This window comes from Bacillus sp. V3-13, assembly GCF_002860165.1.
Classification (GTDB): domain Bacteria; phylum Bacillota; class Bacilli; order Bacillales; family Cytobacillaceae; genus Bacillus_BJ.
Map to the genome: position 1 here is coordinate 1 of NZ_PGUZ01000011.1, position 44,413 is coordinate 44,413.

Genomic DNA, 44,413 nt, shown 5'->3' on the forward strand with positions numbered 1-44,413 from the left:
GTGCATTATGAAAGTGTTCATGGATATGAGCACAAACTACCGGATTTCCTCTAAACAAAAAAGTACCGGGCATGGTTTTCGCCCGGTTTTTCTTATTAATTGTCAGTTAATAATAACTTGGGGACATCCCCAAAGTTACCGTGAATAAGGTCAAACTAAAAAAGAAGGAAGGTTTGAACATGGATTCAATGGTCTTAATGGTTCAAGAATGGGTCAACGACACATATGGAGGGCGAAGCGGTTATCAGCCAGCTCCGGAAAACGGAAAAACAGGATGGTCAACCGTATATGCTCTAACCCGTGCTCTACAAATTGAATTGGGAATTGGAACACCAGCCGACAATTTTGGACCTGGCACAAGTGCTGCATATAAGAGTTGGGGCGAAATGGAATTAGGTTCAGTTCCGGAAGATGAGCAAGGGAAAAATATTGTTCAAATTTTACAAGGTGCTTGTTACTGTAAAGGGTATGATCCAGGCGGCTTTACTGGTTTATTTGATGAAGACTTGAAAAATGCTGTCATTCGACTGCAAACCCATGCAGGATTGCCCGTTCGCGACGGAAAAGTATATGATTACGTATTTAAAGCGTTTTTGACCATGGATGCTTATGTCCTAACGATAGGCGGCGATCCTAGAATTCGAGAAATGCAGCAGGATTTGAATAACAAATATTATACAACTTCCGGTGTGCAGCCATGCGACGGCCATTATCAAAGAGGTACAAATAAAGCGTTAATCTATGGAATTCAAACAGAGGAAGGGATTGCACCGCACCTTCAAACAGGCAGCGTTGGACCGACGACCAGGGATAGGTTGCCGACATTAAGTTCAGGCAGTAGCGGTAACTTTGTTAAGTTATTCCAATATGCTCTGTATGTTAATGGCTTTGATCCTGGAGCATTCGACGGGTATTACGGCAGTACAGTGAAACAAGCTGTACTGAGTTTTCAAAGTTTTTGCATGTTGCCTGCTGATGGTGTTGCTGGAAAGCAAACATGGCTTTCAGCGTTAGTGAGTACAGGAGATTCAACAAGAAAAGGGACGGCTTGTGATTGTGTAACAATGATTACCCCTGCGCGGGCAGAAGCATTAAAAGCGGAAGGGTATCAAACAGTGGGACGGTACTTAACCAATGTTCCTAATTCCTCGTTAAATAAAAAAATTCAACCGGGTGAGCTGCAGAACATTTTTAATGCTGGATTGACAGTTTTCCCAATTTATCAAACAATAGGGAGCTATTTAGAGTATTTCTCTATAGAACAAGGTCGTATTGACGCTGAAGCCGCCTTGACTGCTGCTAGGGAGTATGGCTTTTTAAAGGGTGCGACGATTTATTTTGCTGTAGATTTTGACGTTCTTGGTCATGAAATAACCCAGAATATTATTCCTTACTTTATTGGGGTAAACGAGAGAATGAGTAATTTAGGGAGCATTTATAAAATTGGGGTTTATGGTCCAAGAGCTGTTTGTATCCGAGTCTCTGAAGAGGGGTTGGCTACAACAAGTTTTGTGAGCGGTATGTCTACTGGATATAGTGGTAACCTTGGTTATCCCCTTCCTGAGAATTGGGCTTTTGATCAAATTTCCACTATCACTATTGGTTCAGGAGATGGACACATCGAAATTGACAATAATATCAAGTCCGGTAGATATAATGGGGAAAGCACAGTAGACCCTCTTGTCGAATACCCTTCCGTACCAGACATGGCGAATCATGTATTTTTTGATCTAGTTGATGAAATATATGATATTGCGTTTACTCATTCAGGTGGAGATATTCCACAAGCAAATAAGCTTGTATGTCAATATCTAAGAGCAAAGAGTTATTATGGAAGCCTATGGAATATGACAGCGGGTTCTTTGGATACAGAATTTATCAATAAGGTTGATAGTCAGTTAAATAATCCAACCATTAATGAAATTTACGATCCAAAATATACGGTAGAGATGGATATTCCACATTTAGCAGCCACCCTGAATAGCATTTTACATCACGGGACGATCAATCAGGCACTTGTGGATTTTGCCGGTTGGGCCGGAGATTTAATTGACGCTGCTGGGGGATCTGCGACGGCAGAAGGTTTTGATTCAGCGTATGGCGCAGCATTATTTCTAATCGGACATCTTGATGACCGTGTCACCAGGTTTTCAATGGCGGATTTTATAGCGGATGTTGATGCGGTGAACCTCGGAAATATGCTTATCAATATCCCACAGCCAATAAATGATCTATTGCGATATTACTATGAAGATAGATATGCAGTAAGGTTTAGTCTGTTCTTCGAAAGTCGATTTTCGGGTGATCCTAATCTAGTGCAATCTCAAAGCACGTACTTACTAACATCTGATGAGGCGGGTATACTGGAGATGCGAGGGCTTTTCATGGCTCGCTTCGATACCCCTGGTTATTCGATTGAGCAAGGAGAAGAAGTCGCCAGGGCCTTCAAGGATATTCTTGTTCAGCTAGTAAACGAAGAATAGGACGTTCAGTTCAATATAAAGGCAAGTGCCCAGAAAGGTTAACCGTCACGTGAGGTTAACCTTTCTGCTTTGACTTTAGTGTTGAGTCTAATCGCGATGGTATTGCACTTCGATCGTTTTAAAATCAGTCTCAAGCCTATAATCAAAAGCATAATGTATGATTAATGTATGGGGTGACACCCATTCTAATTCATAGGCTCCTTCTGAAAAGGGTTTATATCCCCGATCGGTATCAAAGCTCGTTAAAGCTGTCATAAACAAACCAGAATTTGATAGTTGGTAAAGTTTCACATACCCTTTTTCAATAACCACAAATTTTTCGTTGCGATCGGGTGAAAAGAAAGTGGTGTATTCTGTTTCTGTTAATAGTTCTGGTACGCTAGTCAGTGATATAAAAAATAATCCAATCCCTATAGCAATCCATTTCATCCCTCTATCTTTTAACAAATACACAGCTGAAATAACGGCTGCAATAATTAGCAAGATGCTTATTATATGATGACTAACCCCACTAGATGGTGGCCCAAGTTGAACGTAAATACCCTTTGCATCCAAAACCAATAATATCAGCAGAAGTATCATGCTGCTGCCAAGACTGATGGTGGCAATCTTATTATTTTTGCTCATTTCATCTAAGTCCGCCCTTTCATCTGAAAACGTATACGCCCAAAGTATACCATAGTTAAATTTAAAACATGGTGAGAACTCTTGTAGAGGTTTTGAAAGAGAAATATAATGGACATGTAAAACACTAAAAGAAAGCCATCATTCATTTTTAGAAAAATATGGGTCATGGTTTCAGTTAAAGGGAGGACTGTTTTTTGAAAGTCATCAAAATCGGATTGGTCGGTATTTTGGCGGCCGGATTGTTGACGGCATGTAAAGCAAATGACGTGGAACCTGTTGTGGAAACGGATAAAAAGCCAGCTGCGGTTGAAAATGAAACTGTCGAATTTTCCCCAGAAGCAAAAGAATGGATTGCCGAAATGTCAGCGGAGTTTAATCGAGCGCCGGAGGAAAGTTTTGATGAGCTAGAACAAGAAGATATTGGGTTTGTTTATTATACAAAGGCCAATTCTCTCTACAAAAATATGCAACATTATATTCATGACAAAAATGAAAGTTATGATGAAGATTTTGCCAACTTGCGAATACTTGCTGCTGAAATAAGGCATATTCAATTTGAACGAACCGCCCATATCGATGATACGGGAAAAGAAATGGCCAATCTTGAATATGCGGAGGACTGGAAGCCGATGCCTGCAGGTATGGAAACGGCATTTCAATATATGAACCAACTACTCAACGATTTGGACGTTGCTGTTAATAAGGACGGTAAAGAGGCGACTTTTGGGGTGTCGCATATAATGGATGGCAACAAGGTTGATGAATTAGAATCGTTTATAAGACATGACAGCTGATACGGTATAAAAGCGCCTTTCTTTGGATAGGTGCTTTCTTTTCGTCTGATGACGTTTAATAAATCTGAAAGATAGAATTAGAAACGGTTTGGTTTTATATATTCCATAATACGATTACATAATACGTAATTATAAGTCTGACCACAGGTTTAGATAGACATACGCCTGATATTCACTCTCGGAGATGTAACACCGGAGGGGTTCTCTGATGAACGCCCCGGTATCTTTTTTTTCATTTAAACACATAAAGACGCTCCCGTCTTTTTATGAATCGCAATCGTCTGCATGATGTCGCCGTCTTCGCTGACTTTCAAGGCGTTCAACTGACGACCGAATACGCAGCCGCCGTCGATGCCGATTTTATCTCCATGGTCACTCATCCAAATCGAGCAGTCGCTTTTGTCATCCCGGATGAGCCCCGTTGGGGTGTGGCCGAAAAAGACGCGTTTCGGGGCCTGCTTCTTCGAATAAATAAACGGATTGCGGATCTCGTTCATGCATCGCTCATCGTCCCGCCAGTCCTGGATATTTAAGTTGATTCCGGCATGGACGAAGATGCAGTTCTCGGTTTCATGCACCATCGGCAGCCTAGCCAAGAAGTGGAGCTCCTTAATGAATAAATGCCGGATGTGCTGGCCGCGCTGTTTGCGGCTGTCCCGTTTGCACTTCTGGACGTTCTCGGGATCATAGCCATAGAACGACCGGACCGTTTCTTCGTGGCTTGGCATGTAGTAAAATCCAAGTTCTTCTTCCGGAGTATCCAAAAGCCACGCCGTAAACGACTCGTCGTGATTGCCTTTTAGGACAACGACGCGGTCAGGGGCGACCTCTTTCAATTCGCGCAGCGTCTGGACGACATTGAGAGAGTCGGGGCCACGGTCGATCAAATCACCTAAGACGATCAGTGTTTCGTTTTCTTTATCCCAGTGAGAAAGGGCGTCCATCATTTCAGCATGGCAGCCGTGAATATCACTTATCACATAATACATAGGTATCACTCCTTTTTTATTTTGTTTTACATAAACCTGCTTAGATTAAGTAATAGTATCCCATCTTCCGCATGTCAATAAATGACGAAATTTGAATTGAATTGTCTCTTAAAAGGAATCCCATATCAGTCTGGCGAATCCTTCAGAATAACCTTCTGAATGGAGTGGTCTTTGTGTCCCATCTCATCGAAAATGTCCAGGTAATCAATGCCCGTGCGTCTTCTGTCATTGCCCATTTTTGTGATTCCTTAAAGGTGGTCGAACATATAAATGACCGGGTTTCATTGGATTCGCAGCGGGCTGAAATGTCCCCGGGGGAAGCGATCAAAGCACTTGTCATCAACTTGCTGGTAAAAAGAGAACCCCTGTATCGTGTCCGTGAATTTTACGAAACGATGGATATTCAAAATTTATTCGGTAAAGCATGGAAGGCCGATGATTTCAACGATGATCGGCTGGGAAGGGCTCTGGAAAAGCTGGCCAAAAGTGACCTTCCCGGTATCTATTATGCCATTGCCCGGGAAGCCCTGGAGAAAGAAGGAATCCTTCTTGATCAGGCCCATTTTGATACGACCAGCCTTCCCGTCCAGGGAATCTATGAAACGGCCGGTTCTGAAGAATCCCCACTAAAGATCGAATTCGGACATAGTAAGGACCGGCGCCCGGATTTGAAACAGCTGATGTTCGGGCTCGGCAGCGTGGAAGGTATCCCGTTATTTGCCGACGTCATGAACGGGAACACCTCCGATAAAACCTGGAATGGGACCATGGCGCTCCGCATCAAAGACCTGCTTCCGAAAGAGGCCTTGCACTCGATGGTGACCATTGCCGATTCGGCGATGGTCACGGAAGAAAACCTGAAAATCTTCGGCGACCGCCCGTTTATCAGCCGTTTCCCCGAGAATTTCAAGCTATGCAAAATCCTCAAAAAGCAAGCCTTTGAGAATGAAGCAGACTGGGTACAGGTTGGCAAATTGGCAGACAAAAAGAATGCTGCCTCCTACCGGATTCAGGGCATAAGTACGGAGTTGTACGGCCGGAACTATCGATTTGCCGTCGTCCATTCATCCGCTTTGGATCAGCGCAAACAAAAAAAGATTGACCGGCAGGTCGAGAGCGAACAAGCCAAAGCAGAGAAGTCCATCAAAGACTGGAGCAGCGTGGAGTACCATTGCCAGGAGGACGCTGCCGCCTATTTGGATGAATGCCTAAACACGCCGCTCAAGTATCATCAGATAACCGGTCAAGTCATACGAAGAGAACGAATAAAAAGGCGGCCAGGGCGGCCATCCAAAACCGAAACGGCACCTGTTCAAACCTTTTATATCTGTGAGTTCAGCCTCATCAAGGACGATGCCCGGATCCAAAACGAACGGGAAAGGGAAAGCACGTTTGTCCTCATAAGCAACCTGAGCCGGGATAAAGAACCTGGAAGCCTCGGCCTTCTTCGCAGGTACAAGGCTCAGATCGATGTCGAGAACCTCTTTCGCGCCTTGAAGCATCCATACTTTGTCCATGGCGTCTTCCTGAAAAATGAGGCCAGGGTACTCGGTTTATGTTACGTACTTGTGATCGGGCTACTCCTTTACGCCCTGTTACAGCGCAGGATCCGGGTGAAGATTGCCGAAGAGAAAACACCGTTGCGCCTTTATGGAAAAGATTTTTATAGCCCGACGGGTAAAACTATCCTGGAACAGTTTGACTATGTCAACGTGATCGAATACAGGGATCCGGTCACCGGCGAAAAGAAAACCGTGGCGAATATTCCCGAAACAACCCGATTGATACTGATATGGCTGGGACTCGACGAGACCATCTACCTGGATAGAAGGAATACGGGATAATCAGTTTATGTCGAGAAGGGTTGTCGAAGGAAATCGAGGGGAAGCCCGCAAAGGATTCCCTTATTAAGGCATGTTTCATTCGCTGTTCAGGCTCCATAACAAGTAAAAACTTGTCATTTTTCTATCTCATTTTACGATCAAATAGTGATTAGCGGAAGATGGGATAGAACTAAGAAATACAAATTCATTATCGATGTTTATTAAGCAAAGCTATGATAAAAACAAAAAAATATTTATTGTTAATGGTAGAGAAGATTTTATCGTTAACTATTCTCTTATAATGATGTCTGAAACTCTCAAAATTAAAGAGCCTTTTATCAATATGTCGGAAACCTTAAATAGGTTCAAGAACAATGAAGGGGGTTTTAACACTACTGTAAACGATAAATCATCATCTTCATTAGCAATAACATTATATGGGTTATTGCTGTCTGCCAAATTGATAATGGAGGAAAAGGTTAAGGAAAATTAGTAAATGAGAGAGGTGCTGAAATCATGGGTATTAAAAATCCCTCGGAAAAATGGAAAGAAATCCGTTCAAAGGGTTTTAAAAAGTATTTTTGGACTAGGTTTCCTTTTTTATTTTTCCCTTTAGTCATTTATTATATAATTACTGAAGAAATTCCTTCAACATATACTTATAGTCAAATTGAAGACATTGGAAGGATTTTATATTTTGCTCTACTTCAAGCAGGTATTAGCGCTTTTTTGATTTCTCTGAACTGGAAAATTAGGGAGCGTATGTTTTTATCTTCTAAAACTAAATAACACCCACATTCGGCAGGTGCCCATCTATTTTTTAAAAAAGATTTTTCCTCTTCCCCTCGAAGTCTTTCTTATCCAAATGAAAAGCGAGGAAAAATCAGATGGCATAAACTGATCAGATTTTGACCCTTTGGCTGGGCCGTCCCAGTTGATTTCAGCGATTTGTGATGAAACAGGGTTTGAAAAAGTCCTTAATGAACAATTAGACTGGGACAAAGATCGCTACCACTTGTCGCCAAGGACCCGTTTAAGTGTATATGGCCATCACAAAGTGCCATGTCTGCCATATTTCAGAGCCACTTCGGACAGATTTAAGAGCCACCTCTGCCATAGCGAGAGCCACCACAGAATTGTTTAACGGACTAGACGTGCACTTTACGTGGAGAGGCGGGCATGATAGCATTGTTAGCTTAGCCAGCCCCATAAACGCTGGCTTTTTGGCTGGGAATCCATGCCCGTAGAGGCTCCATGTAAAGTGACTCTGGCACTACTGACTATTTGCAGAACCCGCTTTTATTGATGGCTCTTACGTTGGCACTAATGGTTCTCAACTTTGGCATTAATGGCTCTGAGTCATGGCAATATACAATCACAATGCATCAACCGGTTTTACAGACGGTGAGCAATTCGGATACGGAGCGGAAATTGGCATTAGTACACAAAAGCTGCATGTGCGTGGACCAATGGGCCTCCGGGCAATCCCTACGTCAAAATCGATTGTACGTGGAACAGGACAAGTAATCACCAATTTTTCGGGTAGGACCCAGCAGTGATGCGTGGAGCAAACGATAAGACTATAGAATAAATGAAATATTAGGTCATAATATAGTCATAATATAATAGAAATTAACGTCTGCATTGATCCAGAAAGGATTGATGCTTTTTTTGCTTGAAAATTTTTACAAAATACCAAACTAAGCACGGAATGATTTTTTAAGTGCCCTGGCTTTTGATAGAATCTCATTTTATTCTGCTATATTTTGGATTAAGGTATTTGTAAGTTCCTTAACGGTTAGGTTAGTTCAAAGAGATTGCGTTTTACTTAATTATATCGTAATATGAGATATATTCTTAACATACGATATATGGAGGGGGATTATGTTAAAAGAAATCAACGAATTAAATCAACTTTGGACAGATATTTACTATCACTTACGTTTTAATCACCAAGAAAAAATAACTCATCAAAGTATAAGGATTCTGCAAGTTATCCAAAAAGAGAATGAAGTAGGGATAAAAGAAGTTGCTAAAGCTATTCAAGTCTCTCAAAACACTGCTTCAGAACATATTAAACGCTTGATAGAAAAAAAATACTTAGTTAAAACCCGTAGCATCAAAGATGAGCGAAAGATAAATCTAAGCCTTACTGACTTGGGAGGCGAGGTATTACATCGCCATTCCAGTCTCGATGAAGAAAAACTTAAAAAACTTCTATTTGAGATGATGAGTAATGACGAAAGACGAAAAATTTTAGAGGCATTTGCATTAATGAAGGAGAGAGCAACTAATGTTTCCAATCATTAAAATTATTGTTTCAGCTATTATTATTGGGCTTATCACACAAATTTCACAAAGGTATCCTACTCAGGGAGGGATCATTGCGGCTTTACCCATTGTTAGCGTTTTAAGCATTATATGGCTATATGTACAGGGTGAACATATGGAGAAAATAAGTGAGTTTGCTTTAGGTGTAGTTTGGGGCATTCCCTCGACTGTCATTATGTTACTAATAATAGGAATTACACTAAAGAATTCTATTCATTTATTTCTTCAATAGGTCTGGGAATATTAGGATGGTTTTTATTTTTATTTATGCAAGATTTAATAATAAAACATTTAGTTAACTATATAGATTGAACTTAAGTTTTTCTTCATAATTTGGAAGGGTTTTTTTACATCAGACGTCGAATAAAGAATTATCATGAATGGGCGGTGATGTGTAATGAAATCTACTATTGACGAATTGCAGGATGTTGAAAATAGGATTAAATCTGAAAAAAGTCATCGCATGTATGAACGCTGCCAGGCGATTCGCCTGCATCTGATGGGGAATACTCCCCACCAAATCGCTACCATTCTCAAGCGCACACATAAAACAATCTCCACGTATATCCGTCCTATCAAGAAAACAGTGACAGGTCCGAAACGCATTGTCCAGGCGGAGGAAATAATGAGCGGCGAGGACTTCTCCGTTTAGCCAAAAACAGGTACTTGGATGTTACTAGCCAGGGGGGAGAGCCCAAACCTAAAAAATGATGAGTCTTATATTTTCACAGCTTCACGTCTGGCATTCCAATTTTTTCTCCAGGCTATGCTGGCAAACAACAGTACACCGAAGGCAATGAGAGCGAATGCCGCAAAGGTAATAAAACCGGCAGCGTAAGTTCCCGTCGCTCCTTTTACCAGCCCTAATAGAGTTGGAAGAAAGAAACCGCCGATCCCCCCTGCAGCCCCAATAATGCCCGTTAGCATCCCCATTTCCTTTTGAAACCGTTGCGGTACTAATTGAAATACAGCGCCATTTCCCATACCAAGACACATCATACCGATGAAAAGCAGGATTGTAACAAGCGTAAATGGAGGGAACTGGCTCACTCCCAGCATTGTGAGAGAAACTCCAATAAATAAATAGGAAAGAATCCTTACTCCGCCGATTCGATCCGCAATTAATCCGCCAACGGGACGAAAGAAGCTGCCTGCAGCCACGCATAAAGTAACGAAATCACCGGCTTCCACTTTTGACAGGCCATATTCATCGACAAAGAAAATGCTCAGAAAGCTCGATAACCCGACGAATCCCCCAAATGTTACTCCGTAGAGAAGGCAGAACAACCAGGTATCTTTATGGCTGAACGCTTTTAAATAGTTGACCAAGGGCTGTGGTTTCGGCTGCGTTGGCGCATCTTTAGCCATAAAGATAAAGACAATCAAAACGATTGTTAACGGGACAAGTGCCAAACCCATGACTGCGTGCCAGCCAAAGTTTTCAGCCAAACGGGGTCCGAATAAGGTGGCAAAAAGGGTTCCGCTGTTGCCTGCTCCGGCTATTCCATTTGCAACACCCTGCAAGTGCGGAGGATACCAGCGGCTGGCCATCGGCAGTGCAACGGCAAAACTTGCACCTGCTATCCCCAGTAAAATACCAATTGCATATAATTCGGTTAACGTCTTTCCCGCCAAGAGACCCCATAGAAGAGGTACTGTTGTAATGGACATTCCAATAATACCCGTTTTCTTTGGACCAATACGGTCGGTTAAGATTCCAAGGATAATTCGAAAAAGAGAGCCCGCCAGGATAGGGATGGCAACGATGAATCCTTTTTCAGCCGGTGAAAGGCCAAAATCCTGTGAGATGTAAACCCCCAGAGCACCAAGTAACACCCAAATCATAAAGCTCACATCGAAATACAAAAAGGACGAAATAAGTGTTTTTGGATGCCCGCTGGTCTTTAGTTCAGACAACTTCATTTCTAATTCCCCTTTCATTTTTTAACTGGGAAAGCTTCATTTCCTTATTTGAAAATAGATAGCTAACCCGGTTTCAAGCAATTAGTGCCATTATAAAAGAGGAGAATGACGATTGAAAGTCTTATGTAAGGAAATCTAACATAGGAAAGTTGTTAATAGTATTTTGGTAAACCGCCAATTTTATGCGGTTAAAATTTCCATTTAGCATCATTGGAACAAGCAAATCATTTCGAAACGGGCAGGTTTTAAAAAAAGTATGTAAGGTTTTATTACACACTTTATTTCAAATCTGTTCTTTTATGCGATAATACGCAACAGCATTGACAACAACCATATTTATTCACTTCTGGGGGTTTTAAAATGGATAAACAAAGATTGGTGTTGATTGGGAATGGAATGGCGGGTGTTCACTGCATTGAAGAAATTATCAAGGTTGACGCCAATAAATTTGAGATTACCATCATTGGAAGTGAACCATACGGAAACTATAATCGGATTATGTTGTCTTCTGTTTTGCAGGGGGATACAAAAATAACCGAGATTATGCTGCATGAGAAAGACTGGTATAAACAGAAAGGGATCAAACTGTTTATTGGAGAAACGGTAAAGAAATTGGATATTGACAAACAGATCATAAGAACAGATAAAGGCAGGGAGATCCCTTTTGATCAATTAATTTTAGCAACAGGTTCCACGCCATTTATTCTGCCTATTCCCGGTGTGGAAAAAGAAGGGGTCTATACATTTCGAACGATACAGGATTGCCAAAAAATTATGGAAGCAGCCAGGCGATCTAAAAAAGCGGCCGTCATCGGTGGAGGCCTTCTTGGCCTGGAAGCAGCAAAAGGGTTACAGAATCTCGGCTTGCAGGTTCACGTGATTCATAAATCCTCCCTGTTAATGGAAAGGCAGCTGGATGCAACCGCCTCGAAAATGCTGCGAAAAGAACTGGAACGGCAAGGCATGAAATTTCTTTTGGCAAAGGAAACAAAAGAGATTATTGGCGATCTGGATGCGAAAGAGATTTTGTTTTCAGATGGTACAAAGGTGGATGCCGAAATGATTGTCATAGCTGCCGGCGTTCAGCCAAACTGTCAATTGGCAAGGGATAGTGGAATTCTGACGAACCGGGGAATCCTCGTCAATGAATTTATGCAAACAAACATTCCTAATATTTATGCCGTTGGAGAATGTGCCGAACACGAAGGCGTTGTTTATGGCTTGGTTAAGCCCCTGTATGAACAAGGGGCAGAGCTGGCAAAGCATATTTGTGGTGTTCCCGGAGATGGATACGTTGGCTCTGTGTTGTCAACTCAATTGAAAATATCCGGAGTGAACGTATTTTCCATCGGGAAGCTGGCCGAAGACCGCCATTCAAAAGCCATCACTGTTTTTAACGATGTAGACGGGATTTATAAGAAAATGATTTTTCAGGAAAATAGATTGGTTGGGTCTGTGTTGTACGGTGACATAAAGGAAGCGCCAAGATTGCTGGATATCATTCGCAAGAAAAAAGATATTGCATCGGTAGAAAAAGGAATTCTCCTTTCACCGGCCATAGCCGGAGAGGATCCGATTGCTTCCTTGAAGCCGTCAGAAATGATCTGTAATTGCAATGGTGTTTCTAAAGGGGCCATTATCGAAGCTGTTATCAGTAAGGGTTTATCAACGGTCGAGCAAATAAAGCAATGTACAAAGGCCTCAGGTGCGTGCGGAAGCTGTAAACCCCTCATTTCCGAGCTGTTAGCTTATACCATGAGCGATGATTTTGATGAATTTGTCGAAACAAGCCCTTTATGCCGATGTACGTCATTGACCGAGGACGAAGTTGTCTGCCAAATGCAAAAGCAAAACCTTACTTCAGCTGAAGAGATTATGGCTAAATTGGGTTGGACCAGCCTGAAGGGATGCCCTAAATGCCTGCCTGCTTTACAGTATTACCTGAGAATGGTTTACCCGCACCGTGAAGTTCATGAAGATAACCTTATAGAAATGGCGACGCTAAACGGAATCAGCCATAGTGACGGAACATTTTCCGTTACTCCGCAAATGTATGGTGGAGTAACCAACCCAAAGCAATTAAGGAAAATAGCAGATGTGATGGAGAAATATCAAATAGCGAAAGCGGCATTAACCAGTGAACAGCGAATACAGCTCATCGGGATATCAAGAGAGGATCTTGAAGGAATTAAAAAAGAGCTGGATATGCATTTAGGCGAAACCAATAGCCCATTAACCCATACGGTAAAAACAACTATAAATGAAAGCAATTGTGGCTGCGGGAAACACGATTCCCTCGAAATAGCAGCCCGACTCGATAGAATAACAGAATGCTTACAAACACCCTATCGAATAAGGGTAGGAGTTTCCCCTTGTATACACGGTGAAGCTGGCTCTGCAAGCAAGGATATCGGAGTTATCGCCATTGACGGGCGATGGGAAATTTATGTCGGCGGCAGCGATGAACGAAGGGTCCGCGCGGGTGACCTTTTGTATGTTGTGACCTCACCTGAAGAAGTAATTGAACTGTCCGGGGCATTTATCCAGTATTACAGGGAAACGGCGAATTATTTAGAGCGGACGTGGGAATGGATTGAAAGGGTGGGGTTAATTCATATCAGAGAGGTCTTATTTGATTCCTATTTCCGAGGTCAATTACTTAACCGTCTTAAGGAGGATTCTTCAAACCGACAAACAATTTTGGAAACCAGATAAACAGCTTTTCCCGCATTAAACGGGCAGAATGATCCGCAAAAATTCTTGTTATTGTACATTGTCAAAGGGGGATGGAAATCTTGACAGAATTACTATTAAAGTATTTCAGGGATAAACAGCAAAAAGGACAATCAGAAAAAGTGTATCCTACGCAGTGCCCTTTTTGCAGTATGCAATGTAAACTGCAGCTGATTGAAGAATCCAATCCAACGCGAAAAAAATATACTTCGATAGGCACGGATAATCCTGCTTCAAAAGGGAGGCTGTGTGTAAAGGGGCAAAATTCTTACCAGCATGCCATCCACAAAGACCGTATTCTTTACCCTTTCTTGAAAATTGACGGAGAGTTCCAGCGCATATCCTGGGAAAGGGCTTTGTCCCTGATTAAAGATAACTTTAAAAGAATACAAAGGGAGGATGGCAAGGATGCACTTGCAGTTTATGGCAGTGCTTCCATTACGAACGAAGAAGCCTATTTACTCGGTAAATTTGCACGCGTGGCATTAAATACAAAACATATTGATTATAACGGGCGCCTCTGTATGTCTGCAGCTGCATCCGCTGCTGCCCAGACATTCGGAATGGATCGCGGCTTCACAAATAGCCTTTCAGAGATTCCGCATTCACGTGTCCATATTTTGGCGGGCACCAATATCGCGGAATGCCAGCCGACGATCATGCAGTATTTTGAAAAAGCAAAGGATAATGGTTCTTACATCATCGTGATTGACCCGCGCGAAACACCAACTGCAAAAATCGCTGACTTGCATTTGAAAATAAGACCAGGGATGGATGCAGCCTTGGCAAATGGATTTTTGAAAGTAATCATGGAAGAGGGCCTCCTGGATGAACAATTTATTGAGAAGTGGTCAACAGGGTTTGAAGAGGTGAAAGAGTATGTTTCTTCTTTACAGTTGGACCAGATCGCTGATCTTACGGGTGTACCTGCGGAGCAAATCAGAACGGCTGCCAGAAAATTCGGTGAAGAAGAGTCGGGCATGATTTTTACTGCCAGAGGAGTTGAGCAGCAGACAGATGGATCCGCATCTGTACGGAATTATTTAAATATTCTTATTGCTACCGGAAAGATCGGCAAGCCCTGCTCAGGATACGGAGCGATTACGGGTCAGGGAAATGGCCAGGGCGCGAGAGAACACGGACAAAAGGCAGATCAGCTGCCTGGATACCGGTCCATCGAGAATAAGGAACATCGGCAATATATTGCAGACGTTTGGGGAATTGATGCAGCCGACCTGCCAGGAAAGGGTGTGTCTGCATTCGAGATGATGGATAAAATCGACAAGGGGGAGATAACGGGGATGCTGCTGATGTGTTCGAACCCGGTTGTCTCCAATCCTAACGCTAAATTTGTCCAGGAAGCTTTAAAAAAATTAAAGTTTCTTGTCGCCGTGGATTTGTTTCTTTCTGAAACGGCACAATTGGCTGATTTAGTTTTACCTGCGTCGTCTTTTCTCGAGGATGAGGGGACGATGACCAATTTGGAAGGCCGGGTGACGCTCAGGGAAGCAAGCCGCCCTTGCCCCGGAGAGGTGAAGCATGATTGGCAAATTATATGCGAGATCGCAAAAGTGCTTGGAAAAGGCCCGTTTTTTTCTTACTCAAATGCAGAGGAAATCTTTAATGAATTGAGATTGGCCAGTAAAGGGGGAATAGCCGATTATTACGGCATCACCTACAGCCGGCTGCGGCAGGAGGGAGGTATAGTATGGCCTTGCCCTGATGCTGAACATAAAGGGACGATGAGGTTATTTGAATCAGGTTTCGCTCATCCTGACAAAAAAGCACGAATGATGGCGGTTTATAACGATCCGGCTGTGCCAAAAGAAAAGCCAAATGACGATTTTCCGTTGTACTTAACGAATGGCAGAGTGATATCACATTACTTGACGGGAGTCCAAACAAGAAAAAGTGCGGCACTAGTCGCCAGGAATTTTGAATCCTATCTCGAAATCCATCCGAAAACTGCAAAAAAATATAAAATTGAAGATCAAGTTTTAATTAAAGTAGAATCAAGACGAGGAAGTGTTGTTGTTAGAAGCAAATGGTCAGAAGCAATTCGGCAGGATACAGTATTTATACCGATTCATTGGGCCGATTTTCAAAATGTAAACCAATTAATTTCAGGGGATTTGGATCCGGCCTGTAAAATGCCGGGCTTCAAAGTAAGTGCAGTCAGAGTGAGCCCGATCACTTAGAAATAAAACTCTTTTTTATTTCAAAGAAAAGCATGACCTGCTTAGGTTCGTGCTTTTTTTTGAAAAAACCATGTCAGATTTTCTAACGTATTTCCGTTACTTTTATTAAAAATGTGTTATCTTTTTAGAAACTTTCTAAGGAGGAGCTTCGATTGCAGAAAAAAAAGCTAATTCTTGTAGGCAACGGTATGGCTGGAGTAAAGGCCATCGAAGAGATATTAAAAATATCAAAAGATGAATTCGAGATCACGATCTTTGGCAGTGAACCGCACCCGAATTATAACAGGATCCTGCTTTCGAAGGTTTTACAGGGAGATACGAATGTGGTGGATATTACCCTAAATGATTGGGATTGGTACAGAGAGAATAATATCCAATTATATACGGGGGAAACCGTTGAGAAAATTGAAGCTGAAGCAAAAACCGTTTATACCGATTCGGGGCGCATTGAATACTATGATGAATTAATCATAGCCACAGGCTCTCTGCCTTTTATGCTTCCAATTCCAGGGGCCGATAAAAGGGGCGTGACCGCTTTTCGGGACATAAAGGATACAGATATTATGCTCGAGGCTTCCAGAAACTATAAAAAGGCAGCCGTCATAGGCGGCGGATTGCTGGGCCTGGAGGCAGCCCGGGGGCTGTTGAATTTAGGGATGGACGTTACGGTGATCCATCTTGCACCCTATTTGATGGAACGCCAGTTAGACCCAACTGCCGGAAAGCTTCTGCAAAAGGAATTGGAAAAGCAAGGAATGAAATTTTTGCTTGAAAAACAGACAGAGGCCATTATTGGCAATGGACGTGCGGAGGGATTAAGGTTTAAAGACGGTACCGCGCTTGAAGCGGATCTCGTTGTGATGGCGGTAGGCATTATTCCAAATGTGCAGCTTGCCAGGGAAAGCGGCCTTTCGGTAAACCGTGGTATTGTCGTTAATGATTATTTGCAAAGCAGTACGCCACATATTTACGCAGTTGGGGAATGTGCGGAGCATCGCGGAATTCCTTATGGGCTCGTAGCTCCCTTATATGAGCAGGCAAAGGTATTGGCCAAAAAACTTTGCGGGGTGAAAACGAATCCGTATGAAGGGTCCGTTTTATCTACCCAATTAAAAGTATCAGGTGTCGAAGTGTTCTCAGCCGGAGATTTTACAGAGGATGACACGAAAACTTCGATCAAGGTTTTTGATGAACATGAAGGTGTATATAAAAAGATCGTCTTAAGGGGAAATCAAATTGTCGGCGCCGTTTTATTCGGGGACAGCAGCGAAGGCAATCGGCTATTTTCCATGATCCGTAAGCAAACCGACATAACCGGAATTTCCAAGATCACACTCCTCCAGCCTGCAGGCGAACAAGCAGAAGGCAGCCTGGTGGCTTCTCTCGCGGCCGATGACATTATCTGCGGCTGCAACGGCGTTTCAAAAGGAGCCATCGTCCAAGCCATTCATGAGAAAGGCTGTTCATCAGTGGATGAAGTCAAGGCCTGCACAAGTGCGTCCCGCTCCTGTGGTGGCTGCAAACCGCTTGTCGCTGAATTGCTGCAGCATACCCTGGGAACCGATTTCGCTGCCAAAGAGATGAAAGAAGCCATTTGCGGCTGTACGGATTTATCAAGGGAAGAGGTTGTAGAAGAAATCAGGGCAAAAGGGCTGAACCATGTGAAAGAGGTCATGAATGTTCTTGGCTGGTCAAACGATGAGGGGTGCTCAAAATGCCGTCCTGCTTTAAACTACTATCTGGGAATGGTGAATCCACTTCAATATGAGGATGAAAGAGAATCCAAATATGTAAATGAGCGCATGCATGCCAACATTCAAAAAGACGGGACATACTCAGTTGTTCCGAGAATGTACGGGGGAGTTACCAATTCAAATGACTTAAGGAAAATTGCCGATGTCGTCGATAAATATAACATTCCCCTTGTTAAAGTAACCGGTGGACAACGGATAGACTTATTGGGCGTCAAAAAGGAGGATGTGCCCAAGGTTTGGAAGGATCTCGATATGCCATCCGGATTCGCTTATGGCAAGTCTCTTCGAACGGTTAAGACATGTGTCGGGGAGCAGTATTGCCGCTTCGGTACTCAGGATTCCATTTCTTTGGGAATTGCATTGGAGAAAAAATTCGAGGGTCTTTCCACTCCGCACAAAGTAAAAATGGGAGTCTCGGCATGTCCGCGGAATTGTGCAGAATCAGGGATTAAAGACCTTGGGTTTGTTGGAATTGACGGCGGCTGGGAAATTTACGCCGGCGGAAATGGCGGAACACATCTCCGGGCTGCAGACTTATTATATAAAGTGAAAACGGCAGAAGAAGTCATTGAAATTACCGGAGCCTATTTACAATATTATCGGGAAACAGCCAATTATCTGGAACGGACATCCGCATGGATTGAGCGCCTTGGTTTAACTCACATTCGCGAAGTACTTGATGATCCAGAAAACCGCAGGGCTCTGAATAAACGAATGGATGAAGCCTTGTCGATTTACAAAGACCCATGGAAGGAACTTGTTGAGGACCAAAAAACAACTAAGAAGTTGTTCGAAATGATACAAATGTCCTGAGACAAAAACATACTGGAGGAGGGTTTTGTAAATGACAAATAAGACAGAAATAAAGGTATTCGTCGGGAAAATTTACGACTTGCCTGAACGCTTGGGAAAAACAATGCAGGTGGGGAATAAAGAAATTGCGATATTCAAGCTTTCGAACGGAACGGTACGTGCTGTCGAAAATCGGTGTCCCCATAAAGGCGGAGTGTTAAGTGAAGGAATGGTAAGCGGAGAATTTGTTTTTTGTCCGATGCATGATTGGAAAATCTGTCTGGATAACGGAAAGGTAGAGGAGCCTGACAGCGGATGCGTACAAACGTATCGGACGAATCTTGAAGGAGAAAATGTTTATTTGATTCTTGAATGAGAAACATTCTTTAAGAAAAACTCGCCACTTGATATCAGTAATCTATAAAATAAAAAGATAATAGTCTATTGATATGGGGGTAAGATATTGAAACGGTTAGAAGGGAAAAAAATTGCCCTGGCAGGTACGCGCAAAACAGAGGAGATTAGCAGGATCATCGAGAATCTGGGCGGCATTCCACTTGTCCGTCCGGCCCAGGGAACCGTTTATTTAGATGATTCCAATATTGAGAAGGATATAAATGAACTCGTTACAGGAAAATATGACTGGTTCATTTTCACGACGGGAATAGGGACTGAAACCTTATATAAAATAGCCAAAGGCATGGGGCTGGAGAATGAATTTGTGAACGCGATTCGTCAAGCAAGAGTGGCTGCAAGGGGATATAAAACGGTTAATGCTCTAAAGCGTCTTGGTATCACACCGGTGGCAAGGGATGATGATGGCAGTACAGCAGGGCTGATAAGGTCATTGCAAACACACAATCTAAAAAGAAGCCGAGTGGCACTCCAGCTCCATGGCGATCCGGCACCCCAACTAATCCATTTTTTAGAGGAACAGGAAGCAGAATGCAAAGAAATTCTGCCTTACCACCATGTCCCTCCAAATCCTGAAATCATTAATCAGCTAATAAATGAAATCCTGGACGCCAAAATTGATGCTGTTAATTTTACAAGCACACCTCAAGCCCGTTTTCTCTTTTCCCATGCAAGGGACAAGGGTGTCCTGGAAGCTGTTCTCAAAGCATTTGCCAGTGATGTCGTAGCGGTTGCGGTTGGAAAGGTTACCGCTGCCGCCCTGCGTGATGAAGGAGTAGAAAGAATTATTGTTCCCGAGCTGGAACGAATGGGCAGCGCCATCATAGCCCTGGAGAACTATTACGCCAAACAATGATAAGTTATATTTAATTTTAAGAAAATTAGGTTTTTTCACCAACGAGGACTTGAAAGGGTGGTACGGGATGGTAGGAACCGTTTATTTGGTCGGGGCGGGCCCCGGGGATCCGGAGCTCATTACGTTAAAAGGACTGCACTGTATTCAGCAGGCAGATATTATCCTATATGACCGGCTAGTGAATCCCGAGCTTCTTAAATATGCACATAAAGACGCGCAGCTTATTTACTGCGGCAAACTGCCTCACTATCATACGATGAAGCAAGAAACAATTAACCATTTCCTCGTTAAGTATGCGAAAGAGGGGCTTCGTGTGGTACGTTTAAAAGGCGGGGATCCATTCGTGTTTGGGCGGGGCGGGGAAGAGGCCCTGGAATGTGCCAAAAACGACATCCCGTTTGAAATTGTTCCTGGCATAACCGCAGGGATTGCTGCAACCGCTTATGCAGGAATTCCGGTTACCCACCGGACATTGAGCAAAAGCTTTGCTTTTATTACCGGACACCAGGCCGGAGACATAGAAGCAGAGCATCAATGGGCCCATTTGGCAAACGCTGTTGATACCATTTGTATCTATATGGGGGTGCATCACCTTCCTGCGATAACCAGGCAGTTAATCCAGCACGGCAAACGCCCGGATACCCCGATTGCACTGGTGCAGTGGGGAACTTTAAATGATCAGCGCACCATAACGGGAACTCTTGAAACGATTGAGAAGCGTGTCAAGGAAGCGGATATCTCCAACCCGAGCATGATTGTCATTGGAGAGGTCGTCCGTCTGCACAAAAAGTTAAATTGGTTTAAGGAAGATATCGCTCCCCACATACCTGTTGCACTTGCATAAGAAAGGAGCCATCCGCCATGCATGCAATTCTTTATATCGGACATGGCACTCGATCAAAAAAGGGAGTGGCAGATGTAAAGGAATTTTTACAAAAAGTAACTCCCAGAGTTGACGCACCGATCCAGGAAATAGCGTTTCTGGAGTTGACGGAACCTTTAATCAGTGAAGGCTTTCGGCGCTGTGTGGAGCGGGGGGCAACTGAAATTACCGTTGTGCCTCTCTTCCTGCTGGCAGCCGGGCACATAAAGGCTGATATACCAAATGCCCTCGAGCCGCTTCTTAAGCAGTATTCCGATGTGAAAGTAAATGTCGCAGACCCTTTCGGAGTCCAGGGGGGAATTCTTGATGCAATAGCCGTGCTTGTTAAAGAAACGATAATGGACCTGTGTTCCCTGGATTCCATCCTGATCGTTGGAAGGGGCAGCAGCGATCCCGGGATTCCGGCTGCATTCAATGAAATCGCAGCCGGAATCGAAGAGAGACTCGCCATCCAGCAAGTCCATGTTTGCTACCTGGCTGCCTCCAGGCCGCTGCTTGACGAGGGGCTTGATGTGGTATGCGGCAATGCCGCCGGGCGGGTCATCGTCATTCCCTATTTATTATTTGACGGGATTCTTCTCAATGAAGTGAGGCAAAAAGTGAGGAGGAGGCAGGCCCTGGGCCAGCAGATCCTGCATACCGGAGCGCTGAGCAGCCATCGCGTTATTGAAGACATTGTCGTCCAGCGTGCGACAAATGCCGATATGGCAACTAAATTATCCACTTGAAAAAAGAGAATTAAGATTGTCTAGAGGTATTGAACGTGATAGTGAAGAGAAGCGACACTTATGGGAAGATTTATGGATGCCAGCGGAAGAGTTTTATATCAAGAGTCAAAACCCTATGGATAAAGTTGATTTAATTATTGATGGTAAAGGCAGAAGTTCTAACATTCAAGATTACAAGTTAACGTTATATGATGAAATGATTTATAACAATAAAATAAAACTTAGGATTATAGGCTAATACAAACAGCTTTGATAATAGGTATAATCTCTTATAATGAATAAAAGGAAGTTTAGGATAAAAAGCTTATTATCATGTGGGAAATAATATTGACAGAATGTTTTGCAATGAGTATTATAAGTTAAAGTTTTCCAATACCTAAACACTGTGAGCTGGTATTGGATATTTTTTTGTACTGAGTCTGTGTTAATGGAAAATTTAATAGTAATTACTTTGAAGGGAGTTAAAAGTGTGGAACATACTTGTCCAAAATGTGATGTTTTAATGGTTGAGGGAGAACTGGATCATGCGGGCCCGTTTCGAATCTATAAAAAGGAAGGTCAAAAAGGACTTTTCGGCCCCAAGACTGATAAAATAACCAATTTAACTCAATTTGTTTGCCCCAAATGTGGTTTGGTTGAATTTTATGTTGAGTACCCTCAAAAGTTTCAATAAGAAAATCAATATCCTAAGAAATTTATGTTCAGGGCATGATGGAGGTTGCAGTAAATACTAAAATCCACAAACTTACATTTTGCCCATGTATTTTAGATCTTTTCTTAGTTACTTACTCTTCTTAAATTAATCTGCCCCGGTAGTTCAGTTAGAAAAAAATTCCAGGTAATGACAACTAGGTCTTCAAGAAAAGCAGCCATTGCAGAAAAAGCTACCGAGGAATGGCAGCCATATCTTCAACTACAGCACCGTTCGTGCAACAAGAATTAGGACTAACTTAGTTTTCTGTGTAATCTAATGAATTGTGTCAATACATTTTTTCTTTTCTTCAATAATTGATTGATATCCATACATTAAAAATGCTTTGCTAAACATAAGGAGGAAAAATTGATATGGTTTGATTCGAACTAATGAATATATTTCTAACTTTTTAAATAACCAAGTTAATGGATAAGCAAAGATTATATTAAAAATTGCATTGACGAAAATGTATTGTGTGAATTTTCCATAAGTCAATTTAAAAATCCATAATGAACCAGCTAAAAACGGTCCCAAAATAAAAGGTAATTCCCCATTAACATTTGGATTAATTTTTGTAAAGAAAACCCACCACTTTCGTTTTTTACCAATGTAAGCTTCAATCATAAGAATGAAAGAAATGAATAATGATGAAGAAAGAAATCTCTTTATGCTGTTCCATCCTAAAAAAGGAATTGATAGCCAAGAGATTAAGACCATCCCACTTAATAATAGCTTTGACTTTCAATGAATTATCACCCCTTTACTCTTTATGGTTCTCTTTCATATGCAATTTTTATTCAATAATTAATTAGTGCACTAAACTGCCCCGTTGCATAAGAAAAAGGCTGTCCAGGAATGGCAGCCGATCTTCAAAAGCGGCTAAAACAGTGACAGGACCGGACGCATTGTCCAGGCGGAGGAAACAATGGGCGGCGAGGACTTCTCTTATTATCAAAACAGGTACTCTACTAACTGATTGTTATAGCCTTTCTCAGCTTCCAAATTACATTCACCACAGCAGCTAGCCAAAGGGCTGCAAGCACTGAATATGTGTAAAGGCTTGTAGTATAAGATACGTCTAATGCTCCTAATAAAGTCCTGATATTCGTTAAAATGATAATACCACCGACGAGTGTCCCTAATAGGTTAGTCGGTATGATCTTAACTAACCAGGCTGCGATTGGAGCTGCGATAAGACCACCGATCATTAATGCAATTACCCATTGAATGTTAACATGCGTCCATCCCAATGTAAGAAGAAAACCCAGGGTAGAAGACACGGCAATTGCGAATTCACTTGTATCTACTGAACCAATTACTTTCCTCGGTTCCATTTTGTTGCTGGTAAGCAGTACAGGTGTTGCAATTGGCCCCCAGCCGCCGCCTCCAGTCGCATCAAAAAAGCCAGCTATAAAACCGAGTGGTATAAAGTGTTTTTTCCCCATGTTCGTTTTAGAAATTTGACTGGAAGGATTGAACTTGAACAGGAAACGGTAAATGACATAGACACCCAATAGTAATAGAAAAACAGAAACATATGGTTTAACTATGTCACCAGGAATGCTTCCTAAAAAACAAGCACCTATGAAAGCCCCGATCGAGCCAGGTATGATTAATCTGTAGACAACTTGTTTATCCACATTTCCAAATCGAATATGCGATACACCAGATGCAGCGGTAGTTACAACTTCTGCCATATGAACGGAAGCAGATGCAACTGCTGGTGCAATACCAAACATAAGCAATAATGAGGTGGAAGTAACTCCATATGCCATTCCCAATGAACCATCCACTAACTGTGCTGCTAAGCCGATCAAAGCAAGAACGATTAAGCTTCGCAAAAAAACCTCTCCTTTTTTCAAAATTTCCTGAATAGACTTGTAAGGAATCAATAAATTTGTGATTGTTGACTAATCTAATCAAGTTTATAACCTACAATATGAGCGGACATATTATTGGGTTCTTGTCTAGATGGGAAATGGGCAGTCGCCTAGTTTTGGTTAAAAAGGAGAGGCATTTTATGAAAATCTCTAGTAGGGGAGAGTATGCATTACGTGCACTTATATGTTTAGGTAACAATAAAGATCAACTAACATCTATTGGAGAAATATCTGAAAAAATTCTGGTTCCCATCAATTATTTAGAACAACTTCTTTTGCAATTAAAAAGAAACGGATACGTTCAAAGCAAAAGAGGTGTGAATGGAGGATATAAACTCAGTAGAAGCCCCCGTGAAATCATCATTGGAGAAGTGATTCGGAATTTAGAGGGACCGCTGGCGCCGATGGGGTGTGTGAGTATTACATCATATGAAAGCTGCCCATTGGAGGAGGGTTGCTTGTTAAAACCTTTATGGGCACTTGTAAGGGATACTGTTGCAGATTTATTGGATCATACAACACTGAAGGATTTGTTGGAGGGTAATGTATTTTAAAAACGAAACTGGTACATCAGTGGAAATCCAGTTGCCCTGACAGGCAGTTTTTCTTAAATGAGGGGTCTGCCGGCATCTGGTGAAAGGTTCGGATCTCCCTTGCCTTCAATCAAAAAAGGATCTCGATCATCTTCGTCAGCTCTTAATGGCAGTAAACTTCCATTTTCATCGTTTTGTTTAGCGTTCTTTTGTCCTTTTTCCTCTTTCATGATCTCAACCTCCTGGAGATATTCTTTGTTGAAACAATGCTTTTATACGCATTTGTTGAAATAAAGGAAAACCTGGTTTACTTGCTGAAAACCAGGTTTTTTGCTATGAAACTATGAATTGTTAATAAAAGATGAACGAAAATACTTTTGTATTTATAAAAAACTTAGTTGCTTCCCAGTTTGTTAGAGGAGTGCTAAAAAGTTGATATCATGCGTGATATAATGGAGACAGAACCAGCACTTTTCCGTGATTTCGCAGTACAATTACCAGGAGGGATTAAGCAATGAGCACTACAAAGGTACTTCGTTTTGAAGACGATAAAATTATCCATGTTGCCTCCGGTTCAGTAAACTCTGATAAGAAGTACATTGAAGAAAAAGCAAAACGATTTGATGAAACCAATCGTCGTTTACAACAAGCTTTTGGTAAAAAGAAAAGACGTAAAAGCTATGGCTATTGATATTTAAAACTGGAAAGAACATTGAATGAATAAGGAAATGACACTCGAGAATATACTGATCAAAACTTTAATGATATACGTCAATCGAATGAATTATAAGAAAAAATCGATGAAACAAAAACATACAAAATGCTGCTCTTTTCAATTGCACAAGAGTTTTATGAGACATCTCCTTTTTTGTGATTTGGTGTGTAAGCTTCCAATTCTACAATCTAAAGGGATTATTCTTATTTTTAGGACCTTTTCAAAACAAGTCACAAACCGAGCATTTTTACCACAGATTTTTTTCAAGACTGAAGTAAAACAATTTTCTTTTTCTGCTATACGAAAAAGAATCTGTTATAATGATAGTGATACTGCAAAATTGAATATTGAAGAATATGTAGGGGGACCGGTGGGCCGGTTGAGATAGTTCCGAAAGAACTGACCCTTTGAACCTGATTCTGGCTAATACCAGCGAAGGGAACATACTCACAAACGAGTACACTGTTTGTTATTATGCGCCCGGGCTTATGTTCTGGGCGCTTTTTTACTGTGTTTGTGAACATTTTCTGGTAAACAACACTAATACATACGTTAAGGGGAGAAGCTGTAATGAAAAAATGGATTCTATTACTCATGGCAATGTTGCTAATTACAGGATGTTCCAGTAAGGAGGCAGGTTCTGAAAAAGAGGCTAAGGAGGAATTAAAAAAGGTATCGGTTGTTCTTGATTGGACACCTAATACAAATCATACTGGCTTATATGTAGCAAAGGAAAAGGGGTATTTTGAAAAAGAAGGCCTGGATGTAGAAATTATCATGCCCGGCGAGTCTGGAGCCGATCAGCTCGTGGCTTCAGGGAAGGCACAGTTTGGAGTGAGCTATCAGGAAGGAGTTACGCAAGCACGTGTTCAGGGGGTCCCCTTAGTTTCGATTGCGGCAATCATTCAACATAATACTTCCGGTTTTGCTTCTCCTGTCGCAAAAAATATTTCATCACCAAAAGATTTTGAGGGGAAAACCTATGGTGGCTGGGGTTCGCCTGTTGAAAAGTCCGTTATTGCTTCATTAATGAAACTTGAGAATGCGGATGTCGAAAAAGTAAATATAGTAAATATGGGGGATACTGACTTCTTCACTGCCGTGAAACGCGACATTGATTTTGCCTGGATATATTATGGCTGGACTGGTGTTGAAGCTGAGCTTCGCGGCGAAAAACTCGATATGGTGTATTTAACCGACTATACCGAAAAACTGGATTACTATACCCCGGTGCTGTCGACAAACGAGGATATGATTAAAAATGATCCGAAAATTGTAAAGGCTTTTGTCAAGGCGGCTTCTGAAGGTTATCAATTTGCGATCAAAAACCCGGAAGATGCGGCTGATATCTTAATCAAATCGGTACCTGACCTTGATGAGGAACTTGTGAAAAAGAGCCAGGAATGGCTGGCATCCCGCTATCAGGACGATGCAAAGCGATGGGGAGAACAAAAACTTGAGGTATGGGAAAATTACGCTGGCTGGATGTACGAAAATGGGCTGTTAGAAAAAGAGCTGGATGCGGAAAAAGCATTCTCAAATGAATTTCTGCCGGAATGAGGAGGAGAAAAATGGCTGACGCACTCGTGAGTATACAAATCATACCGAAAACGAAAAATGGGGAAAGTGTAATTCCGTACGTTGATGAAGCCATCAAGGTGATTCAGGATTCCGGAGTCAAATACGAAGTCCATCCCCTTGAAACGACTTTGCAAGGAGAGCTTCAAGAGCTGTTGGGGATCATTGTGAAAATGAATGAACGAATGATTGAAATCGGAAGCAGCAATGTCATATCCCAGGTAAAAGTTTTGTATCAGCCGGAAGGAATTACAATGGATCAATTAACGGAGAAATACCGCTGATGAATGGTACTAAATTTAAAGGGTGGAGACCGTTATTCGTTCTCCTCCTTTTACTTCTTATATGGGAATTTTCTGTGAAAAAAGCTGATGTACCCGGCTGGCTTCTCCCGGCTCCTTCCGTCATTTTCACTGAGGGATTAAATGGATGGACCGGTTTTCAACCCCATTTGATTTCTACTGTTAAGCTTGCGCTGCTTGGGTTCCTTATTGGTTCAGCAATTGGTATTGGCTTTGCTATTTTGTTACACCTTTTGCCTTCAGTCAGAGAATCAGTTTATCCATTATTGATCCTATCGCAAAATGTACCTGTAATTGTGCTCGCACCACTTTTAGTCATCTGGTTCGGGTTTGGATTACTCCCAAAAATGATCGTCATAACACTCGTTTGTTTTTTCCCGATTACGGTTGCGGCGCTGGACGGTTTTAAACAAACAGCAACTGAGTTAAAACATTACATGAAAATGGCAGGTGCCTCTACGGGGCAATTATTTTACAAGCTGGAGTTCCCGCATGCCCTTCCTTCTATTTTTTCCGGTCTTAAAATCTCCGCAACCTACAGCGTGATGGGTGCTGTAATTTCGGAGTGGCTTGGCGCAAAACAAGGAATTGGTGTTTATATGACTCTGGCTTCATCATCTTTCCGCACCGACAGGGTATTTGTGGCGATTTTTGCGATTATCATCGTCAGTTTATTGTTTTTTGCTTGTATAGCATGGACTGAACGGAGGCTTGCCGGCTGGAACCGGAAAGGAGAAATAAACAAATGAGCAAACTTGCTGTGAAAAACATTAGCGTCAGCTTTGGAACAAACAAAGTTCTCGATAACGTTAGCTTAGAAGTCAATGAGGGGGAATTTACGGCAATCCTTGGTCCATCCGGAAGCGGCAAAAGCACTCTGTTTAGTCTGGTTGGCGGTATTTTGGCTCAAGATGAAGGCCATATTTATCTGGATGGCAAGCTGATCAATGGGAAACAAGGCTTCATTAGTTACATGCCGCAGAGCCCTGCCCTTTTCCCATGGCGCACTGTTTTGCAAAATGTGCTGCTTGGACAGGAATTGCATGGAAAAACCGATAAACAGACTGCAATCGAAATGTTGATAACCGCAGGGCTGAGTGACTATGAGAAAGCATTTCCACATGAGCTTTCCGGGGGGATGAAACAAAGAGCCGCCTTTATTCGCGCCTTACTCAGCCCGCAAACAGTAATGTGCCTGGACGAGCCGTTTTCTGCCCTGGACGAATTCACACGGCTTGATATGCAAAAATGGCTCCTATCCATATGGGAAATACACCGGAAGACGATTCTTTTTATTACCCATAATATTGAAGAGGCTTTATTTTTAGCCGACCGGATCATTGTATTGTCCGATAAGCCGGCAAGCATAGCAGCTGAGTTCCGCGTACCATTTCCAAGGCCGAGAAAGGAAAGCTTATTACTTAATGAGTCATTTTTACAGTGGAAAAGAACCCTGTATCATACATTAAGGGGTGGGGAGGGCCATCATGAATAAGATAATAGATGCTCATATCCATCTTGATCAATATTCCGACGACGAAATCGAACAGTTTTTCCTGGACGGCAATTCTATTGCCAAGGTTATATCTGTCAGTATGGATTTGGAGTCCTGCAAACGCAATCTTGAGCTTTCATTAAGAAATTCGAGAATTTCACCGGCATTTGGTTATCATCCCGAACAGGTTTTGCCAAGCGACCGTCAACTTGCCGATCTGCTGGAATGGATTGAAAAACACAAAAATTCCATGATTGCGGTCGGAGAGGTGGGACTCCCGTTTTATAAAAGACAGGAATGGAGACAAGGTGAATTTCCGCTACAGGGATATATCGAATTGTTGGAAATGTTCATTATCCATGCTAAGCGATGGGGAAAGCCCATCGTCCTTCATGCTGTTTATGATGATGCCCCAATTGTGTGCGGCCTTCTTGAAAAACATTCGATCGCCAAAGCACATTTTCACTGGTTTAAAGGCGATGCAAAGACCCTGCATAGAATGGCGCAAAACGGCTACTATATTTCCGTCACTCCTGATATCGTCTATGAAAAGGAAATCCAGACGATGGTGCATGACTTTCCGCTTGAACAATTGATGGTGGAAACAGACGGGCCATGGCCGTTCGAAGGACCGTTTCAAGGAATAAAAACCCATCCCAATATGATTCATTCATCAATCAAAACGATCGCAGAAATCAAAAACCTCCCTGAAGCAGAAGTGTTTAGCCGTGTATATAACAATACATTGAAGTTCTATTCATTGGAACCTTAAGCAAGTGGTTAAGAGTGACGATGCTCTTAACCATTCTTCATGTAACTGTTGTCCATTTGTATTTAGTGAAAGATTGGTTCGGTAATTGAACATCTAATGGGGGCCTAACTTGCCTGAAAAGTCAGAATAGTTCTTGACATAAAGTATGCTTTGATGATATTATCTTTTTTCTGCCAGCAAAAATTAGGAGGGGAATGGATGATATCTATTAAAGGCTTAAGCAAGTCCTTCAAGGTTGCCAAACGCTCAACCGGGCTGAAGGAAGCGGCAAAAGCTCTTTTTTATCGGGAGTATACAACGGTTGAAGCGCTCAAAGATATTTCTTTCTCCATTCAACCGGGGGAGATTGTAGGGTATATCGGTCCGAATGGCGCCGGGAAATCGACAACCATCAAAGTAATGAGCGGTATTTTGGTACCTGACAGAGGAACATGCAGCATTATGGGGTACACGCCATGGAAAGAACGTGTCCCATATGTTAAGAATATCGGAGTAGTTTTCGGGCAGCGTTCCCAGCTGTGGTGGGATGTTCCCGTTATGGACTCATTCGAGCTTCTTCGAGATATTTACAAAATTCCTCACCAAGAATACAGGAATAATATTGACTTGCTCGTCGAAACACTGGATTTGCAAGATCTCATCCATTCACCGGTTCGCCAATTAAGCCTGGGACAACGAATGCGTTGCGAAATTGCCGCTTCCCTGTTGCACAGTCCGAAAATCTTATTCCTCGATGAACCCACGATTGGCCTTGATGCCGTTTCCAAAATTGCAGTCCGGCAATTTATTAAAACTATCAATAAAGAAAAGGGAGTCACCATCATTCTGACAACGCACGATATGAATGATATTGAAGCTTTGGCCGAAAGGGTTATTTTAATCGGTAAAGGAAGTTTATTGTATGACGGCAATCTGAATGAATTACGAAACCGGTTTGGTACAACCAAAAAGATTACCGTTGATTATCACGAAAACAAAAATCGAATTGATATCCCTGGCACTTCTTTGCTCTCATGGTCACCGGAACGGGCTACCTTGAGCGTGGATACGGGGCAGGTGTTAATTTCCGAGGTTATCAACCAACTGTCCAGCCGGGTTGAACTGATTGATGTCAGTGTCGAAGCACAGCCAATCGAAGAAATTATCGTTCAGCTCTATGAGGAGTATCAAATATGATTGCTTATTATTCGGTATTTAAGTTGCGCATGCTCAATGGAATGCAATACCGCGCGGCTGCTTTAGCGGGAGTGGCGACGCAATTTTTCTGGGGATTCATGTACATTATGATTTTTGAAGCTTTTTACAGTCAATCTATACATAACCCGCCGATTTCTTTACAGGAATTAATCACTTACATTTGGCTCCAGCAAGCATTTCTTGCATTCATCATGCTGTGGTTCCGCGATAATGAGCTCTTTGAACTGATCACAACAGGGAATATTGCATATGAGCTTTGCAGGCCATGTGGAATTTATGGATTTTGGTATGCGAAGCTTCTGGCCCAGCGATTGTCGAGCGCCCTGCTGAGATGCTTCCCCATTTTGATGGTCGCATTCTTTTTGCCTGAACCTTACAAAATGACTTTGCCATCCAGCATAAAAACGTCGGGATTATTTTTGGCAGCGCTGATTTTCGGGTTGCTTGTTCTTGTTGCCATCTCCATGTTCTTGTATATTTCTGTGTTTGTGACAATGTCCCCCGTTGGATCATTACTTGTGTTTGCGGTGATTGGAGAATTCTTCGCAGGGTTAATCATTCCGGTCCCGCTTATGCCGGAATGGCTCCAGAGGATTGCCTATCTCCTTCCGTTTCACTTGACGGCTGATTTCCCATTTCGGGTTTACTCGGGGCATATCCCTGCTCATGAAGCGATTGAACGAATTTTCGTTCAGATTGCCTGGCTTGTTATCCTCATCTGGTTTGGGAAAATCGCGCTGGACAAAGCATTGCGAAAAGTCATCGTACAGGGAGGTTGATGGAGGTTGAGCATTTATTTTAAATATGTCCTCATTCTATTTAAATCACAAATGCAATATCGCACATCGTTCTGGCTGTTGACGATTGGCCAGTTCTTTATTCCATTTGCGATGTTTGCGGGTGTCTATTTCCTGTTTGAACGTTTCGGGCAAATTAAAGGCTGGGATTTCTTTGAGGTTGCGCTCTGTTTTGCTGTCATCCATATGGCATTTGCGATTAGCGAATGCTTTGCGCGCGGCTTTGATACTTTCTCCACTCTTGTGGGGAAAGGTGAATTTGACCGGCTGCTCGTGCGGCCGAGAAACACGATCATACAGGTGCTCGGTTCAAAATTCGAATTCACCAAGTTCGGAAGGCTGCTGCAAAGCATCATTATTTTGATCTGGGCAATAAGCAATCTATCCATTGAGTGGAGTGTAATGAAAGCAGTTACCCTTTTTCTTATGGTAATCAGTGGGGTTGTTATATTTACGGGAATCTTTATGCTGGCTGCGACGATGTGCTTTTGGACGGTTCAAGGCCTGGAAGTCGCCAACATATTTACAGATGGCGGCAGGGAGATGACTCAGTATCCTTTAAACATCTATCAAAAATGGGTTACGCGGTTTTTTACGTTTGTAATTCCCTTCGGCTGTGTCAATTATTTACCGTTAATGTACATTCTTGATAAAACCGAGGGTAACGAAGTGCTTTTCATGATTTCGCCTTTGGCAGGAATCGCATTTATACTTCCTTGCTTGCTTATGTGGCAGATTGGAGTCAGACATTATCTATCTACCGGATCATAGTAGTGCCCGCGCATCCATCTTTATGCTCTGAATATGTATAGCAATCTATTTTAATATCAATTTAATCAATATAACAGCTCATTTCATATGGAATGGGCTTTTTGCGCTTCAATGACATTTGAAGAGATATTCAACTCTTTTCAAACCTCACCAAAAAACTTCTTAAGCTCACTTTTTTATGTAAGGTAATCTTACATAGAGCTTCTAATTAAAAATAAATTAAGGAAACCGTTTTATCCTTAATAAAACAACAATGAGAGCGCTTCATCCAAGTATAAATATTCTAAATTGTCAGAATTTGAGGTTGACCGTTAGAAAAAATTTCATTATACTCAGATTCATAAATGAGTTGATGTTAGATTTCTTAACATGTTTATGTAATTAGAAGTTATGGTTATATTTCTTATTATATTAAAACGGAGGGATTTTTCGTGATTAAGGACTGGCACATGCAAATCGAACAAATGTATGAGCAAATGGTGGCATGGAGACGTCATATGCATCAACATCCGGAACTTTCATTTCAGGAAGTTGAAACACCGAAAATGATTGCGGAAATTCTAACAAACTTTGGAATAGACGTAAGAACCAATGTTGGCGGAAGAGGTGTAGTCGGGATGATCCGCGGTGCAAAACCTGGCAAAACCATTGCTTTACGAGCGGATTTTGATGCCCTGCCGATCGAGGATGAGAAGGAAGTTTCTTATAAATCAACCGTTCCCGGTGTCATGCATGCCTGCGGCCATGATGGCCATACAGCAACGTTGCTTGCCGTTGCGAAAGTATTAAGTGAAAATCGTGAACAGTTGAGCGGTAATGTCGTGCTGCTTCACCAGCATGCGGAGGAGTTGGCGCCGGGGGGAGCAATCGCGATGATTCAGGATGGCTGCTTGGATGGAGTGGATGTTGTCTTTGGAACCCACTTAGCCTCAAGCGCTCCTGTTGGAACGTATTTATATAAAAGCGGCTACTCAATGGCTGCTGGAGATGCTTTTGAAATCAAGATACAAGGAAAGGGAGGCCATGGTTCTTCTCCGCATGAAACGATTGATGCAGTCGCAATCGGAGCACAGATCATCAATCAGCTTCAATATATTGTCAGCAGACGGGTTGATCCTCAACAAGCCGCTGTTGTATCAGTCGGATCCTTTCATGCAGGAAATGCATCGAATGTTATTGCGGATTCAGCCGTATTAACCGGGACGGTCAGAACGTTCGATCAAGAGCTAAGAGTGAAAGTTGAACAGGAATTTAGAAGCATTGTCGCTGGTGTATGCTCCGCTTTCCATGCAGAATATGAAATTCAATACAATAAAGGATACCCTGCTGTCTGTAATCATGAGGAGGAAACGGAAGTTTTTATGGATGTGGTTAAAGCCACATTAGATGAAGATATGCTGCAAGAAATGCCTCCAATCATGGGCAGTGAAGATTTTGCTTACTACTTGCTGGAAAAACCGGGGATGTTCTTTCATACCGGTGCCCGAAACGAAGAAATCGGAGCATGCTATCCGAACCATCATCCAAAATTTGATTTTGATGAAAAAGCGATGGTATATGCAGGAAAAGCATTATTAAGCATTGTCCATCATTATGTAGCAGAGAAAGCTAAAATTACCATTACAGAACCGGCATATTGATTGCCGCATTCCGCAATGAAAGCTGGATAGCTATTCGAATAAGTAGAAAAAACGAGCAAAATCAGCAAGGGGGGAAACGATATGCCCGGAAACATTTTAGAGGTGGAAAAATTGCAAACCGCTTTTACAACTGATAAAGGAGAAGTGATTTCGGTTGATGAGGTTACCTTCAGTTTGCAGCCGGGAGAAACCATCGGGATTGTCGGTGAGTCTGGCTGCGGGAAGAGTGTCACTTCGTTGTCGATTATGAGACTGCTGGGCAAGCATGGCTACATAAAAAAAGGTTCGATCACCATGAGTGGAAAAGATCTCGCCAAGTTAACGGAAGCTGAAATGAGACACGTCCGCGGAAATAAAATATCGATGATTTTCCAGGAACCGATGACATCATTAAATCCCGTATATACGATTGGAAACCAGATGATTGAAGCGATCAAGCTCCATTTAAACATGAATACAAAAGCGGCAAAAAAGTATGCAGTCGAAATGCTAAAAAAAGTAAAAATCCCCCGTGCTGAAGAAGTTGTCAATGAATACCCCCATGCTTTATCAGGAGGAATGAGACAAAGAGTAATGATTGCAATGGCCCTGTCCTGTAAACCAGAGCTGCTCATTGCGGATGAACCAACTACTGCCCTGGATGTAACAATCCAGGCCCAAATCCTGGAGTTAATGAAGGAGCTTCGGGAAGAATCAAACACTGCCATTATCATGATTACCCACGATTTAGGGGTCATCGCCGAAATGGCGGATAAAGTCCTTGTTATGTACGCGGGCCAGGTGGTCGAGGAAGCGGATGTGTTTACGTTATTCGATGAACCAAAGCATCCTTATACGAAAGGGTTAATTGACTCGATTCCACATTTGGAACATGAAAACCATAAAAGGCTTTATTCGATCCCGGGCATGGTACCGACATTGCAGAATATGCCCAGGGGCTGCAGGTTTCACACAAGGTGTCCATACGCATTGGAAAAATGCTTGCATGACAAGCCTCCTCTTGATTCCGTTGATAGGGAAAAAGTTCATAAAGTCAGGTGCTGGTTATTTGAAGAGGAGCAGCAATTATCAAAAACGAGATCTCGCGAGGGGGTACAAGTATGACTGTTCCAACACTTAATGTTGACCAGGAATATTTAAAAACTGAGCCTGATGTACCCTTGCTGGAAATTCATAATCTAAAGAAATATTATCCTATTAAAAAAGGGATTATCTCGCGGACGGTTGGACATGTGAAAGCGGTAGATGGCTTGAATTTAAATATTTATCCCGGAGAAACTGTTTCCCTCGTAGGGGAATCCGGCTGCGGAAAATCCACCACCGGCCGGGCAATTGTTAAGCTGGATCCTCCTACCGAAGGAAAAGTCATTTTAGAAGGAAGGGATTTATCTAATGTCAGTGGGCCAGAGTTAAGAAAAATCCGTACGAAAATGCAAATCATCTTTCAAGATCCATATTCATCCCTGAATCCGCGAAAACGGATCGGCGACCTTCTGGCGGAGCCGCTTCTTGCACATAAACTCGCAAGCAAAGACGAGGTGAATGATAGAGTAGATAAAATGCTTGAAGTTGTCGGATTAACGAAACTCCATCGGAGCCGTTATCCCCATCAATTTTCCGGAGGCCAGCGGCAAAGGATTGGCATTGCAAGAGCGCTTATTTTAAATCCAAAGCTCGTGATCTGTGATGAGCCGGTTTCGGCATTGGACGTTTCCATACAGGCGCAGGTTTTGAATCTTCTGAAAGATTTGCAGAAAGAGTTTCAACTAACCTATCTGTTTATTGCCCATGGTTTAGGTGCGGTGAAATATATTAGTGATCGAATTGCCGTCATGTATTTAGGTAAAATTGTTGAACTGGGCAAGACCGAAGATATTTTTAAGAAGCCGAAACATCCATACACACAAGTGTTGCTAAATGCATATCCAATTCCGAATCCGCATCTGCGCAACCGCGAACGGATTACGGTTGAAGGGGATGTTCCAAATCCGGCAAATCCGCCTCAAGGCTGCAGTTTTCATATAAGATGTCCAGTAGTTCAAGATATATGCCGCGTCAAAACTCCCGAATTGACCAGTGATGGACACCCGGTTGCTTGTCACTTTCCATTGACTTAAGGAATGCAGGAGGGATCGTTATGTTCCAGTATATTATCCGAAGAATTCTCATTGCCATACCGGTTTTGCTTGGAGTTACGATATTTAACTTTTTTATCATCAATCTGGCACCCGGTAATCCAGTCGACATGTATGTAAACCCGGATGTCAGTGCAGAGGATATTGAAATTAAGAAAGAAGCTCTAGGCTTAAATGATCCGATCTATATTCAATACTTTCGCTGGTTGGGAAATTTGGCTAAAGGTGATTTTGGTTTCTCCTATTCCACGTATGAGCCAGTGGTCAATATGATTTCCGAGCGAATGGTTCCTACGCTTATCCTGATGGGTACTTCCTTAATTATTGCTTATCTGATCGCAATACCAATAGGAATCATCAGTGCTACAAAACAATATTCATGGACCGACTATTTTACGACGACTTTTTCCTTTTTAGGTGTTTCAATCCCACACTTCTTTATGGGATTGGGTGCCATTTATATCTTTGCGATTATCCTTCAGGTGTTGCCGACAGGGGGTATGTATACACTCGGCAACGATGGCGGGTTTGCTGATATGTTTCTGCATTTAATCATGCCTGCTTTTGTCCTTGGAACAGGGATCGCTGGAAGCGTGGTCCGTTATGTACGGTCAAGTATGCTTGAAGTGCTGGGACAGGATTACTTACGGACTGCAAAAGCGAAAGGCTTGGGCGAATTTATTATTACAAATAAACATGCCTTAAGAAATGCGCTTATCCCGATTATTACTGTCATTGGAATGGACATCCCTCTGTTAATCGGCGGGGCGGTTGTTACAGAACAGATTTTTCAATGGCCGGGACTCGGACAATTGACAATACAATCAATAGGTTCCCGTGATTATTCGGTGTTAATGGCCATCAACTTATTGGCTGCAGTTGCTGTTCTTTTTTCAAATCTGCTTACTGATATCCTTTATTCAGTCGCAGATCCGAGGATTAAGTACAATTAATTTTCGAAAGGAGGAAGGCCGGATGTCACTTGCAAATGCAAAAGTGGAAGCGGGAGTTCCGCTATCCAATGAGCCGCATCTTAACTCAGCAGCAGAAATAGGGAAAGAGGAAAGTTATTTACGGGTGATTAGCAAAAGGTTTTTCAAACATAAGTTGGCCGTTTTCGGATTGATTGTATTCAGCGCCATTGTGTTAATGGCGATATTAGCTCCGGTTTTAGCACCTCTAAGCCCATATGATGTAAATGGTGAATTTGGGGATAGTCCTTCAGTTGAACATCTATTAGGCACAGATCAGGTTGGCCGTGATTTGTTAAGCAGATTAATTTATGCATCGAGGGTCTCCCTCGCTGTAGGGATCGGAGCGGTTGTGATTTATGTAGCAATTGGCACAATCTTGGGCGCTATTGCTGGATACTTTGGCAAATGGGTTGACATGGTCATTATGCGTCTGACTGATGTGTTCATGTCCTTTCCGTATTTAATGGTTATCCTCGTTCTTGTCAGCATATTGGGACCGAGCCTCTTTAATATTATCGTTGTAATTGGATTACTGGGCTGGCCGTCAGTGGCCCGGATTGTCCGGGGCAGCGTGCTTTCCATTAAAGAAATGGATTACGTGAAAGCGGGGGTTGCTTTAGGATTACCGACCGGAAAAATTGTTTTTCAGCACATCCTGCCTAACTGTTTAGCACCTATTCTCGTAAATGCAACCTTTGGTATCGCCTCCTCGATTATTTTGGAAGCATCATTAAGCTTCCTTGGAATGGGTGTGCAACCCCCAACCGCGAGCTGGGGGAATATGCTGACTGAAGCACAGTCATTAACTGTTTTAGCTTCCCAGCCATGGTTATGGGTACCCCCTGGCATGATGATTTTATTAGCTGTTTTATCGATTAATTTTATGGGTGATGGATTACGGGATGCAATGGATCCGAAAAGTATAAGGTAATCATCCAGCAAATATATAAAAATTTAGGGGGAAAACCATGAGTTATTTCAAGAGAACAGCCAGTCTATTCGTAATCGTTTTACTATTAACTTTAACAGCATGCAGCGGACAAAGCTCCAAGAGTTCTTCCACTGCAGCAAGCGGCGAAAAATCCGGTAACAAAACAATGTTTCTCGGAATGGTTAACCCGCCAATTAACTTTAGTACGATTAATTCTCCGGATATTGCCTCGTCTTTTGTGGAAAAGTTTATGTTTGACTCATTTTTAGAAATGGAAGGGCCGCAAAAATTTGTCCCAAAACTGGCAGATTCATTTGAAACAACTGATAATCAAACCTTCACGATTAAAATAAACAAGGATGCAAAATGGTCGGATGGAAAACCTGTAACGTCTGAGGATGCAGCATTTACATTCAATTTAATCGCAAACCCGGAGGTTGAAACAACTGTCGGCAACTATCTCTCCATGTTTGAAGGCCTGGATGACAGCGGAAAATTGGCAGCGGGACAAACAGAAATCCCTTCTGTAAAAGTTGTTGATGAAAAAACGCTCGAATTTAAAACAAAATCACCGGTTGATCCGAATATGATAAAGGAGCAATTGGGTTCAAAATTAATGATCCTGCCGAAGCACGCATTGGAAAAGATTAAGCCTGCTGACTTATCAAAGGACCCATTTTTCTTAAAACCCGATGTTACCAATGGTCCATTTAAGTTTGTCCAATATAAAAAGGATCAGTATGTAGAGCTTGTCAGCAATCCAGACTATTATTTGGGTAAACCCGAGGTTGACAAGCTTTTTGTTAAAGTCATGCCGGCTCCGAACCTTGTGGCCCAGCTTCAAACAGGAGAGCTCCATATGAACGTTGCCGGAGGAATCGGCAAAATTCCTGCACAGGATTATGAAACCGTTGAAAAGTTTGAAAATGTAAAAACGAAGGTTGAACCAACATATGGTTTTCAAACGATGATGTTCAATACGGAGAACATAACAGATGCAAAAGTACGTCAAGCGATTGTATACGCACTCGATCGTGAAAAAATTGTAGATAAGCTGTTAAAGGGCTATGGGGAAGTAATTGATGGGCCTTATACATCTGTCAGTCCTTACCTTGATGAAGGCCTGGAAAAATTCACTTATGATACGGACAAGGCAAAACAACTGCTTAAGGAAGCTGGCTGGGATTTTAACCGTACCCTTCAATTAGTTGTTCCAACCGGTAATAAAGTCCGCGAGCAGTCTGCAGATATCATTACCCAAAACCTGCAGGAAGCTGGACTAAAGGTTAAAGTCACCACTTACGATTTCCCAACCATCATGCAAAAAGGAAAAGCCGGGGAATTTGACTTGTTATTAATCGGCTTTACATTCACATTGGACCCGGAAATATCTACTCTGTATGGCAAAAATGGTTCCTTTAACTTTATGAGATATGATAATCAAACATCCGAAGAGCTGCTGATCAAAGGAAAAGCAGAGCCAGATCCAGAAAAGAGAAAGGCAATTTATGGTGAGTTGCAAAAAGTTTGGAATGAAGACGTTCCAATCATCTCACTATATTCAGATAATGATTTTGCAGCTATTTCTAAACAAGTAAAATATGGTGAGCCAAAAATATTTGGTTTCCATAATAATATTCACAAATGGTCATTGGTCGGAGCGGAATAAGGAAAGCTAAATTTGAGAACATACCCGTTTTGGAATTTCCCAGAGCGGGTTTTTTCTTGTATAGTATAATTAGCGCTTTTTATTTTGTCATATGTCCCTCGTTTTCCAGGGTTTTTGACGTTATGACCTAGATACTCAGTTATTCTTCTTTAAAAAGAATATTGAATTTTACACATCTTGGCCAGCTTCGTAAAGTTTTTCAGCTATGCTTATTCCGAACCGTCCCAATCCAATCACAGCATACCCCTGTTTTACCATCTCCTGTTCCCACTCCTTTAAGCAATTAACCAATCATGATTTTTCCTTTTGGATGACGGAATGCATCCGGCTTCCGCCTCATCGCTACTGCGTAGGCTACAGTCAATGGCCCCAATCTTCCTGCAAACATAGTAAAGATAATTAATAGCCGTCCAATAGGCGATAATTCAGGAGTCAGGCCCATGGAAAGGCCCACGGTACCAAAAGCAGAAGTGGCTTCAAATAAATAGACGATAAAATTGCTTGCCTGTTTTTCTGTAATTGTCAGCAACATCGTAATGACCATAACAAGAAAGAGCCCGCTTATTGTAACCGTTAGCGCTCTAAATATCGTGTCAATCACAATTCGGCGTCTAAATAATACGACATCTTCTTTCCCTTTAATCTGGGACCACACAGTTTTTAATAAAACTGCCAAGGTAGTTACTTTTATACCCCCGGCAGTCGAACCGGGCCCGGCTCCGATAAACATAAGAAAAACGAGCAGGAACAATGTGGACTGTGTTAAGTCAGCAATCGGCAATGTATTGGCACCTGCTGTCCTCGGAGTAACGGCTTGAAACAACGACCCTAATACTTTTCCGGTGTAAGATAAAGGCTCTAACGTTTTGTCATTTCCAAATTCAAACAAGAAGATCAAAATCGTTCCGCCTAATGTGAGTATCAAGCTTGTCAGCAATACCACCTTTGTGTGCTCAGATAGCCGGTGAGTGTCATGGTATTCATAAAGTTCATTCATCACAATAAAACCAATTCCGCCTAATGTGATCAGGGCGCACACGGTTAGGACTACGGTTGGATCGTCTACATAGGGGGTCAAACTTCGATACTCTCCCATTAAATCAAACCCGGCATTATTGAAATTTGATATTGAATGAAAAATACCAAAATAGATTGCTTTTCCAATTGGCATATCGAAGGAAAAACGAATAGCCAAAATGATAGCACCGGCTATTTCAAATACTGCACTGAAAATTAATACTCGTTTTACTAACCTTACAACTCCCTCGATCGATAAATTATTTAAAGATTGCTGAAGCAACAGCCTTTCTCTAAGCGAGATTCTTTTTCCCAGCAGGAAAAAGAAAAGAGTTGCGAAGGTCATAAAGCCTAAGCCACCCACTTGGATAAGTACTAAGATGATGATTTGTCCGAATGTGGTAAAGGCAGTTCCTGTGTCAACCACAACCAGCCCTGTTACGCATGTCGCAGATGTCGCGGTGAATAAAGCATTCAAAAATGAGAGGCCACTTCCATCGGCCGTGGCTATAGGAAGGGTTAACAAACATGCACCGATTAGTATCACGGTTGCGAAGCCCAGTACAAGTATTTTTGGAGGGTCTAAAAAATCTCTTGTCTTTTTCATTTTTACCTTCCTAACTGTAATGAATTTGCAGACGAAAGTTCACATTAAATATCGGATATATATATAAATTGTTGAGATGAGGATGGAAAGTATCATAAAAGGAAATCCAACAATTAAATATTTACCAAAAGCAATGGGATGTCCTTCTTTTGCAGCTAATCCAGCTACAACCAAATTGGCGCTTGCTCCAATTAATGTACCGTTACCCCCCAAACAGGCACCAAGGGCAAGACTCCACCACATTGGTTCCAAATCATTTATACCCATTTCACCCATTTCTTTAATCATTGGAATCATCGTAGCTACAAAAGGGATATTGTCAACAAATGCGGACAGCAGAGCACTCATCCATAAAATGAGAAGTGAAGTCGATTTTAAATCCCCGCCAGTGAAGGATAACGCTTTTTCAGCCAGAACAGTTAATAATCCCGTTTCAACAAGCCCGCCGACGATGACAAACAAACCAATGAAAAAAAAATCGTCGTCCATTCTACTTTTTCCAGGGCTTGCTCCAAATACTTGTCCCCGGTAATTAAAAGTAAAAGGAACGCTCCGGCTAAAGCAATTGTTGCAGTTTCGATTTCAATAAATTGATGGACGAAAAAACCGCCAATCGTTAAGGTAATGATTAACAAGCACTTTATTAATAATTTTTTATCTTTTATTTCAGCATTCTCATTTTTTTCCAGTAAGCGGCTCTTCAATTCCTGTGTGGTCGTTAAACGTTTTCGATAGATCATTGAGAATAAAAACACGGTTACGATTAAAATGATCAAAGAAATCAAAGCCAGATTTTCAATAAATGACAGGAACGTTAATTCTTCCACTGCACTGCCGATCATGATATTCGGTGGGTCCCCGATCATCGTAGCTGTTCCGCCAATATTTGCGGCAAATATTTCTGAAATGAGGAATGGAATCGGGTTAACTTTTAATAAAGAAGTTATGCTTAAAGTAACTGGTACGACTAAAAGAACTGTCGTAACATTGTCCAAAAACGCAGAAGAAACAGCGGTGACGAGGCTAAACACGATCAGAATTCTGACGGGATTTCCTTTTACTTTTTTTGCTGACCATATGGCGATGTATCCAAATAATCCTGTAAGTGATGTAATGTTTACAATGATCATCATTCCGATTAATAGACCCAAAGTATTGAAATCAATATGGTGAATGGCAGCCTCTTGCTCAAGGATACCAAAGCAGACCATCATTACACCGCCAACCAGAGAAATAATCGTGCGGTGAATTTTTTCGGAAATAATAAAAGCGTAAGTGATAAGAAAGATGCTTAATGCAATCATTGCATCAAAATTCATAAATAAGCCTCCTGAACAAATATCAACGATAGCTTTAAAGTAAGGCTGTAAAATAAAGTTCATTATAAAATAAGCATTTTTTGAATCTGTTCAATACGTTACATTTGAAATTTTCCTTCGTAAAGTAATTCAAATAATCTTCTTCCTTTTGAATGTAATCACCTTTATCATTAAACCTCATAAACCAATTGTTGATAGGGGATTTTTCAAAAAAGCAAGGTTCGATCGCGACAATTCTTCCCTTAGGTTTCAATATTCTTCTGAATTCCCTGACGTAAGATCCAATCGTTTCCGGAGGAATATGGTGGAGGACAGAGATGATTAAAACAAAATCAAAGCTATTGTCTTCCGCGGGAAGTTTATTACCCGAAAAAGCTTTAAATCGGTATTGGGCGTACAATTGTTTGGCGAAGTTTATCCTGTCTGTATCAGGGTCGATCCCAAGATAATCAACAGGAGAAAATAAGGTACAGTTGGCTCCGGTACCTGCTCCAAAATCCAGAACTTTTCTATCCTTAAAATCAAAATGCTGTTGAAGCTTGTTTTCAATATATATTTTTGTAATCCATTTTTGACGAACAAATGAGTGATAAATTCTTGGTGATAGTTGCAATGAGAAGCACCTGCTTTGTTATGATTTAGTCCTAATATGCTTTGCTATTCTTTAGCTACACTCAATTATTATGTTCCTACACATATGACGGGATGCACAGCGGGGATGAGGAAATGAATGGAGAAGCACAACACGGCGAGTGAGGAGAAGGTGTTTGTACTTGAATGTAGTTGTTTGCTCTTCTTAAGATCGTAAATGGAAATGAGATGTAAAAATTCGACAATGTGTAAAGACTATATTTAAGTCAATAAAGTAAGTTTCCATGCATAATTGCCAGGTAAAGGGAAATATTAGTCTTTGTTAGTAAAAAAACAAAGGAGTGATCCCTATGCCGTACGGCGCGCATGAAACAATGGAAGTGCATGAGTGTCTACTCGAAAAATTTAATATGATCCTACATTTTAACATGTATGCTACCCAAACGAGGAATCCGCGGTTGCTGGACATGATCGTTCGCCACCAGCAAGAAGAAATCCGCTCCTATAATGAGGTCGTGGCATACACGCACGATTACCGAGGATTTTCTCCGATTCCGCCAAATACGAACATAGGAGCGATTAACCCACAGCAGATTAAATACGGCTTGAACAATCCACCGCTATATACCCCGATGTGGGGTGCTGTCGACAGTGACGGAGAGATCGCAACTGCAATGTTGCTTGCCCATAAAAATGGTGCGAGAAATTCCATGTGGGCAGCTCTGGAATGTGCCGATCCAAACCTGCGCCAGTTATTGATTAACTGTTCTGTAAACTGTGCGAACCAAGCTTATGAAGTTTTCCTATTTATGAATGAGTCGGGTGTATACCAGGTACCAGAGATAAGAAACCATACGGCGAAAACTTTCCTTCACAGATACCAGCCAGCTGATCAAACTCTTGAGACTCAATACTTCGGACAACCGGGACAAAACGGACAAGCTCAAGCCGGGCAAAACGGGCAATCTGGACAAACCGGGCAGACCGGGCAGACCGGGCAGACCGGACAAAACGCAGGTAATCCCGGACAAGCAGACGGGGCACAACGATATGCTAATTCAACCGGAGCTGCACCTGGATCCGAAGCGGGAGCCGAGTTGAATGCCAGTGCAGCGGATAGTGTTTTATACGGGGGGAACCAGGAATATGCTAGTGCTGTCAATGGACAGGGCGGAGTTGCCGGCACTAATTTGAATGCGGCTGGGGCGTCTGTAAATCCTGCAGGATTGAACCAGGCGGGGGCTGTTGTAAACCCGGCAAGCGCGGCTGTAAATCAAGCCATGAATCAAGGTATGCAGAACACCAACGGAACACTGCCACAATAATGCAGATTTTTAAAGAAGTTCAAACATAGCAGTAAAGCACTGCAAAAAGGAGCTTGGATTCCAAGCTCCTTTACTATTTACGCGTGCCCAGCAAGCCGTTAATTGCTAGTTGGTGAAAGTCCAACCCGAGTAAGTGTCAAGAC

39 protein-coding genes, 3 pseudogenes and 1 riboswitch are annotated in these 44,413 nt (G+C 42.1%); of the genes and pseudogenes, 33 read left to right on the top strand and 9 right to left on the bottom strand.

The features are described 5' to 3' along the window. Nucleotides 1–179: 179 nt before the first annotated feature. Complete coding sequence (locus CU633_RS04275) at nucleotides 180–2,483, top strand: glycoside hydrolase domain-containing protein (RefSeq protein ID WP_101658494.1); 2,304 nt, start codon at nucleotides 180–182, stop codon at nucleotides 2,481–2,483. An 87-nt stretch (nucleotides 2,484–2,570) separates the two neighbouring features. Here CU633_RS04275 and CU633_RS04280 read toward each other — a convergent pair whose 3' ends face one another. Further along, entirely contained in the window at nucleotides 2,571–3,110 is a 540-nt protein-coding gene (locus CU633_RS04280) for a hypothetical protein (RefSeq protein ID WP_101658495.1), read from the bottom strand. Between the two features lie 194 nt (nucleotides 3,111–3,304). On the opposite strand from CU633_RS04280, the gene CU633_RS04285 reads away from it, so the two are divergent. Next, the gene (locus tag CU633_RS04285) at nucleotides 3,305–3,904 is read left to right on the top strand and encodes a hypothetical protein (protein ID WP_101658496.1); all 600 of its coding nucleotides are present in this window, start codon (nucleotides 3,305–3,307) and stop codon (nucleotides 3,902–3,904) included. A 236-nt stretch (nucleotides 3,905–4,140) separates the two neighbouring features. On the opposite strand, the gene CU633_RS04290 is transcribed toward CU633_RS04285, so the two are convergent. Then, entirely contained in the window at nucleotides 4,141–4,893 is a 753-nt protein-coding gene (locus tag CU633_RS04290) for a metallophosphoesterase family protein (RefSeq protein ID WP_101658497.1), read from the bottom strand. Between the two features lie 173 nt (nucleotides 4,894–5,066). On the opposite strand from CU633_RS04290, the gene CU633_RS04295 reads away from it, so the two are divergent. The 6 genes and pseudogenes from CU633_RS04295 (at nucleotide 5,067) to CU633_RS04325 (ending at nucleotide 9,699) form a co-directional block, all read left to right on the top strand. Next, the gene (locus tag CU633_RS04295; protein ID WP_180954856.1) at nucleotides 5,067–6,737 is read left to right on the top strand and encodes an IS1634 family transposase; all 1,671 of its coding nucleotides are present in this window, start codon (nucleotides 5,067–5,069) and stop codon (nucleotides 6,735–6,737) included. A 495-nt stretch (nucleotides 6,738–7,232) separates the two neighbouring features. Continuing rightward, nucleotides 7,233–7,505, top strand: a complete 273-nt coding sequence (locus CU633_RS04305) for a hypothetical protein (protein WP_101658500.1) — start codon at nucleotides 7,233–7,235, stop codon at nucleotides 7,503–7,505. A gap of 575 nt (nucleotides 7,506–8,080) precedes the next feature. Further along, a pseudogene (locus CU633_RS04310) lies at nucleotides 8,081–8,275 on the top strand (hypothetical protein); the annotation flags it as partial. A 325-nt stretch (nucleotides 8,276–8,600) separates the two neighbouring features. Continuing rightward, on the top strand, nucleotides 8,601–9,026 hold the full coding sequence (locus CU633_RS04315) for a MarR family winged helix-turn-helix transcriptional regulator (RefSeq protein WP_101658501.1): 426 nt from the start codon (nucleotides 8,601–8,603) through the stop codon (nucleotides 9,024–9,026). After that, nucleotides 9,010–9,359 (top strand): annotated as a pseudogene (locus CU633_RS04320) (DUF3147 family protein). Before CU633_RS04315 ends, CU633_RS04320 begins: the two are co-directional and overlap by 17 nt. Before the next feature lie 85 nt (nucleotides 9,360–9,444). Further along, entirely contained in the window at nucleotides 9,445–9,699 is a 255-nt protein-coding gene (locus CU633_RS04325) for a terminase gpP N-terminus-related DNA-binding protein (RefSeq protein ID WP_101658502.1), read from the top strand. Nucleotides 9,700–9,764: 65 nt separating this feature from the next. Here CU633_RS04325 and CU633_RS04330 read toward each other — a convergent pair whose 3' ends face one another. Beyond that, a complete protein-coding gene (locus CU633_RS04330; protein ID WP_101658503.1) occupies nucleotides 9,765–10,970 on the bottom strand; it encodes an MFS transporter in 1,206 nt (401 codons plus the stop codon). A gap of 360 nt (nucleotides 10,971–11,330) precedes the next feature. Here CU633_RS04330 and nirB (CU633_RS04335) point away from each other — a divergent pair, with 360 nt between their 5' ends. The 8 genes from nirB (CU633_RS04335) to CU633_RS04370 all read left to right on the top strand — a co-directional run bounded on the left by nirB (CU633_RS04335) (nucleotide 11,331) and on the right by CU633_RS04370 (nucleotide 21,566). After that, nucleotides 11,331–13,685, top strand: coding sequence for a nitrite reductase large subunit NirB (nirB, locus tag CU633_RS04335; protein WP_101658504.1), 2,355 nt, complete (start codon nucleotides 11,331–11,333; stop codon nucleotides 13,683–13,685). Nucleotides 13,686–13,765: 80 nt separating this feature from the next. Continuing rightward, entirely contained in the window at nucleotides 13,766–15,901 is a 2,136-nt protein-coding gene (gene nasC / locus CU633_RS04340; RefSeq protein ID WP_101658505.1) for an assimilatory nitrate reductase catalytic subunit NasC, read from the top strand. Between the two features lie 152 nt (nucleotides 15,902–16,053). Then, complete coding sequence (gene nirB / locus CU633_RS04345) at nucleotides 16,054–18,468, top strand: nitrite reductase large subunit NirB (RefSeq protein WP_101658506.1); 2,415 nt, start codon at nucleotides 16,054–16,056, stop codon at nucleotides 18,466–18,468. A 31-nt stretch (nucleotides 18,469–18,499) separates the two neighbouring features. Continuing rightward, entirely contained in the window at nucleotides 18,500–18,823 is a 324-nt protein-coding gene (nirD, locus tag CU633_RS04350) for a nitrite reductase small subunit NirD (protein WP_101658507.1), read from the top strand. An 84-nt stretch (nucleotides 18,824–18,907) separates the two neighbouring features. After that, nucleotides 18,908–19,717, top strand: coding sequence for a uroporphyrinogen-III synthase (locus CU633_RS04355; RefSeq protein ID WP_180954860.1), 810 nt, complete (start codon nucleotides 18,908–18,910; stop codon nucleotides 19,715–19,717). A 67-nt stretch (nucleotides 19,718–19,784) separates the two neighbouring features. Further along, nucleotides 19,785–20,561 carry a uroporphyrinogen-III C-methyltransferase gene (cobA, locus tag CU633_RS04360; RefSeq protein WP_101658509.1) on the top strand — a complete coding sequence of 259 codons (777 nt, stop codon included), beginning with the start codon at nucleotides 19,785–19,787 and terminating at the stop codon, nucleotides 20,559–20,561. A gap of 17 nt (nucleotides 20,562–20,578) precedes the next feature. After that, nucleotides 20,579–21,328 carry a sirohydrochlorin chelatase gene (locus CU633_RS04365; protein WP_101658510.1) on the top strand — a complete coding sequence of 250 codons (750 nt, stop codon included), beginning with the start codon at nucleotides 20,579–20,581 and terminating at the stop codon, nucleotides 21,326–21,328. 16 nt (nucleotides 21,329–21,344) lie between these two features. Then, nucleotides 21,345–21,566, top strand: a complete 222-nt coding sequence (locus CU633_RS04370) for a hypothetical protein (protein WP_101658511.1) — start codon at nucleotides 21,345–21,347, stop codon at nucleotides 21,564–21,566. A gap of 729 nt (nucleotides 21,567–22,295) precedes the next feature. Here the strand turns inward: CU633_RS04370 and CU633_RS04380 are convergent. Next, nucleotides 22,296–22,739: a hypothetical protein gene (locus tag CU633_RS04380; RefSeq protein WP_101577472.1), complete on the bottom strand. Its 444-nt coding sequence runs from the start codon at nucleotides 22,737–22,739 to the stop codon at nucleotides 22,296–22,298. 251 nt (nucleotides 22,740–22,990) lie between these two features. Then, on the bottom strand, nucleotides 22,991–23,863 hold the full coding sequence (locus CU633_RS04385) for a sulfite exporter TauE/SafE family protein (protein WP_101658512.1): 873 nt from the start codon (nucleotides 23,861–23,863) through the stop codon (nucleotides 22,991–22,993). A gap of 179 nt (nucleotides 23,864–24,042) precedes the next feature. Between CU633_RS04385 and CU633_RS04390 the strand changes: the two genes are divergently transcribed. After that, a complete protein-coding gene (locus CU633_RS04390; protein ID WP_101658513.1) occupies nucleotides 24,043–24,456 on the top strand; it encodes an RrF2 family transcriptional regulator in 414 nt (137 codons plus the stop codon). A gap of 53 nt (nucleotides 24,457–24,509) precedes the next feature. Here the strand turns inward: CU633_RS04390 and CU633_RS22720 are convergent, their stop codons facing one another. Next, nucleotides 24,510–24,665 carry a hypothetical protein gene (locus tag CU633_RS22720; RefSeq protein WP_180954857.1) on the bottom strand — a complete coding sequence of 52 codons (156 nt, stop codon included), beginning with the start codon at nucleotides 24,663–24,665 and terminating at the stop codon, nucleotides 24,510–24,512. A gap of 284 nt (nucleotides 24,666–24,949) precedes the next feature. On the opposite strand from CU633_RS22720, the gene CU633_RS22725 reads away from it, so the two are divergent. From CU633_RS22725 to CU633_RS04460, 15 genes are all read left to right on the top strand, one after another. Next, complete coding sequence (locus CU633_RS22725; RefSeq protein ID WP_180954858.1) at nucleotides 24,950–25,126, top strand: hypothetical protein; 177 nt, start codon at nucleotides 24,950–24,952, stop codon at nucleotides 25,124–25,126. A 374-nt stretch (nucleotides 25,127–25,500) separates the two neighbouring features. After that, nucleotides 25,501–25,608, top strand: a riboswitch (TPP riboswitch). 112 nt (nucleotides 25,609–25,720) lie between these two features. Next, entirely contained in the window at nucleotides 25,721–26,710 is a 990-nt protein-coding gene (locus CU633_RS04395; RefSeq protein WP_101658514.1) for an ABC transporter substrate-binding protein, read from the top strand. Nucleotides 26,711–26,721: 11 nt separating this feature from the next. Beyond that, nucleotides 26,722–27,012, top strand: coding sequence for a thiamine-binding protein (locus CU633_RS04400; protein ID WP_101658515.1), 291 nt, complete (start codon nucleotides 26,722–26,724; stop codon nucleotides 27,010–27,012). Further along, the gene (locus CU633_RS04405; protein ID WP_101658516.1) at nucleotides 27,012–27,779 is read left to right on the top strand and encodes an ABC transporter permease; all 768 of its coding nucleotides are present in this window, start codon (nucleotides 27,012–27,014) and stop codon (nucleotides 27,777–27,779) included. Before CU633_RS04400 ends, CU633_RS04405 begins: the two co-directional genes overlap by 1 nt. Beyond that, complete coding sequence (locus CU633_RS04410) at nucleotides 27,776–28,525, top strand: ABC transporter ATP-binding protein (protein ID WP_101658517.1); 750 nt, start codon at nucleotides 27,776–27,778, stop codon at nucleotides 28,523–28,525. Before CU633_RS04405 ends, CU633_RS04410 begins: the two co-directional genes overlap by 4 nt. Beyond that, nucleotides 28,518–29,297: a TatD family hydrolase gene (locus CU633_RS04415; RefSeq protein WP_101658518.1), complete on the top strand. Its 780-nt coding sequence runs from the start codon at nucleotides 28,518–28,520 to the stop codon at nucleotides 29,295–29,297. The genes CU633_RS04410 and CU633_RS04415 overlap by 8 nt, the downstream gene beginning before the upstream one ends. Nucleotides 29,298–29,495: 198 nt before the next feature. Beyond that, on the top strand, nucleotides 29,496–30,473 hold the full coding sequence (locus tag CU633_RS04420) for an ABC transporter ATP-binding protein (RefSeq protein WP_101658519.1): 978 nt from the start codon (nucleotides 29,496–29,498) through the stop codon (nucleotides 30,471–30,473). Continuing rightward, entirely contained in the window at nucleotides 30,470–31,273 is an 804-nt protein-coding gene (locus CU633_RS04425) for an ABC transporter permease (RefSeq protein WP_101658520.1), read from the top strand. The genes CU633_RS04420 and CU633_RS04425 overlap by 4 nt, the downstream gene beginning before the upstream one ends. A gap of 6 nt (nucleotides 31,274–31,279) precedes the next feature. Next, a complete protein-coding gene (locus CU633_RS04430; RefSeq protein ID WP_180954859.1) occupies nucleotides 31,280–32,062 on the top strand; it encodes an ABC transporter permease in 783 nt (260 codons plus the stop codon). A gap of 431 nt (nucleotides 32,063–32,493) precedes the next feature. Beyond that, complete coding sequence (locus CU633_RS04435) at nucleotides 32,494–33,702, top strand: M20 metallopeptidase family protein (RefSeq protein WP_101658521.1); 1,209 nt, start codon at nucleotides 32,494–32,496, stop codon at nucleotides 33,700–33,702. Nucleotides 33,703–33,783: 81 nt separating this feature from the next. Then, nucleotides 33,784–34,806 carry an ABC transporter ATP-binding protein gene (locus CU633_RS04440; RefSeq protein ID WP_101658522.1) on the top strand — a complete coding sequence of 341 codons (1,023 nt, stop codon included), beginning with the start codon at nucleotides 33,784–33,786 and terminating at the stop codon, nucleotides 34,804–34,806. Further along, entirely contained in the window at nucleotides 34,803–35,819 is a 1,017-nt protein-coding gene (locus CU633_RS04445) for an ABC transporter ATP-binding protein (RefSeq protein WP_101658523.1), read from the top strand. Before CU633_RS04440 ends, CU633_RS04445 begins: the two co-directional genes overlap by 4 nt. A 20-nt stretch (nucleotides 35,820–35,839) precedes the next feature. Next, nucleotides 35,840–36,790: an ABC transporter permease gene (locus CU633_RS04450; RefSeq protein WP_101658524.1), complete on the top strand. Its 951-nt coding sequence runs from the start codon at nucleotides 35,840–35,842 to the stop codon at nucleotides 36,788–36,790. Nucleotides 36,791–36,812: 22 nt separating this feature from the next. Next, the gene (opp4C, locus tag CU633_RS04455; RefSeq protein ID WP_101658525.1) at nucleotides 36,813–37,742 is read left to right on the top strand and encodes an oligopeptide ABC transporter permease; all 930 of its coding nucleotides are present in this window, start codon (nucleotides 36,813–36,815) and stop codon (nucleotides 37,740–37,742) included. Nucleotides 37,743–37,779: 37 nt separating this feature from the next. After that, a complete protein-coding gene (locus CU633_RS04460) occupies nucleotides 37,780–39,411 on the top strand; it encodes an ABC transporter substrate-binding protein (RefSeq protein ID WP_101658526.1) in 1,632 nt (543 codons plus the stop codon). 283 nt (nucleotides 39,412–39,694) lie between these two features. Here CU633_RS04460 and CU633_RS04465 read toward each other — a convergent pair whose 3' ends face one another. The 3 genes and pseudogenes from CU633_RS04465 to CU633_RS04475 form a co-directional block, all read right to left on the bottom strand. After that, nucleotides 39,695–41,035 carry a TrkH family potassium uptake protein gene (locus CU633_RS04465; protein ID WP_101658527.1) on the bottom strand — a complete coding sequence of 447 codons (1,341 nt, stop codon included), beginning with the start codon at nucleotides 41,033–41,035 and terminating at the stop codon, nucleotides 39,695–39,697. 39 nt (nucleotides 41,036–41,074) lie between these two features. After that, nucleotides 41,075–42,354: pseudogene (locus CU633_RS04470) on the bottom strand (ArsB/NhaD family transporter). A gap of 34 nt (nucleotides 42,355–42,388) precedes the next feature. After that, the gene (locus CU633_RS04475; RefSeq protein WP_101658528.1) at nucleotides 42,389–42,967 is read right to left on the bottom strand and encodes a class I SAM-dependent methyltransferase; all 579 of its coding nucleotides are present in this window, start codon (nucleotides 42,965–42,967) and stop codon (nucleotides 42,389–42,391) included. Between the two features lie 328 nt (nucleotides 42,968–43,295). Between CU633_RS04475 and CU633_RS23250 the strand changes: the two genes are divergently transcribed. Further along, nucleotides 43,296–44,270 carry a spore coat protein gene (locus tag CU633_RS23250; RefSeq protein ID WP_257958488.1) on the top strand — a complete coding sequence of 325 codons (975 nt, stop codon included), beginning with the start codon at nucleotides 43,296–43,298 and terminating at the stop codon, nucleotides 44,268–44,270. Nucleotides 44,271–44,413 lie beyond the last annotated feature (143 nt).

Bases quoted from the DNA above. Each gene is read 5' to 3' on its own strand.
- CU633_RS04400 (WP_101658515.1), top strand. From the start codon at position 26,722: ATGGCTGACGCACTCGTGAGTATACAAATCATACCGAAAACGAAAAAT.
- CU633_RS22720 (WP_180954857.1), bottom strand. From the start codon at position 24,665: ATGAAAGAGGAAAAAGGACAAAAGAACGCTAAACAAAACGATGAAAAT.
- nirB (WP_101658504.1), top strand. From the start codon at position 11,331: ATGGATAAACAAAGATTGGTGTTGATTGGGAATGGAATGGCGGGTGTT.
- CU633_RS04420 (WP_101658519.1), top strand. From the start codon at position 29,496: ATGATATCTATTAAAGGCTTAAGCAAGTCCTTCAAGGTTGCCAAACGC.
- CU633_RS04380 (WP_101577472.1), bottom strand. From the start codon at position 22,739: ATGGTCTTAATCTCTTGGCTATCAATTCCTTTTTTAGGATGGAACAGC.
- CU633_RS04315 (WP_101658501.1), top strand. From the start codon at position 8,601: ATGTTAAAAGAAATCAACGAATTAAATCAACTTTGGACAGATATTTAC.
- CU633_RS04325 (WP_101658502.1), top strand. From the start codon at position 9,445: ATGAAATCTACTATTGACGAATTGCAGGATGTTGAAAATAGGATTAAA.
- CU633_RS04425 (WP_101658520.1), top strand. From the start codon at position 30,470: ATGATTGCTTATTATTCGGTATTTAAGTTGCGCATGCTCAATGGAATG.
- CU633_RS04460 (WP_101658526.1), top strand. From the start codon at position 37,780: ATGAGTTATTTCAAGAGAACAGCCAGTCTATTCGTAATCGTTTTACTA.
- CU633_RS04390 (WP_101658513.1), top strand. From the start codon at position 24,043: ATGAAAATCTCTAGTAGGGGAGAGTATGCATTACGTGCACTTATATGT.
- CU633_RS04440 (WP_101658522.1), top strand. From the start codon at position 33,784: ATGCCCGGAAACATTTTAGAGGTGGAAAAATTGCAAACCGCTTTTACA.
- CU633_RS04405 (WP_101658516.1), top strand. From the start codon at position 27,012: ATGAATGGTACTAAATTTAAAGGGTGGAGACCGTTATTCGTTCTCCTC.
- CU633_RS04275 (WP_101658494.1), top strand. From the start codon at position 180: ATGGATTCAATGGTCTTAATGGTTCAAGAATGGGTCAACGACACATAT.
- CU633_RS04395 (WP_101658514.1), top strand. From the start codon at position 25,721: ATGAAAAAATGGATTCTATTACTCATGGCAATGTTGCTAATTACAGGA.
- CU633_RS04465 (WP_101658527.1), bottom strand. From the start codon at position 41,035: ATGAAAAAGACAAGAGATTTTTTAGACCCTCCAAAAATACTTGTACTG.
- CU633_RS04280 (WP_101658495.1), bottom strand. From the start codon at position 3,110: ATGAGCAAAAATAATAAGATTGCCACCATCAGTCTTGGCAGCAGCATG.
- cobA (WP_101658509.1), top strand. From the start codon at position 19,785: ATGGTAGGAACCGTTTATTTGGTCGGGGCGGGCCCCGGGGATCCGGAG.
- opp4C (WP_101658525.1), top strand. From the start codon at position 36,813: ATGTCACTTGCAAATGCAAAAGTGGAAGCGGGAGTTCCGCTATCCAAT.
- CU633_RS22725 (WP_180954858.1), top strand. From the start codon at position 24,950: ATGAGCACTACAAAGGTACTTCGTTTTGAAGACGATAAAATTATCCAT.
- CU633_RS04330 (WP_101658503.1), bottom strand. From the start codon at position 10,970: ATGAAGTTGTCTGAACTAAAGACCAGCGGGCATCCAAAAACACTTATT.
- CU633_RS04410 (WP_101658517.1), top strand. From the start codon at position 27,776: ATGAGCAAACTTGCTGTGAAAAACATTAGCGTCAGCTTTGGAACAAAC.
- CU633_RS04445 (WP_101658523.1), top strand. From the start codon at position 34,803: ATGACTGTTCCAACACTTAATGTTGACCAGGAATATTTAAAAACTGAG.
- CU633_RS23250 (WP_257958488.1), top strand. From the start codon at position 43,296: ATGCCGTACGGCGCGCATGAAACAATGGAAGTGCATGAGTGTCTACTC.
- CU633_RS04415 (WP_101658518.1), top strand. From the start codon at position 28,518: ATGAATAAGATAATAGATGCTCATATCCATCTTGATCAATATTCCGAC.
- CU633_RS04365 (WP_101658510.1), top strand. From the start codon at position 20,579: ATGCATGCAATTCTTTATATCGGACATGGCACTCGATCAAAAAAGGGA.
- CU633_RS04290 (WP_101658497.1), bottom strand. From the start codon at position 4,893: ATGTATTATGTGATAAGTGATATTCACGGCTGCCATGCTGAAATGATG.
- CU633_RS04450 (WP_101658524.1), top strand. From the start codon at position 35,840: ATGTTCCAGTATATTATCCGAAGAATTCTCATTGCCATACCGGTTTTG.
- nirD (WP_101658507.1), top strand. From the start codon at position 18,500: ATGACAAATAAGACAGAAATAAAGGTATTCGTCGGGAAAATTTACGAC.
- CU633_RS04305 (WP_101658500.1), top strand. From the start codon at position 7,233: ATGGGTATTAAAAATCCCTCGGAAAAATGGAAAGAAATCCGTTCAAAG.